At 66.3% G+C, this 57671-nt stretch carries 51 protein-coding genes and 2 tRNA genes (1 of these 53 running past the window's edge); 39 read left to right on the top strand and 14 right to left on the bottom strand.

Going from position 1 to position 57671, the window contains the following annotated elements:
- From gspD to J4O76_RS22005, 19 genes are all read left to right on the top strand, one after another.
- Window positions 1–2030: the 3' portion of a type II secretion system secretin GspD gene (gene gspD, locus J4O76_RS22095; protein ID WP_426284256.1), read on the top strand. It extends 187 nt beyond the left edge of the window; the window shows 2030 of its 2217 coding nt (coding positions 188–2217); the start codon falls outside the window, past its left edge; its stop codon occupies window positions 2028–2030.
- Window positions 2027–3679, top strand: coding sequence for a GspE/PulE family protein (locus tag J4O76_RS22090; protein WP_426284255.1), 1653 nt, complete (start codon window positions 2027–2029; stop codon window positions 3677–3679). Before gspD ends, J4O76_RS22090 begins: the two co-directional genes overlap by 4 nt.
- Window positions 3680–3801: 122 nt before the next feature.
- Complete coding sequence (gspF, locus tag J4O76_RS22085; protein ID WP_132740198.1) at window positions 3802–5028, top strand: type II secretion system inner membrane protein GspF; 1227 nt, start codon at window positions 3802–3804, stop codon at window positions 5026–5028.
- An 8-nt stretch (window positions 5029–5036) separates the two neighbouring features.
- The gene (gene gspG / locus J4O76_RS22080; protein WP_136190649.1) at window positions 5037–5477 is read left to right on the top strand and encodes a type II secretion system major pseudopilin GspG; all 441 of its coding nucleotides are present in this window, start codon (window positions 5037–5039) and stop codon (window positions 5475–5477) included.
- On the top strand, window positions 5452–5967 hold the full coding sequence (locus tag J4O76_RS22075) for a GspH/FimT family pseudopilin (protein WP_192977054.1): 516 nt from the start codon (window positions 5452–5454) through the stop codon (window positions 5965–5967). Before gspG ends, J4O76_RS22075 begins: the two co-directional genes overlap by 26 nt.
- Window positions 5957–6361 (top strand): type II secretion system minor pseudopilin GspI, encoded by a 405-nt coding sequence (gene gspI / locus J4O76_RS22070; protein ID WP_426284252.1) that lies wholly within the window; start codon window positions 5957–5959, stop codon window positions 6359–6361. Before J4O76_RS22075 ends, gspI begins: the two co-directional genes overlap by 11 nt.
- Window positions 6358–7044: a type II secretion system minor pseudopilin GspJ gene (gene gspJ, locus J4O76_RS22065; RefSeq protein ID WP_426284250.1), complete on the top strand. Its 687-nt coding sequence runs from the start codon at window positions 6358–6360 to the stop codon at window positions 7042–7044. Before gspI ends, gspJ begins: the two co-directional genes overlap by 4 nt.
- On the top strand, window positions 7031–8029 hold the full coding sequence (gene gspK, locus J4O76_RS22060) for a type II secretion system minor pseudopilin GspK (protein WP_426284249.1): 999 nt from the start codon (window positions 7031–7033) through the stop codon (window positions 8027–8029). The genes gspJ and gspK overlap by 14 nt, the downstream gene beginning before the upstream one ends.
- Window positions 8026–9111: a type II secretion system protein GspL gene (gene gspL / locus J4O76_RS22055; RefSeq protein WP_426284248.1), complete on the top strand. Its 1086-nt coding sequence runs from the start codon at window positions 8026–8028 to the stop codon at window positions 9109–9111. The genes gspK and gspL overlap by 4 nt, the downstream gene beginning before the upstream one ends.
- Window positions 9108–9584, top strand: coding sequence for a type II secretion system protein GspM (gspM, locus tag J4O76_RS22050; protein ID WP_426284246.1), 477 nt, complete (start codon window positions 9108–9110; stop codon window positions 9582–9584). The genes gspL and gspM overlap by 4 nt, the downstream gene beginning before the upstream one ends.
- Entirely contained in the window at window positions 9581–10306 is a 726-nt protein-coding gene (gspN, locus tag J4O76_RS22045; protein ID WP_426284244.1) for a type II secretion system protein N, read from the top strand. The genes gspM and gspN overlap by 4 nt, the downstream gene beginning before the upstream one ends.
- A gap of 66 nt (window positions 10307–10372) precedes the next feature.
- Window positions 10373–10449 (top strand) — tRNA-His (locus tag J4O76_RS22040).
- 111 nt (window positions 10450–10560) lie between these two features.
- Entirely contained in the window at window positions 10561–11610 is a 1050-nt protein-coding gene (locus J4O76_RS22035) for a Leu/Phe/Val dehydrogenase (RefSeq protein WP_121903357.1), read from the top strand.
- 178 nt (window positions 11611–11788) lie between these two features.
- On the top strand, window positions 11789–12514 hold the full coding sequence (gene ccmC / locus J4O76_RS22030) for a heme ABC transporter permease CcmC (protein WP_426284243.1): 726 nt from the start codon (window positions 11789–11791) through the stop codon (window positions 12512–12514).
- Between the two features lie 97 nt (window positions 12515–12611).
- Entirely contained in the window at window positions 12612–13058 is a 447-nt protein-coding gene (gene ccmE, locus J4O76_RS22025) for a cytochrome c maturation protein CcmE (protein ID WP_426284241.1), read from the top strand.
- Window positions 13055–14968, top strand: coding sequence for a heme lyase CcmF/NrfE family subunit (locus J4O76_RS22020; RefSeq protein WP_426284239.1), 1914 nt, complete (start codon window positions 13055–13057; stop codon window positions 14966–14968). The genes ccmE and J4O76_RS22020 overlap by 4 nt, the downstream gene beginning before the upstream one ends.
- Window positions 14965–15492 (top strand): DsbE family thiol:disulfide interchange protein, encoded by a 528-nt coding sequence (locus J4O76_RS22015; RefSeq protein ID WP_426284238.1) that lies wholly within the window; start codon window positions 14965–14967, stop codon window positions 15490–15492. The genes J4O76_RS22020 and J4O76_RS22015 overlap by 4 nt, the downstream gene beginning before the upstream one ends.
- A gap of 137 nt (window positions 15493–15629) precedes the next feature.
- Complete coding sequence (locus J4O76_RS22010) at window positions 15630–16010, top strand: cytochrome c-type biogenesis protein (protein ID WP_426284237.1); 381 nt, start codon at window positions 15630–15632, stop codon at window positions 16008–16010.
- Window positions 15926–16654, top strand: coding sequence for a tetratricopeptide repeat protein (locus J4O76_RS22005; RefSeq protein WP_426284236.1), 729 nt, complete (start codon window positions 15926–15928; stop codon window positions 16652–16654). The genes J4O76_RS22010 and J4O76_RS22005 overlap by 85 nt, the downstream gene beginning before the upstream one ends.
- A gap of 42 nt (window positions 16655–16696) precedes the next feature.
- Here the strand turns inward: J4O76_RS22005 and J4O76_RS22000 are convergent, their stop codons facing one another.
- Together J4O76_RS22000 and ald are read right to left on the bottom strand one after the other, a co-directional pair.
- On the bottom strand, window positions 16697–16915 hold the full coding sequence (locus J4O76_RS22000) for a DUF3072 domain-containing protein (protein WP_056058060.1): 219 nt from the start codon (window positions 16913–16915) through the stop codon (window positions 16697–16699).
- Between the two features lie 51 nt (window positions 16916–16966).
- A complete protein-coding gene (gene ald / locus J4O76_RS21995; RefSeq protein ID WP_426284234.1) occupies window positions 16967–18073 on the bottom strand; it encodes an alanine dehydrogenase in 1107 nt (368 codons plus the stop codon).
- A 127-nt stretch (window positions 18074–18200) separates the two neighbouring features.
- Here ald and J4O76_RS21990 point away from each other — a divergent pair, with 127 nt between their 5' ends.
- The 6 genes from J4O76_RS21990 to J4O76_RS21965 all read left to right on the top strand — a co-directional run bounded on the left by J4O76_RS21990 (window position 18201) and on the right by J4O76_RS21965 (window position 25005).
- Complete coding sequence (locus tag J4O76_RS21990; RefSeq protein WP_056482500.1) at window positions 18201–18641, top strand: Lrp/AsnC family transcriptional regulator; 441 nt, start codon at window positions 18201–18203, stop codon at window positions 18639–18641.
- A gap of 287 nt (window positions 18642–18928) precedes the next feature.
- Window positions 18929–20827, top strand: coding sequence for a potassium transporter Kup (locus J4O76_RS21985; RefSeq protein WP_426284348.1), 1899 nt, complete (start codon window positions 18929–18931; stop codon window positions 20825–20827).
- Window positions 20828–21002: 175 nt separating this feature from the next.
- Complete coding sequence (locus J4O76_RS21980) at window positions 21003–21524, top strand: 2'-5' RNA ligase family protein (RefSeq protein WP_426284232.1); 522 nt, start codon at window positions 21003–21005, stop codon at window positions 21522–21524.
- 66 nt (window positions 21525–21590) lie between these two features.
- A tRNA-Met gene (locus J4O76_RS21975) sits at window positions 21591–21667 on the top strand.
- A 180-nt stretch (window positions 21668–21847) separates the two neighbouring features.
- Window positions 21848–24220: an FdhF/YdeP family oxidoreductase gene (locus J4O76_RS21970; RefSeq protein WP_426284231.1), complete on the top strand. Its 2373-nt coding sequence runs from the start codon at window positions 21848–21850 to the stop codon at window positions 24218–24220.
- On the top strand, window positions 24217–25005 hold the full coding sequence (locus J4O76_RS21965; protein ID WP_426284228.1) for a formate/nitrite transporter family protein: 789 nt from the start codon (window positions 24217–24219) through the stop codon (window positions 25003–25005). Before J4O76_RS21970 ends, J4O76_RS21965 begins: the two co-directional genes overlap by 4 nt.
- 33 nt (window positions 25006–25038) lie before the next feature.
- Here J4O76_RS21965 and fdhD read toward each other — a convergent pair whose 3' ends face one another.
- Genes fdhD through J4O76_RS21950 form a run of 3 tightly spaced genes read right to left on the bottom strand, consistent with a single transcriptional unit; the run spans window position 25039 to window position 28627 of the window.
- Window positions 25039–25830: a formate dehydrogenase accessory sulfurtransferase FdhD gene (gene fdhD / locus J4O76_RS21960; protein ID WP_426284226.1), complete on the bottom strand. Its 792-nt coding sequence runs from the start codon at window positions 25828–25830 to the stop codon at window positions 25039–25041.
- Complete coding sequence (mobA, locus tag J4O76_RS21955; RefSeq protein ID WP_426284347.1) at window positions 25827–26312, bottom strand: molybdenum cofactor guanylyltransferase; 486 nt, start codon at window positions 26310–26312, stop codon at window positions 25827–25829. Before mobA ends, fdhD begins: the two co-directional genes overlap by 4 nt.
- A gap of 26 nt (window positions 26313–26338) precedes the next feature.
- The gene (locus J4O76_RS21950; RefSeq protein WP_426284224.1) at window positions 26339–28627 is read right to left on the bottom strand and encodes an FdhF/YdeP family oxidoreductase; all 2289 of its coding nucleotides are present in this window, start codon (window positions 28625–28627) and stop codon (window positions 26339–26341) included.
- Window positions 28628–28753: 126 nt separating this feature from the next.
- On the opposite strand from J4O76_RS21950, the gene trxB reads away from it, so the two are divergent.
- Entirely contained in the window at window positions 28754–29722 is a 969-nt protein-coding gene (gene trxB, locus J4O76_RS21945) for a thioredoxin-disulfide reductase (protein ID WP_426284223.1), read from the top strand.
- A 105-nt stretch (window positions 29723–29827) separates the two neighbouring features.
- Here trxB and J4O76_RS21940 read toward each other — a convergent pair whose 3' ends face one another.
- Genes J4O76_RS21940 through J4O76_RS21930 form a run of 3 tightly spaced genes read right to left on the bottom strand, consistent with a single transcriptional unit; the run spans window position 29828 to window position 31577 of the window.
- Entirely contained in the window at window positions 29828–30604 is a 777-nt protein-coding gene (locus J4O76_RS21940; protein WP_426284222.1) for a hydrolase 1, exosortase A system-associated, read from the bottom strand.
- Window positions 30592–31269, bottom strand: a complete 678-nt coding sequence (locus tag J4O76_RS21935; RefSeq protein ID WP_426284220.1) for a hypothetical protein — start codon at window positions 31267–31269, stop codon at window positions 30592–30594. The genes J4O76_RS21940 and J4O76_RS21935 overlap by 13 nt, the downstream gene beginning before the upstream one ends.
- 29 nt (window positions 31270–31298) lie before the next feature.
- Entirely contained in the window at window positions 31299–31577 is a 279-nt protein-coding gene (locus J4O76_RS21930; RefSeq protein WP_093397165.1) for an acyl carrier protein, read from the bottom strand.
- A 93-nt stretch (window positions 31578–31670) separates the two neighbouring features.
- Here J4O76_RS21930 and J4O76_RS21925 point away from each other — a divergent pair, with 93 nt between their 5' ends.
- From J4O76_RS21925 to J4O76_RS21870, 12 genes are all read left to right on the top strand, one after another.
- Window positions 31671–33311, top strand: coding sequence for an acyl-CoA ligase (AMP-forming), exosortase A system-associated (locus tag J4O76_RS21925; RefSeq protein ID WP_426284219.1), 1641 nt, complete (start codon window positions 31671–31673; stop codon window positions 33309–33311).
- Window positions 33308–34534, top strand: a complete 1227-nt coding sequence (locus tag J4O76_RS21920; RefSeq protein ID WP_426284218.1) for a pyridoxal-dependent decarboxylase, exosortase A system-associated — start codon at window positions 33308–33310, stop codon at window positions 34532–34534. Before J4O76_RS21925 ends, J4O76_RS21920 begins: the two co-directional genes overlap by 4 nt.
- A gap of 140 nt (window positions 34535–34674) precedes the next feature.
- On the top strand, window positions 34675–35319 hold the full coding sequence (locus tag J4O76_RS21915; RefSeq protein WP_056058093.1) for an XrtA/PEP-CTERM system exopolysaccharide export protein: 645 nt from the start codon (window positions 34675–34677) through the stop codon (window positions 35317–35319).
- A gap of 10 nt (window positions 35320–35329) precedes the next feature.
- A complete protein-coding gene (locus J4O76_RS21910; RefSeq protein WP_056058096.1) occupies window positions 35330–36853 on the top strand; it encodes an XrtA system polysaccharide chain length determinant in 1524 nt (507 codons plus the stop codon).
- 4 nt (window positions 36854–36857) lie between these two features.
- On the top strand, window positions 36858–37952 hold the full coding sequence (locus tag J4O76_RS21905) for an AAA family ATPase (RefSeq protein WP_426284216.1): 1095 nt from the start codon (window positions 36858–36860) through the stop codon (window positions 37950–37952).
- A 23-nt stretch (window positions 37953–37975) separates the two neighbouring features.
- Window positions 37976–39628 carry a hypothetical protein gene (locus J4O76_RS21900; RefSeq protein ID WP_426284215.1) on the top strand — a complete coding sequence of 551 codons (1653 nt, stop codon included), beginning with the start codon at window positions 37976–37978 and terminating at the stop codon, window positions 39626–39628.
- A 13-nt stretch (window positions 39629–39641) separates the two neighbouring features.
- Window positions 39642–40715, top strand: a complete 1074-nt coding sequence (locus J4O76_RS21895; RefSeq protein WP_426284214.1) for an ExeA family protein — start codon at window positions 39642–39644, stop codon at window positions 40713–40715.
- Window positions 40716–40734: 19 nt separating this feature from the next.
- The gene (locus J4O76_RS21890) at window positions 40735–41562 is read left to right on the top strand and encodes an XrtA system polysaccharide deacetylase (protein ID WP_426284213.1); all 828 of its coding nucleotides are present in this window, start codon (window positions 40735–40737) and stop codon (window positions 41560–41562) included.
- An 8-nt stretch (window positions 41563–41570) separates the two neighbouring features.
- A complete protein-coding gene (locus J4O76_RS21885; RefSeq protein ID WP_426284346.1) occupies window positions 41571–42596 on the top strand; it encodes a FemAB family XrtA/PEP-CTERM system-associated protein in 1026 nt (341 codons plus the stop codon).
- Window positions 42593–43879, top strand: a complete 1287-nt coding sequence (locus J4O76_RS21880; RefSeq protein WP_426284212.1) for a glycosyltransferase — start codon at window positions 42593–42595, stop codon at window positions 43877–43879. The genes J4O76_RS21885 and J4O76_RS21880 overlap by 4 nt, the downstream gene beginning before the upstream one ends.
- Window positions 43876–45351 (top strand): exosortase A, encoded by a 1476-nt coding sequence (xrtA, locus tag J4O76_RS21875; protein WP_426284211.1) that lies wholly within the window; start codon window positions 43876–43878, stop codon window positions 45349–45351. The genes J4O76_RS21880 and xrtA overlap by 4 nt, the downstream gene beginning before the upstream one ends.
- On the top strand, window positions 45352–47238 hold the full coding sequence (locus J4O76_RS21870; RefSeq protein WP_426284210.1) for an XrtA/PEP-CTERM system amidotransferase: 1887 nt from the start codon (window positions 45352–45354) through the stop codon (window positions 47236–47238).
- A gap of 143 nt (window positions 47239–47381) precedes the next feature.
- Here the strand turns inward: J4O76_RS21870 and J4O76_RS21865 are convergent, their stop codons facing one another.
- The 5 genes from J4O76_RS21865 to J4O76_RS21845 all read right to left on the bottom strand — a co-directional run bounded on the left by J4O76_RS21865 (window position 47382) and on the right by J4O76_RS21845 (window position 52247).
- The gene (locus J4O76_RS21865; protein WP_426284209.1) at window positions 47382–49052 is read right to left on the bottom strand and encodes a formate--tetrahydrofolate ligase; all 1671 of its coding nucleotides are present in this window, start codon (window positions 49050–49052) and stop codon (window positions 47382–47384) included.
- 122 nt (window positions 49053–49174) lie between these two features.
- Window positions 49175–49660, bottom strand: a complete 486-nt coding sequence (locus J4O76_RS21860; protein WP_253070626.1) for a DUF4142 domain-containing protein — start codon at window positions 49658–49660, stop codon at window positions 49175–49177.
- Window positions 49661–49689: 29 nt separating this feature from the next.
- Complete coding sequence (locus J4O76_RS21855; RefSeq protein WP_426284208.1) at window positions 49690–50475, bottom strand: SDR family NAD(P)-dependent oxidoreductase; 786 nt, start codon at window positions 50473–50475, stop codon at window positions 49690–49692.
- A 12-nt stretch (window positions 50476–50487) separates the two neighbouring features.
- On the bottom strand, window positions 50488–51666 hold the full coding sequence (locus J4O76_RS21850; RefSeq protein ID WP_426284206.1) for a zinc-dependent alcohol dehydrogenase: 1179 nt from the start codon (window positions 51664–51666) through the stop codon (window positions 50488–50490).
- Window positions 51666–52247 carry an SRPBCC family protein gene (locus tag J4O76_RS21845; protein WP_426284205.1) on the bottom strand — a complete coding sequence of 194 codons (582 nt, stop codon included), beginning with the start codon at window positions 52245–52247 and terminating at the stop codon, window positions 51666–51668. Before J4O76_RS21845 ends, J4O76_RS21850 begins: the two co-directional genes overlap by 1 nt.
- Before the next feature lie 257 nt (window positions 52248–52504).
- Between J4O76_RS21845 and J4O76_RS21840 the strand changes: the two genes are divergently transcribed.
- Window positions 52505–54100, top strand: a complete 1596-nt coding sequence (locus J4O76_RS21840; protein ID WP_426284203.1) for an isocitrate lyase — start codon at window positions 52505–52507, stop codon at window positions 54098–54100.
- A gap of 287 nt (window positions 54101–54387) precedes the next feature.
- Here the strand turns inward: J4O76_RS21840 and J4O76_RS21835 are convergent, their stop codons facing one another.
- Window positions 54388–57510, bottom strand: a complete 3123-nt coding sequence (locus tag J4O76_RS21835; protein WP_426284202.1) for a PAS domain-containing protein — start codon at window positions 57508–57510, stop codon at window positions 54388–54390.
- Window positions 57511–57671: the final 161 nt, after the last annotated feature.

Below are 57671 nucleotides of genomic sequence, written 5' to 3'. Positions count from 1 at the left end.
CGCTGTCGCGCTCCGAATATTTCGAGATATTCCTTTCGACCCTGCGCGCCAACGGCCTCGTCGCGGTGCCGACCTCGGGCGGTGCGTTCCGCGTCCAGCCGCTCGACAACGCCGCGTCGCAGCCGAGCCGGATCGGCGTCGCAGGCGCCGCGCGCAACAGCTACGTCACCGAGATCATCCGCCTCCGCGCGATCGACGCGCAGTCCGCAGTCGAGACCGTCCGCCCGCTGGTCAGCGCGCAGGGCTCGGTCAGCGCGAACCGCGGCGGCAACAGCCTCGTCGTGGTCGATTTCGCCGACAACATCCGCCGCATCCGCGAAGTCCTTCGCCGGATCGACACCGACACGTCCTCCACCCGCGTCGTCGCGCTGAAGAACGCCAGCGCGAAGGAAATTGCGACTGCGCTCCAGGGGCTCATCGGCGCCGGCACGGGCGGCGGACAGGGCGGGCAGGGCGGTGGTGCCGCCGCCGGCCCGAGCGCATCTGTGGTCGCAGTCGAAGGCTCGAACGCGGTCGCCCTGCGCGGCGATCCGACGACCGTCGCCCGCCTCGCACAGGTCGCCGCCGACCTTGATCAAAAGGCGCGCAACGGGACCGAGATCAAGGTCGTCTTCCTCGAGAACGCCGATGCTGAACAGTTGCTGCCGGTGTTGCAGGAACTCGTCGGCCAGACTCCGACGCAGCCGGTGCAGACCGCATTGTCGCGCTCGAACTTCGGATCGAGCAGCACAAGCGGCGCGTCCGGCGGCCAGTCGAACTTCTCGCAACCACAGATCCCGCAGTCGGGACCGTCGCCGAGCGGCGGCAGCGGTGGATCGGGCCAGGCCGCGATCACGTCTGCTGGCAGGTCGGCGGTGGTCGTCACGCGCTTCGCTGGCGCCAACGCGATCGTCATCGCCGCACCCGCCGAGATCCAGCGTCAGCTGAACGAAGTCGTCCGCCAGCTCGATACGCGCCGCGAACAGGTACTGGTCGAGGCAATCGTCGCCGAGGTCTCCGATTCGACCGCGCGCACGCTCGGCGCACAGTTCATCGTCGGCGACCCGAGCGGCGGCGCGTTCGGCGCATCGACCTTCTCGAACTCCGCGCCCAACATCCTCCAGATCGCGGGCGCGATCGGCGCGCGCTCGATCGGCGGCAACGGCACGACGGTCGTCGCGCCCGATGGCACGCGCACCGAAACGAACACCCCCAATGCCGCGGCGGACGCGCTGCAGCAGTCGGCGATCGCGTCGATCCTTGCGGCCACCGGCGGCTTTGGCGGGTTCGGCGGCAAGATCGGCAGCACCTTCTTCGGCGCGATCATCAACGCGGTGAAGAGCGACACGACCTCGAACCTGCTCCAGGTCCCGCACCTCGTCACGCTCGATAATCAGGAGGCGCACAGCCTTGTCGGGCAGGAGATCCCGATCACAACGGGGCAGGCGCTCAGCACCAATTTCGACAACGCCTTCCGCACCACGCAGCGCCAGAATGTCGGCATCGAACTGACCGTGCGGCCGCAGGTGAATTCGTCGGGTACCGTAAAGCTCAACCTTCGCCTCGAGGTCAGCTCGATCGCTGGCCCGGTATCGAGCGACAACAGCGACCTAATCCTCAACAAGCGCGAGGTCGAGACCGTCCGCACCGTCGACGACGGTCAGATCGCGGTGATCAGCGGTCTGCTCGACGATAACGAGCGGCGCACGATCGAGAAGATTCCGCTGCTCGGCGACATCCCCGTGCTCGGCCATCTGTTCACCTCGAAGGCGAAGCAGCGGTCGAAGACCAACCTGATGATCTTCATCCGCCCGACGATCCTGCGCACTGCCGAGGACAGCCGCAAGCTGACCGAGCAGCGCTACGGCTACGTCCGCCTGCAACAGGGCTTGCAGGAGCCGGGCGCCGAGCCGTCGATCGACCAGCTCGTCCGCGACTACATGGGCGCTGCCCCGCCGATCCCGAGCGCGCCGATCCCCGGCAACATCGAGGACCCGCGCATCGCGGTGCCGGTCCGCACCTCGACGATGGTCGTGCGGCCCAAGAAATGATCATCCGCGAAGGCCACGAGATCGACGCTGCTACTCCCCTTCCGCTTGCGGGAGGGGTCGGGGGAGGGCCTGCCTCGATCACGGACGATGTGATCGAGGGGTATGTCATTCCCTCCCCCAACCCCTCCCGCGAGCGGGAGGGGAGCAGTGACCTCCCCCAGATCACCATCCCGTACGCCTTCGCCCGAAAATTCGGCGTCGTAGTCGACCACACCGACATCGACTCCCACCTAACCATCGCGATGCGTGCCGGCGCCGATCCCAAAGTCCTGCTCGAACTCCGCCGCTACCTCGCCCGCCCGTTCGACGTGACATTCGTCGAGCAGGTCGCCTTCGACCGCCTCCTCTCGAACGTCTACGCGATGGACGGCCAGGCCAACGCGCTCGCCGCAGTCGGCATGGGCGACGAACTAGACCTGCTCGCCGGCGACATGCCGACCGCGGAGGATCTGCTCGACACCGCCGACGACGCTCCCGCGATCCGCCTCATCAACGGCATCATCGCCGATGCCGCGCGCAACGGCGTGTCCGACATCCACATCGAGCCATATGAGTCCGGCCTAGTCGTCCGCATGCGCATCGACGGCGTGCTGCGCGAAACGCTGCGGATGCCGCCCAACGTCGCCCCGGTGGTGGTCAGCCGCATCAAGGTCATGGCGCGCCTCGACATCGCCGAGCGCCGCGTCCCACAGGACGGCCGCATGGGCCTGACGCTCGGTGGCAAGCTGCTCGACGTCCGCGTCTCGACGCTGCCGAGCCGCGCAGGGGAACGCGTGGTGCTGCGTATCCTCGACAAGGAAAACGCCGGCATCGATCTGGAGGCGCTCGGCCTGCCGCCCGCATTGTTCGCACTGCTCAACGAGGCGCTGAGCGAACCCAACGGCATCATCCTCGTCACCGGCCCGACCGGCTCGGGCAAGACCACGTCGCTCTACGCCGCGCTGCGCCTGCTCAACGACGGCAGCCGCAACATCCTGACGGTCGAGGACCCGGTCGAATATGCCGTCGACGGCGTCGGCCAAACGCAGGTGAACCCGAAGGTCGGCCTGACCTTCGCGGCAGGCCTGCGCGCGATCCTCCGCCAGGATCCGGACGTCGTGATGGTCGGCGAAATCCGCGACCGCGAGACCGCCGAGATTGCGGTGCAGGCGTCGCTCACCGGCCATCTCGTGCTGTCGACGGTCCACACCAACGACGCGATCGGCGCGATCACGCGCATGCGCGACATGAAGGTCGAGAGCTTCCTGCTCGCCTCGACGTTGCGTGCGGTGATCGCCCAGCGCCTCGTCCGTCGCCTGTGCCCGACCTGCCGCAAGGCGGTACCCGCGTCGGATACGGTAGCGCCGCTGCTCGGCATCGCCTCCGACGCGGTCGTCTACGTCGCGCAAGGGTGCGAAGACTGCAACCAGACCGGCTACAAGGGCCGCATCGGCGTCTTCGAGGCGGTCCGCATCGACGACACCATCCGCCGCCTGATCAACACCGACGGCCACGAATCCGAGATTACCGCGCACGCGTTTGCGAAGTCCCCGAACCTGGCGCAATCAGCCCGCGACCTCGTCCTGTCCGGGCAAACCACCGCCGAAGAAGCCGTCCGAGTATCCCGCCGCGACACGACCGAAGTCGCGCCCGAGGTGGCCGATGCGTAACGCCTCTTCCCCCCTCCCTGGAAGGGAGGGGCCGGGGGTGGGTCGGCCCGCTTCGGCCACCGCCTCCCGCCTAACAAGCCGACCCACCCCCAACCCCTCCCTTCCAGGGAGGGGGGCGCGTCGTGGCTGATTTCGACTATATCGCGATCGATACCAAGGGCGCCGAACGCCGCGGTCATGTCGCCGCGGCCGATATCGACGTCGCGCGCGCCACCCTCGACGCGCGCAAATTCTACGTCGTCAAGATCACCCCAGGCGCGCCGCCACAGGCCACCAAGGGCCGCCCGCTGTTCGGCCTCCAGCTCGGCACGCCCAAGATGTCGGGCAAGAACCTCACGCTCTTTACCCGCCAGCTCGCGACCCTCAACCGCGTCTCCCCGCTGGAAGAATCGCTCCGTACGATCACGCGCCAGACCGAACAGGACAGCGTCCGCACGATCGTCCAGCACGTCCATGCCGGCGTCGTCGAAGGCCGTCGCCTCGCCGACGCGATGGCGCGCGAGCCGAAAAGCTTCCCGCCGCTCTACCGCGCGATGGTGTCCGCCGGCGAAAGCTCGGGCTCGCTCCCGACCATCCTCGACCGTCTCGCAGCCCTGCTCGAACGCCAGGCCGAGATCCGCGGCAAGCTCATCACCGCGCTGGCCTATCCCTCGATCCTCGCGCTCGTCGCGTTCGGCGTCGTTACCGCGCTGATGATGTTCGTCGTGCCGCAGGTCGTCGAGCAATTCGACACGGTCGGCCAGCAACTCCCGCTGCTGACGCGCATGGTCATGGCGTTCTCGGCGTTCCTCGTCGGATACTGGTGGGTGATGCTGCTGATCGTCGTTGGCGGCGGCCTGGCCGGGTGGCGGGCGCTCAAGGATCCGACGTTGCGGCTCGCCTTCGACGGTTGGCTGCTGCGTATCCCGCTGCTCGGCCGCCTGATCCGAGACCTTCACGCGGCACGCATGGCGCGCACGCTCGGCACGATGGTCGCTAGCCGCCTGCCGTTGCTCGACGGTCTCAACCTCACCGCCAGCACGATCCACAACCGCCGTCTCCGCCAGGCCTCGGACCAGATTGTCGACGCGATCCGCGGCGGTGGCTCGCTTTCCGCCGCGATGCGCCGCGCGGGCGTCTTCCCGCCACTGCTGACCTATCTCGCGGCATCGGGCGAGGCCGCCGGCCGCCTCGACGAGATGCTCGAGCGCGCGGCGGACTATCTCGAACGCGAGTTCGACCGTTTCACCGCCACCGCACTCTCGCTGCTCGAACCGCTAATCATCGTCGTGATGGGCGGCATCGTGGCGACGATCGTGCTATCCATCCTGCTCCCGATCCTCCAGCTCAACACGCTGGCCGGACAATGAGGTTTCGTATGCGTCCCGAAGATAAAAAGAAGCGCCGCGAGGCTGGCTTTACCCTCGTCGAGCTGATGGTCGTGATCGTGATCATCGGCCTGCTCGCCACCATCGTCGCGCTCAACGTCCTGCCCTCGGGCGACACCGCGCGGATCCAGAAGGCGAAGGCCGACATCGCCCAGATCGAGGGCGGGCTGGAACTCTACAAGCTCCAGAACATGACCTTCCCCAACACCACGCAGGGGCTGAACGCGCTCGTTTCGGCACCCGCGGGCCTATCCGATCCATCGCGGTACCAGCGTGGCGGTTATCTGAAGAAGCTGCCGAACGATCCCTGGGGTCGCCCGTATCTCTATGCCTCGCCCGGCGCGCATGGCGAGGCCGACGTCTGGACCTTCGGGGCGGACGGCAAGGAAGGCGGCGAGGGGATCGATGCCGATATCGGCAGCTGGCAATAAGTCCTTGGACTGGGTCCCCGCCTGCGCGGGGACACTTTCGCGGAGACGCGAAAGTGGCTTCACGCTGGTCGAACTGATGGTCGTCGTTACGATCATCGGCTTGGCCTCCGCTGTGGCCGTGCTCGTCATGCCGGACCCGCGCGGCCGGGTGCTCGACGAGGCGACGCGCTTCGCCCTGCGCACCCGCGCCGCGCACGATTCGGCGATCGTCGAGGCACGCCCGGTGAGCGTCTGGATCAGTGGCGGCGGCTACGGCTTCGACCGGCGGCTCGCTGGCGGCTGGACGCCGATCGCCGAGAAACCCATGCGCGTCGAACGCTGGAACGAAGGTACCAGGGCCAGCATCGGTGACACCACCGGCCGGATGCGCGTGACGTTCGACCCGACCGGCCTCGTCGACCGCCCCGCGGAGATCCGCCTCGATCGCGGCGGCGTCGCGGCGACCGTCCACATCGACGCCGACGGCAGCGTAAGAGCCGATGCGGGCTGATCACGGATTCACCCTTCGTCGACGTTACGCCGAACACGGCTTCACGTTGATAGAAATCATGGTCGCGCTGGCAGTGTTCAGCCTCGCGGCGATGGCGCTCGTGCGTCTGGAGAGCGCGACGATCCGCGGCGCCTCGATCCTCGACGAAACGCTGGTCGCGCAGATGGTCGCGCGCAACGTCGCGATCGACGCGGTCACCAGCGCGCAGCCACCGACGGCAGGTCGCGTCACCGGTACAGAGACCAACGGCGGCCAGCCCTGGACGTGGACCCGACAGGTCCGCGCACTCGGCGGATCGAGCGTGCTGCGGATCGACGTAGCCGTCGCCGACCGGACCGGCACGCAACTCGGCCGCCTGACGATGGTGCGACCCGCGCCGCGGATGGTGATGTGACTCATCCGAAAACCGAATCCGGCTTCACGCTCATCGAAGTCATGGTGTCGCTCATGATCTTCGGCATGATCGCCGCAGCGGGCGTCGCGATCCTGTCGTTCAGCGTCAAGGCGCAAAGCAGCACGGGCGCCAAGCTCGACGACATCAGCGCGCTCACGCGGACGATGTCGATCTTGTCCGCCGATCTCGCCCAGGCATCGAACCGCACCAGCCGTGACGAGGCCGGCACCAGCGTTCCCGCGTTCATCGGTGAGAGCGGGTCGGGCGTCACGCCGATGCTCCGCCTCGTCCGCGCCGGCTGGAGCAACATCGACGGCACGGCCCGGTCCAGCATGCAGAAGGTCGCCTACCGCGTCGATGGCGGCGCGCTTCAACGGATCGCGTATCCGATGGTCGACGGCGCGCAGCCGCTGCCGCCTGCCGCGTTGCTCACCAAAGTTCGTCAGGTCGGACTGCGCTATCGCATCGCGGGCGCCTGGAGCGATCGATGGGACGGCGCGAGCGGCAGGCCTTTGCCCGACGCGATGGAACTCACCGTCCAGCGCGATGACGGTACGCAGTTCCGCCAGATGTTTCTCGTCGGCACCAGCTACGTCCCGGCGCCATCTGATGGAACGGGTCCCGCCGCCACGCCACCCGCGGGCACCCCTCCGGGACGGGAGACGCCCGGTGCACGCACCTGATCGCGGCCTCGAGCGTGGGCGGGAACGGGGTGCAGCGTTGCTCACCGTCCTGATGCTCGTCGCGATCATCGCGGTGATGGCAGGCGCGGCGCTGGAGAAACTGCGGCTGTCGACCCGGCTCGCGAGCAACGCCGCGACCGGCGAGCAGGCGCGCGCCTATGCGCTCGCGGCGGAGACGATGGCACTGACTCGCGTCTCCAACCTGCTCGCGCCAAAGCCTACGCGGGTCACGTTGGCCGGCGGCTGGAGCAACACCCCGTTCGGCCTCCCGGTCCCCGGAGGCTTTGCAACCGCGCGGGTGCGTGACGGTGCGAACTGTTTCAACCTGAACTCTCTCGTCGGCATGACGACCCCCGGCGTGTACGTCGCGCGCGGCGAAGTCAGGCCGCAGTTCGTTCGCCTGATGCGGTTGCTCGACGTGCCGGTGCAGGTTGCCGAACAGATCGCGGCGGGCACGACCGATTGGATCGACAGCGATCAGGACCAGTCACCGATGGGGGCCGAGGACGGCGCGTATCTCGGTCGCGTGCCGTCGTACCGCACCGCCGGCACGCTGATGAGCGACCCCAGCGAACTGCGCGCGATCGCCGGGATGACGCCCGAGATCTACACGAAGATCCGGCCGTGGATCTGCACGCTGCCCTTCGCCAAGCCCTCGCCGATCAACGTCAACACGCTGCTGCCCGAACAGTCCGTGCTGCTGGCGATGATGTATCCCGATACGCTGTCGGTCGGCGCCGCCCAGCAACTGCTGCTGCGGCGACCGGTGCAGGGCTACGCCACGTTTGACGAAATGCAGAAGGGCGCGTCGTTGCTCGGCGCCGCCAATATCGCGCCCGGCGCGGACGCGCAGGTGCTGTCGAAATGGTTCACGCTCGATATCGACGTGACGCTCGGCACCACTCAAATGCAGGAACGTGCGCTGATCGACGCGAACCGGCTTCCCGCGCAGCTCGTATCACGGCAATGGGGCGAGCCATCATGACCACTTTGCTGTTCCTTCCCGCCGGCGAGACCGGATATCGCTGGATGCGTGTCGCGGACGCGCGGGTGGTCGGGGAGGGGGAGGGGATCCCCGATGCGATCGACGACGAGACGATCGCGGTCGCGCCCGCCGACGCGGTGACGCTGCACTGGGCGGAACTGCCGTCGCGGTCTGCGGCGCAGGCAACGGCGGCCGCGCGAATCCTTGCGAGCGAGGCGAGTGCGTCGCCGCTCGCCGAACTCCACGTCGCAGTTGGAGACGAAGGCGCGACCGACCGACCGATCGGCGTCGTCGGTGCCGCGACGATGCGCGACTGGCTGCTGATGCTGGCGGAGGCAGGCGTCGACCCGGTCGCCGTCATTCCTGCGCCGATGCTCCTCCCGCGACCAGAAGAGGGCTACGCGCGGGCGGAACTCGCTGGCAGCGGTGTCGTGCGTGGCACCTCCAGCGGGTTCGCCGATGAAGCCCGGCTGACCGAGCTTGTGACCGGCGGCACCGCGCCCTCGACCATCGACCGTGATACGCTGGAAGCGGCGATCGTCGCCGCCGTCGCGTCGCCACCGCTCGACCTACGCCAGGGGCCGTTCGCGCGGCGGCGACGGTTCGCGATCGACTGGGGGCTGATCCGGCGGCTTGCGCTTTTGTCGCTGACGATTCTGGCCGTGACGCTGGCGATCTCGCTTGTCCGCATTGCCAAGTACAGCTTCGGCGCGGATGCGTTGGAGGCGGAAGCCGACACGGTGGCGGTCACCGGTTTGCCGCGCGGCGAGACGGTGGTCGACGCCAGCCGCCAGCTCGACGAGCGTCTGTCGCGCGTGCGGGGACCGGGGCTGGGGTTCACCAGCACGACCGCGGCAGTCTTCGCGGCGGTGCGCGCCACGCCGGGCACCGAAGTCACCGCACTCGATTTCCAGGCGAACGGCGACCTGCGCCTGTCGGTGGCGGTCGAGCGCGAAGCCTTGGCGACCGACCTGAAGCGCGCGCTCGAATCCGCAGGCTTCTCGGTCCGCGCGGGTGTGTTCCAGGCCGCCGCCGGCCGCGTGACGGGGGAACTTACGATCAGCCCGGAGAGCGGACGATGACCGGACTGAAGACGTGGTTCGAGGGACGCTCGCTCAGGGAGCGGCGGCTGTTGCTCGTGATGGCGGGGCTCGCGGTCCTCACGTTGCTGTGGGCGCTGATCATCCGCCCGGTCGGCGACGGCCTGTCGAGCGCGCGCGAGCGTCATGCCGATGCGGTCACGCGGCTCGGCGAGACGCGCGCGCAAGTCGCGACGTTGCGCGAAATCCAGCGGACGCGCGCCACGCCGCTGACCGGCACGCTCGCCGACGTCGTGCGCGCCGAGGCGGACCAGGCCGGCTTTGCGCTCGCCTCGCTCGACCAGGACGGCGCGAGCCGGGTACGGATCGGCATCCAGTCGGCACGCCCCGCGGCGCTGGTCGCGTGGCTCGCGCGCCTCGAACGGCTCGGCATCCTCGTCGATTCGGTGGCGATGACCGACAAGGGCGACAAGACCGTCGGCGTCGCGCTTACGTTGAAGGTGCGCGCGGCATGAGGCGGATCCGTTTGCGTACCGGCCCCGCCGCGCTGTTCGGCGGGATGCTGCTGATCGCGCTGATCGTCTTCCTGCCGATGCGCGCGGTGCTCGGCTGGGTCGGCGTCGGCGACGAAGGGCTGGTCGCGCGGCGCGTGTCGGGAACGATCTGGGGCGCGACGCTGACCGAAGCGCGGTTCGGCGATCTCGCGCTTGGGGACCTCCACGCGCGGCTGTCGCCGCTGCCGCTGTTGGTCGGCCGCGCGACGATCGTCTTCGCCGGTCCCGAATCGGTGTCGGCCAAGCCATTGCGCGGGTCGGCGAGCGTCAGTCGCCATGGCTTCGGCGTCGACCACATGACCGCCACGGTCGCGACTGGTCGGCTGTTCGCGCCGGTGCCCGTCTCCGCGCTCGACCTCGACGACGTCTCGGTCCGCTTTCGCGATGGCCAGTGCGAAGCCGCCGAGGGCCGCGTCCGCGCAACGCTCGCGGGTGACGTCGGCGGGATCACCTTGCCGCAGTCGGTGAGCGGCACCGCGCGCTGCGATGGCACGGCACTGCTGCTGCCGCTGGCGAGCCAGTCCGGGACCGAGAGCATCGCGCTCCGGATCGAGGGGGCAGGGACCTATCGCGCCGAGCTTTCGCTGCGTCCCTCCGATCCACTGGCGATCCAGAAGCTCGAGCAGGCGGGCTTCGTGAGCGGCCCGAGCGGATACAAGCTCGCCATCGAGGGACGTTTTTGACGTCTTTTTGGCAAGTCGACGGTTGACGCCGCCCGGCGACCCCCGCTAGGGGGCGATGCCTACGCGGCGGTCGTAGTTCAATTGGTTAGAGCGTCGGCTTGTGATGCCGGATGTTGCGGGTTCAAGTCCCGTCGGTCGCCCCATTTTCCCATTATTTTTCCGAGCCTCCCCAATGTGAGCGCTTTGAGCTGGTAAAACCCGCCGGAAAATAATATTTCGCTTCCCGGTAATTTTATTCTCCTCAGGAGCCGGCGATGACAGCGGTTTGGGACCTTCCCGATTTCGACGACCACGAGGGCGTTCATGCCTTCACCGATCCCGAATCGGGCCTGCACGCGGTGATCGCGGTGCACTCGACCAAGCTTGGGCCGGCAGCCGGCGGCGCACGCTTCTGGCATTATGCCGACAACGGCCGCGCGGTGACCGACGCCTTGCGCCTGTCGCGCGGCATGAGCTTCAAGAACGCGATGGCGGGCCTGGAGCTCGGCGGCGGCAAGGGCGTGGTTCTCGCGGCCAAGCCCGGCGACGTCATCACGACCGCCCAGCTCGAGGCGTTCGGCCGCGCGGTCGATTCGCTCGGCGGGCGCTACGTGACGGCCGAGGACGTCGGCATGTCCGAAGACCGCATGAAGGTGATCGCCAGCCAGACGCGCTACGTTTCGGGCCTGCCGGTCGCGAGCGGCGCTGCGGGTGGTGATCCGGGGCCGTACACCGCGCTCGGCATCTATCTCGGCGTGAAGGCGGCGGCCCAGCGCGGCCTCGGCGCGACCGACATGAAGGGCGTGCGCGTCGCGATCCAGGGCGTCGGTTCGGTCGGCGGTGGGCTCGCGCGGTTGCTGGCCAAGGACGGCGCGGTGCTGACGCTGGCCGACGTCGACGAGGGCCGGGCGCAGAAGCTGGCGGCTGAGCTCGGCGCGACCGCGGTGGCGGCCGAGGCGATCCTGACGACCGAAGCGGATATCTTCAGCCCGAACGCGCTGGGCGCGATCCTGACCGAGATGTCGATCGCGGCGCTGAAGGCAAAGGTCGTCGCGGGCGGCGCGAACAACCAGCTGAGCGTTCGTGAAGACGGTGCTCGGCTGCATGCTCGCGGCATCCTGTATGCGCCGGATTATGTGATCAACGCAGGCGGGATCATCAACGTCGGCCTTGAGTATCTGGGTCACGGCGACGAGGCCGAGGTGAAGGCCCGGATCGCGCGCATCCCCGAGCGCTTGATCGAAGTCTGGAACGAGAGCGACCGCACCGGCCAGCCGGCGTCGGACGTGTCGGACTCGATCGCCAAGCGCCTGATCGGCCGGTAACGGTCCTTCTCCCCTCCGGGGAGAAGGTGGCACGCAGTGCCGGATGAGGGGCGGTTTGGTAAACGACCCTAGCCTCACTCCCCCTCACCCTCCCACCGCAAGTGGGGCGGGCCCCTCCCTCTCCTCGACGGGAGAGGGGCTTTAAGTCCGCGATGACTTGCCATAATGGCTGTCCCCAGTGGCCACCCTACACGCCTTCGCAAACCCGGCGCGCTTCCTGAAGATCGCCAAGCCGTTGACGCCAGCGCTGTTCTGGGCTGGCGTCGCGCTGATCGTGCTGGGCTGCTGGGCAGGCCTGACGCAAACCCCGCCCGACTATCTCCAGGGCGAGACCGTCCGCATCCTCTACATCCACGTCCCCGCCGCCTGGCTCGGCATGGGCGGGTGGAGTGGGATCGCGATCTCCAGCATCATGTTCCTGGTCTGGCGCCACCCGCTCGCCAATGTGGCCGCGCGCGCGATCGCTCTGCCGGGCGCGGTGTTCGCCGCACTGTGCCTGATGACCGGCTCGATCTGGGGCCGTCCGACCTGGGGAACGTGGTGGCAGTGGGACGGCCGGCTGACCTCGATGCTGCTGCTGTTCTTCGTCTATCTCGGCTACATGGCGCTCGCGAAGGCCGATGCCGATCGTGGCGGCGACGGGCGCGTGCCGGCGCTCTACGGGATCGCCGGGTCGGTTCTGCTGCCGATCATCCGCTATTCGGTGGTGTGGTGGAACACGCTGCACCAGGGGCCGAGCATCGGCCTCACGCAATCGACCATCGACGGTTCGATCCTCTGGCCGCTGCCGATCATGCTAGCCGGCTTTACCTTCGTGTTCGCCGGCATCGTGCTGATGCGGATGCGGACGATGCTGGCCGTGGCGAAGTCCGAAGCCCGCATGCGTCGGATGGCGCGAGCATGAACCCTTGGCCATTCGTGACTGCCGCGTATGTCGTGACTCTGGGAGGCGGCGCGATCATCGCGTTGTTGAGCTACCTCGCGATGCGTAGGGCCGAGAAATGAAGGCCAAGCATCAACGCCTGACGCTGGCGCTGCTGGCGCTCGGCGCGGTCGTCGTCGCGGGACTGCTCGCGCTGTCTGCGCTCAAGGACCAGGCCGCGTTCTTCTACGCGCCCTCCGACGTTCGCCGCGACGGCCTCCCGCTCGGGCGTGCGGTCCGGCTCGGCGGGATGGTCGAGGGTGGTTCGGTGAAGCGCGCCGCGGACGGCATCACCGTGCATTTCACCGTCACCGACGGTCAGGCGACCACACCGGTCGTGTTCGCCGGCATCGTCCCGGACCTGTTCCGCGAAAAATCGGGCGTCGTCGCCGAAGGCCAGTTCCAGCCCAACGGCAGCTTCGTCGCGTCGAACCTGCTCGCCAAGCACGACGAAAAATACATGCCGCCGCAAATGGCCGGCAAGATGCACGAGACCAAGACGCTCGAACCGGACGCCAAGCAATGATCGCCGAAGCAGGCCTAGCCGCGCTCTGGTTCGCAGGCGCGCTCGCGGCGTTGCAGCTCGTGATGGCAGCGATCGGCATCGCACGCGGTCGTGACGATGTCGCGGCGGCGGTCCGGCCGGTGGCGATCGTCCAGGGCCTGCTCGCACTGCTCGCAATGGCGCTGCTGATCGAGCTATTCCTGGATTCGGACATGTCGGTAAAGCTGGTCGTCGAGAACAGTCATTCGGCCAAGCCCTGGCTCTACAAGTTCGCCGGGGCATGGGGAAATCACGAGGGCTCGATGCTGCTCTGGGTGACGATTCTAGGGTTGGCCGGTGGCGCGGTCGCGATCTTCGAACGCTCGCTGCCCGAACGTACGCTCACCGCCACGCTCGGCGCGCAGGCGACGATCGCGCTCGGCTTCTACGCGTTCCTGCTGTTCTCCTCGAACCCGTTCGCGCGATTAAACCCGGCGGCCGCCGACGGCCTCGGGCTCAACCCGCTGTTGCAGGACCCCGGCTTGGCGTTCCATCCGCCGACGCTTTACACCGGCTATGTCGGTCTCTCCGTCGCGTTCTCGTTCGCGGTCGGTGCCCTCGTCACGCGCGACGTCGGCCCGGCGTTCGCGAAGGCGATGCGCCCCTGGGTGCTGGTCGCGTGGATATTCCTGACGCTCGGCATCACCGCCGGATCGTACTGGGCGTATTACGAGCTCGGCTGGGGCGGTTGGTGGTTCTGGGATCCGGTCGAGAACGCGTCGTTGATGCCGTGGCTCGCCGCGACCGCATTGCTCCATTCGGTAACCGTGCTCGCGACCCGCGACGGTCTGCGTGCGTGGACGATCATGCTGGCGGTCGTGGCATTCTCGATGTCGATGATCGGCACGTTTTTGGTGCGCTCGGGCATCCTGACGAGCGTGCACGCCTTCGCGGTCGACCCCGAGCGCGGCGCGTTCATCCTGGCGTTGCTCGCGATCTACATCGGCGGGGCGCTCGCGTTGTTCGCCGCGCGGATCGGCACGGTCCGTGCGGGCACGACCTTCGATCCGGTCAGCCGCGAGGGCGGGCTGGTCGCGAACAACCTGCTGTTGTCGGTGATCCTCGGGATCGTCCTGATCGGCACGCTCTACCCGATCGTCGCGGCGAGCTTCGGCGTGCAGCTGTCGGTCGGGCCGCCGTTCTTCAACAAGGCGGCGGGGCCGATCGCGCTGCTGCTGGTCGCGGTGATGGCTGTCGGTCCGCTGCTGCGCTGGCGGCGTGACGATGCGAAGGCGGTGCTGCGCCGCGTGATGCTGCCGATCGGCGCAACGCTGGCTGCGGCAATCGCGCTCCTGTTCGTTTGGCCCGGCGTGCTGCCGTGGGCGGGGCTGTCGCTGGCCGCCGGTCTTGCCGTCGCCAGCATTGCGCCTCTTTGGAAGCGCAATCTCAGGCGCACGCCGCTTTTCACCTACGGCATGGTCATCGCGCATCTCGGCATTGCAGTCAGCCTCGCCGGTATGGCGTCGGACAGCGCCTTCACCAAGGAAACGCTGGTCGCGGTGCGCGCGGGCGAACCAGCGCGGGTCGGTCCGTACACCGTGACGCTCGACGGCATTTCGCCGGTGATCGGCGAGAACTGGTCGGCACTGGAAGCGCGGCTCACCGCGACACGCGGCGGCAGCGAGAGCATCCTGCGCCCGCAACTCCGCTTCTTCGCCAACCCGCCGACGAGCACGAACGAGTCCGCGATCCTGACGGTGCTCGACGGACAGCTCTATACCGTACTCGGCCAGCCGGACGGGCAGGGGCGCTGGCAGCTTCGCCTCTGGTGGAAGCCGTTCGTTACACTGATCTGGTTCGGTGGCGTGCTGATAGCGCTCGGCGGTATGCTGTCGCTGCTCGGCCGGGTGCGGCGCGAGCGACGTGCCGCGATACGGGCTGAATGGGCATGAAGCGGTTCGCACTCTGGGCACCGCTGGCGATCTTCGCGCTGCTGTTCGCGGTGGTCGCGAGCGGGCTGTTCAGGCCCGCGGAAAAGGTGGTGCGATCGGCGATGGTCGGCAAACCGCTTCCCGATTTCGCCCTGCCCGCGATGGTCCCCGGCAAGCCCGGCCTGACCAGCGCGTCGTTCCGGCAGGGCAAGCCGCGGTTGCTCAACGTGTTCGCGAGCTGGTGCATCCCGTGCATCGCCGAGGCGCCGCAGCTGATGCGGCTGAAGGCGATGGGCGTGCCGATCGACGCGATTGCGATCCGCGACACCGCCCCGGCGATTAGCGGTTTCCTCCGCCGCAACGGCGATCCGTACGAGCGGATCGGCAGCGATCGGGCCAGCCAGGTGCAACTGGCGCTGGGCTCGTCGGGCGTGCCGGAGACGTTCGTGATCGACGGCCGCGGGATCGTCGTGAAGCAGATCATCGGCGATATCCGGCCGGAGAATGTGCCGGAGATCGTGCAAGCCGTGAAGGACGCGAAGTGAGGGGCTCGCACTTCATTCCCCTCCCGCTTGCGGGAGGGGCTAGGGGAGGGGCTTCTCGTATCTCACCAAGCACCCGCGCGCGTCATGCCCTCCCCCGGCCCCTCCCGCGAGCGGGAGGGGAGGTTCTTGCCGCGCTATTGCTCTGTATCTCGCCGGCCTTCGCCCAGCCGGTCATCCCACTAGCGCATTACGCCAACGTGCAACTCGCCGACCCGGCCAAGGAAGCCTCCGCCCGAGCGCTCATGGAAACGCTGCGCTGCCTCGTCTGCCAGGGCCAGTCGATCGCCGACAGCGATGCCGATATGGCGGCCGACATGCGCGCGCTCGTCCGCGAGCGAATCGAGCGTGGCGAAAAGCCTGCCACGATCCGCGACTGGCTGATCGCACGCTACGGCGACTACGTGACGTACGATCCGCCGTTATCGGGGCTCACATGGCCGTTGTGGCTAGCGCCGATCCTGCTGCTCGGCATCGGCGGCTGGATCGCACGGTCGAGCTTCCGGCGGAGGACACGCTGATGGGTTACGTCTGGCTGGCCGCGATCGGCGCCGGTGCGTTTGCGCTGCTCGCGGCATTGAAGGTGAACCGCGTTCTTTGGACGATGGTCGCGGCGGCGCTGATGCTCGGTGCGGCGGGGTATGCGTGGCAGGGGCAGCCAGGACTTGCCGGCCATGAAGCGTCGCCCGGGCTTGCAGCAACGCCGGACGACAGCGCGATGCTCGAACTGCGCGACCAAATGCTAGAGCGGTATACGGGCGCGGCAGCGTACCTGGTTGCGGCGGACGCGATGACGCGGATCGGCGACCGGCGCGCGGCTGTGCAGGTGTTGCTCGGAGGGCTCAGGATCGCCCCGAAGAGCGTGGTGATGTGGACGGGCCTCGCCAACGCGCTGGCGGCGCACGATGCCAACCAGGTTTCGCCGCCCGCGTTGTTCGCCTTTCAGCAGGCAATGCGGTTGGCGCCGAAGCATCCTGCTCCGCCGTTCTTTCTAGGGCTGGCGTATGTGCGGGCGGGTGAGTTCGCGACGGCTCGGCCATATTGGGCGAGGGCGCTGGCGTTGACACCGGCCAACATCTCATATCGGGGCGAGATCGCCACTCGGCTCGCGTTGCTGGATCGGTTTCTGGCTATTCAGGATACGCCGAACGCAGGTCAAAAATAATCCCGTCATCCTGGCGCAACCCAGAATGACGGGATGAAGCGCTTACTGCCCGCGGCCGGTCTTCGACTGCAACTCGTCGATCTTCTTCGACGCATCCGCCTTGGTGAGCGTCTCGTCGAATTCCTCATGCGCTTCCTCGGACAGCGTCTTGAGGTAGCTCGCCTGCGCACCGGTCATCTTCTCGTCGCCGGTGGTCCAGTCGTCCGGGTCCTTCTCGGCGTTCGAGAATGGTTCGGACTTGGGGTTCGGGGTGTCGGACATTGGAAATTCCTTTCCCCTGTCCAACACCCGTGTTCCGTATCCGTTCCCGAGTCAGCCCGCCCAAGCTTCGCAAGGTAAACCTAGATCATCGGCGACCGCCTTGTACGCGATCTTGCCCTTGTAGACGTTCAGCCCGTTGGCGAGGTGCGGGTCGGCCTTCATCGCTGCCTCGGCGCCCAAATTGGCGAGCTTCAGCGCGAACGGCAGCGTCGCATTGTTGAGCGCGAATGCCGACGTGCGCGCCACGGCGCCCGGCATGTTGGCGACGCAGTAATGGATCACGCCGTCGACCTCGAACACCGGATCCTCGTGCGTCGTCGCGTGCGACGTCTCGAAGCACCCACCCTGGTCGATCGCGATGTCGACCAGCACCGAGCCGCGCTTCATCGTCTTCAGCATCTCGCGCGTGACGAGCTTCGGCGCAGCCGCTCCCGGCACCAGCACCGCGCCGATCACCAGATGCGCGTTCTTCACAGCCGCCGCGATCGCGGCCTTCGACGCATACGCCGTCTTGATCTGGCTGGAGAAGAACATGTCGAGTTCGGCGAGGCGATCGTTCGAGATGTCGTAGATCGTCACGTCGGCGCGCATGCCGACCGCCATCTGCGCCGCGTTGACGCCCGAGACGCCGCCACCGAGAATCGCGACCTTGGCCGGCGCAACACCGGGAACGCCGCCGAGCAGCACGCCACGTCCGCCCTGCTCCTTCTCGAGATAATGTGCGCCGACCTGCACCGACATGCGGCCTGCGACCTCCGACATCGGCTTCAGCAACGGCAGGCCGCGACGATTGTCGGTGACGGTCTCGTACGCGATGCAGGTCGCGCCGGACTTCATCAGCCCCTCTGCCTGCGGCTTGTCGGCGGCGAGATGGAGATAGGTGAACAGCAGGTGGCGCGGTTCGAGCATCGCGATCTCGCCCGGCTGCGGCTCCTTCACCTTCACGATCATGTCGGCGCCGGCGAATACGGCAGCAGCGGTCGGCAGGATCGTCGCGCCCGCGTCGATATAATCCTGGTCTTCGAAATCGATGCCGGATCCGGCCAGCGTCTCGACGACGACCTCGTGACCGGCGGCGACCAGTTCGGCCACCGATGGCGGGGTAAGGCCGACGCGATATTCGTGGTTCTTGATTTCCTTGGGGACACCGACGCGCATTGATTCCACTCCATTATCGTTTGCGCCATACTAGCGCGCCTTGGACGGGAAGGGTTCGCAAACTGGTCGCGGTGCGATACCGCATCTGCAAGATGATTGCATCCGTCGTCGCCAAAACGGGATAATCTTGAGCATCACGATCGAACGCAGGATACTGGACCTGCTCGCCGCCAATTCCGACCTGACCAGCGCGGAGCTTGGCGACGCGGTCGGCCTGTCGGCAAGCGCCGCGCATCGCCGGGTCGCGCAGTTGCGGGAGAGCGGCGCGATTACCGGCTATCGTGCGGTATTGTCGCAGGCCGCGCGCGGCGATCCGAGCATCGTGCTCGTCAACGTCACGCTGCGCGATCAGCGCAAGGAGACGATGGCGGCGTTCGAGGCGGTAATCGTCGAGTGTCCGCAGGTCGTGCAATGCTTCCTGATGAGTGGGGAGGCGGATTACATGCTCCACGTCGAGATCCGCCACGGCGAGACGTTCGAGCGCATCCACCGCGAGACCTTGTCGCAACTGCCGGGGGTGACGCGGCTGGCGTCGCATTTCGTGATCCGAGAGGTGATCAGGCGCTAGTGTTTTCCTGCGAACGCAGGAATCCAGGGTTAAGAACGACGGCGCCCGTGACCCTGGGCTCCTGCGTTCGCAGGAGAACGGAAGGGGGTGCGTTATGCCCTCAAGCGCCGGTCCGATCAGCCCCAGTTAATCCACGTTGCCCGCCTCGCCGTTGCCGCCTTCCAGCCCTCATGCTAAATGCGCGCGCTTGGGGCACAGGGTGAAATCGGAAATTCGATGAAGATTGCTGCACTTCCGGGTCGATTCACCGTCCAGTGAGCGTCGACCAGACCGCCGCGGCTTCGACCGTGCCACCCGCCAATCTCGATCTCGAGACGGGGCATCATAACTCGGACGGCATGCTGAAGCTCGCCTTCGGTGCGATCGGCATCGTCTTCGGCGATATCGGCACGAGCCCGCTCTACGCCTTCCGCGAGACCTTCGCTGGCCACCACAAGCTCGCGCTCGACGCCGCGCACATCATGGGCGTCATCAGCCTGATGTTCTGGTCGATGATGATTGTCGTGACGGTCAAGTACGTCATCATCATCATGCGCGCCGACAACAAGGGCGAGGGCGGCAGCCTCGCGCTGCTCGCACTCGTCTCGGGCAAGACCAAGACCAAGCGCTGGAGCAAGGGCATCATCCTGCTCGGCGTGTTCGCGACGGCGCTGTTCTACGGCGACAGCATGATCACGCCCGCCGTCTCGGTGCTGTCCGCAGTCGAAGGCCTCGCCGTCGCCGCGCCCGCTTTCGGCGGCCTCGTGCTGCCGATCGTGATCGTCATCCTGATCGGACTGTTCTGGGTGCAGAAGAGCGGCACCGCGCGCATCGGCCTCGTGTTCGGGCCGATCATGCTGGTGTATTTCAGCGTCATCGCGGTGCTCGGTATCCTCAGCATCGTCCAGACCCCCGAGGTGCTCTGGGCGCTGTCGCCGCACTACGCGGTCGAGTTCTTCATCATCGACCCGGAGCGGGCGTTCCTCGCACTGGGCTCGGTCGTCCTCGCGGTCACCGGCGCGGAAGCGCTGTACGCGGACATGGGCCATTTCGGTCGCAAGCCGATCGGCCTGTCGTGGCTGTTCTTCGTGCTCCCCGCGCTGATCCTCAACTACATGGGGCAGGGCGCACTGCTGTTTCGCGACGGCCGCGAGGCGCTGGTCAGCCCGTTCTACAACCTCGCCCCCGAGAGCCTCCAGCTCCCGCTCGTCATCCTCGCGACGATGGCCGCGGTGATCGCCTCGCAGGCGGTAATATCGGGCGCGTTCTCGGTAACGCAGCAGGCGATCCAGCTCGGCTTCATCCCGCGCCTCCGGATCGAGCACACCAGCGCCTCGACCGCAGGCCAGATCTACATCCCGCTCGTCAACGGCGCGCTGATGGTGATGGTGATCCTGCTCGTGCTGTTCTTCCGCACCTCGTCGAACCTGACGAGCGCGTATGGCATCGCGGTGACCGGCGCGATGTTCATCGACACGTGCCTGCTCGGCGTCGTGCTGTTCCGCCTCTGGAACTGGCCGAAGATCGCCGCGATCCCGCTGCTGGCGATCTTCTTCACCGTCGATGGCGCCTATTTCGCGGCGAACCTCACCAAGGTCCCCGCAGGTGGGTGGTTCCCGCTGCTGGTCGGGTTCATCATCTTCACGTTCCTGACGACCTGGTCGAAAGGGCGCCAGCTGATGATCGACCGGATGCACGAGGCAGCGATGCCGATTAAGGTGTTCATCGGCTCGGCAGCGAGTTCGGCGTCGCGCGTGCCGGGGACCGCAGTGTTCATGACCTCAACCGCCGACGGCGTGCCGCATGCGCTGCTCCACAATCTCAAGCACAACAAGGTGCTGCACGAGCGCGTCATCCTGCTCACCGTCAAGATCGTCGGCCAGCCCTATTGGCCAGCGCATGACCGTGCGGTGCGCGAGGAGCTTGGCGATGGCTTCCACCGCCTCGTGCTGCGCTACGGCTTCATGGAGGACGCCGACGTGCCCGCGGCGCTGCGCCAGGTCCATAATTGCGGCGCGGACTTCAAGATGATGGACACCAGCTTCTTCCTGTCGCGCCAGACGCTGCTCGCGTCGGACAAGCCCGGCATGATGATCTGGCGCGAAAAGCTGTTCGCGTGGATGCTGCGCAACGCGGAAAGCGCGATGGAGTTCTTCCGCCTGCCAACCAACCGCGTCGTCGAGCTGGGTAGCCAGGTCGAGATTTGATGGCTCCTTCGGTCCACCTCGTAAGCCTCAGCTTGATAGGCACGTATCATCTGCAAACAGTAATACCCCCCCGGCGAAGGCCGGGGCCCAATGGGAGAGGTTGCAGTAACGAAGCGCAGCGATCGTCATTGACGTTCCCCAATTGGGCCCCGGCCTCCGCCGGGGGGGAGCCTCTATGACGGCTGTGCCAACCGAAGTAGCCCCGATCATCGTCACCGCCTTGTTCGGCCGCAAGGACACCGCGTTCTTCGACTCGATGCGCCGCGAGCATTTCCCGCCCGAGCGCAACCAGCTCGACGCGCACCTGACGCTGTTCCACCACCTGCCGCCCTCGGGCCTCGACGAGCTCAAGCACCGGCTCAACCAGGAAACGCGCGGCATCCGTGCTCCACAGGCGCGCGTGGGCGGCCTGATGTCGCTGGGTCGCGGTGTCGCCTACCGGATCGAGTCCCCCGATCTCGTCGGTATCCGCGCGCGCCTCGCGGACGCGTTCACCGGCATGCTCACCCCGCAGGACGCCGGCGGCTGGCGTCCGCACGTCACGATCCAGAACAAGGTCAGCCCGCAAGTCGCCAAGCTCCTGCTCGGCAATCTGCAGCGCGATTTCACGACGAAGGACGTCGAAATCGTCGGTCTGGGCGCGTGGTGGTATCGCGGCGGACCGTGGGAAGCGATTTCCCGGCACATGTTCGCTTGACCGCCTCGAAACCGCTTCCTATAGGCCGCGCCTCGCAGGGAAGAACGCTTCCCTGACGGACGGTACGGCGAAGTAGCTCAGTTGGTTAGAGCACGGGAATCATAATCCTGGGGTCGGGGGTTCAAGTCCCTCCTTCGCTACCATTTCAGACCTGGCGCATGGCGCCGCCGGCACATCCCCGCAGACCGACGCAAGCGATCACCAACTGCGGGAAACTCGTCTTCGCAATCGCAAAATGCGCTTCTATTGCCTTGGGTTAATGGTCAGCCAGTGTGCCGCATCTTGGGCGCACGCGTCGGCCCGGCCGTTCGGGAGATACGAGTATGCGCGACAAACGCCCTGATGGGATCGCCGATTATACGGGTCCGGCTGGTGGCTGGGGCGCGCTGAAGGCGGTTGCCGTCTCGCTCAAGGCGCAGCAGATCGTCGTCCGCGGCGGCCAGACGCTCCTGAAGTCGAACCAGCCAGACGGCTTCGATTGCCCGAGCTGCGCATGGCCCGACCCGAAACATACCTCCTCCTTCGAATTCTGCGAGAACGGCGCGAAGGCCGTCGCATGGGAATCCACCGCCAAGACGATCGGCGCGGACTTCTTCGCCACGCACAGCGTGTCGGACATCTGGAAGCAGAGCGATCACTGGATCGAGGACCAGGGCCGCGTCACCGAGCCGCTCCGCTACAACGCCGCCACCGATCACTATGAGGTCGTGAGCTGGGCGGATGCGATGCGCGAGATCGGCGCAGGCCTCGCCGCCGTCCCCGATCCCAATCAGGCGGAGTTCTACACCTCGGGCCGCTGCTCGAACGAGGCGGCGTTCCTGTTCCAGCTGTTCGTGCGGCTCTACGGCACCAACAACTTCCCCGACTGCTCGAACATGTGCCACGAGGCGACGTCGGTCGGGCTGCCGAAGTCGATCGGCATCGGCAAGGGCACCGTCAGCCTTGAGGATTTCGACCACGCCGACCTGATCCTGTCGATCGGCCATAACCCCGGCACCAACCATCCGCGGATGATGGCGACGCTGCGCGAAGTGTCGAAGCGCGGCGGTAAGATCATCGTCTTCAACCCGCTCAAGGAACGTTCGCTCGAACGCTTCGAATCGCCGCAGTCGGTGGTCGAGATGGCGACGATGTCGGCAACCCCGATCGCGAGCAGCTATTACCAGGTGAAGGTCGGCGGCGATGCAGCCGCGCTGAAGGGTATCGCCAAGGCGCTGGTCGCGCTCGACGAGGCGGCCAAGGTCTCTGGCGGCGAGCGCGCGCTCGATCACGCGTTCATCGCCGAGCATACCGCGGGGCTCGACGACTATATCGCCGATCTCGCCACCACCGAATGGGCGGATATCGAGCGCTCCAGCGGGCTCTCGCAGAAGGACCTCGAAGAAGTCGCGCTCGCCTATTCGAAGTCGAAGTCGACGATCTGCTGCTACGGCATGGGCGTCACGCAGCATCGCACCGGCACGACCAACGTCCAGCAGATCGCCAATCTGCTCCTGCTCCGCGGCAATATGGGCCGGCCAGGCGCGGGCATCTGTCCGCTGCGGGGCCACAGCAACGTCCAGGGCGACCGCACCGTCGGCATCACCGAGCGGCCGATGCCCCTGCTGCTCGACAACATGCGCGACGTGTTCGGATTCGAACCACCCCGGGAGCATGGCCATTCGGTGGTCGAGAGCATCGCGGCGATGCGCGACGGCCACGCCAAGGCGATCGTCTGCCTCGGCGGCAACCTCGCTATCGCCTCGTCCGATCCGCAGGCATGCGCGGAGGGCTTCCGCAACCTCGACCTCGCGGTCCACATCACCACCAAGCTCAATCGCACGCAGTTGCTGATGGCGAAGGCGACCTACGTCCTGCCGTGCCTCGGTCGGACCGAACTCGACATGCAGGCGACCGGCCAGCAATCGGTCACGGTCGAGGATTCGATGTCGATGGTCCACGCCTCTCGCGGCTTCCTGATGCCACCGGGCGACAACGTGAAGTCGGAGATCTGGATCGTCGGCGAGATCGCCAAGGCGACCTTCGCCGCCAAGGGCCGCGCGCCGGTCGAGATCGACTGGGATGCCTATGTCGGCGACTACAGCCTGATCCGCGACAAGATCGAGGCGGTGTTCCCCGCGTTCGCCGACTACAACGCACGTATCCGCAAGCCGGGCGGCTTCCACCTGCCGAACTCGGCGGCGATGCGCGAGTGGAAGACGGATAGCGGCAAGGCGAACTTCATCGTCGCCAAGGGCGTCGAGGAGGACGAAAGCGCGGGCGATCCGACCGTTTTGCGTCTGACGACGCTGCGCGCGCACGATCAGTACAACACCACCGTCTACAGCCTCGACGACCGCTATCGCGGCGTATTCGGGCGCCGCGACATCCTGTTCATGAACGAGCGCGACATGGCACGGCTCGGGCACAAGGAAGGCGACGTCGTCGACATCGCCACCGCGCTTCAGTTCGCCCGGCCCGACCGCGTCGTGCAGAAGCTGATGCTGGTCCGCTACGCTTTGCCCGATGGTTGCGTCGCTTCCTACTACCCCGAGACGCAGCCGTTGATCGCGCTCGAGGATCACGATCCGCAGAGCTTCACCCCTTCCTACAAATCCATCCCGGTGACCGTCCGTCCCGCCGCCGCCGACATGGGTTCGGATCGCGGCGTGGTGCGCGCGGGGATCGTCGGGCACGAGAGTAAAGTACACGCATGAGCACCGGCTATTCGTCGACGATCGACACCTACGCGACCCTAGCTGCGACCAAGGCGGAGGCGTTGCGGCGCTCTCCCGCGGGGTTCTTCGCTGGCGCGATCCTAGCGGGCACGTATATCGGCATTGCGATGATCCTCGCGCTCAGCACGGGCTCGGGCCTCGAACCCGGCGTGCGACCGTTGGTGATGGGCGCGACCTTCGGGCTCGGGCTCATCCTGACCGTGTTCGCCGGGGCTGAACTGTTCACCGGCTATGTGATGTATCTCGGCTTCGGCCTCGCACGCCGGACGATCACGATCGGCGACGCGCTCAAGCTCGCCGCCGTCGTGTGGATCGGCAACCTTGTGGGCGGCGTCGTGCTGTCGGTGGTGTTCGCGGCAGGCGGTGGCGGTGCCATCTTCGCCAACGCAGATACGATGTTCCACGGCTATGTCCTGCATAAGGTGTCGGTCGACGCGACCGCGCTGATGGCGCGTGCGATCCTGTGCAACTGGCTCGTCTGCCTCGCGATCTGGACCGCGGCACGGATGACCGGCGACACCGCCAAGTGCATTGCGATGGCCTGGATTCTGCTCGCGTTCGTCGCCGCCGGGTTCGAGCATTCGGTCGCCAACATGACCGCGCTGACGCTCGGCCTGCTGGTGCCCAACTCGTCGATCGACCTCGCCGGCATGGTCCGCAATCTTGCCATCGTCACCGTCGGCAACACGATCGGTGCCTTGGTCTTCGTCGTCGGCGGCTATCTGGTCGCGTCGAAGACGGACGCGGTGCAGGCCGCTAAGTAACCGCGTTTTCGCGTAGCAGCGGCGGCCCTGCTGCTACGCGAACATCTCCCACGGATCGTTGACGACAAGGATCGCGTCGCTGCGGGCGAGCGCGAGCAATGTCAGGCCGTGCTCGCGCGCATGATCGATCGCCAGGCTGGTCGGTGCGGAGATGCCCACCAGCATCGGCGCACCGGCGATCAGTGCCTTATCGACCATCTCGAAACTGATTCGCGACGTGACGAGGATGAAGCCGGCGATAGGCTGCCCCGTGATCGCGATGCCGCCGACGAGCTTGTCGAGCGCATTGTGACGGCCGACGTCTTCATACGCTGCAACGATCCGACCCTCGCGATCGCAGGCGGCGGCGGCGTGGATCGCGCCCGTAGCCGCGTTCAGAGGCTGGTGGGCGCGTAACCCACCCAGCGCGGCGAACAGCGCGTCCACAGGCGTGCCGGGCTTGGGCGGCGTCTGTGGGACCGGTTTGCGGATCTGTTCGAGCCCGGAGATCCCACAGAGCCCGCAACTTGTGTCGCTGGTCCGGTGGCGAACGCGGTCGTGAATGCGGCCCTTGCATCGCTCGGACAGTCCGACGCGGACGATCCAGCCAGCCTCCGCCTCGAAGACATCGATGTCGCGCACGTCGTCGGCGCTGTCCGCGAGCCGCTCGGTCAGCAGAAAGCCGGTCGTGAATTCGGCCAAGTCGGCGGGCGTCATCATCATCACCGCATAGCCGAGCCCGTCGATCTCGATCGCGACCGGAACTTCGACGGCAATGGCGCGCTCGCCCGCGGTAATCGAATCAGGCCGCAGGATCTTGATCGCTTCGTTGCGCGACGTACTCATAAGATATCGAGGTCCTGCGGCGTGTTGACGTTCGGAATAGGCGCACCCGCCGGGATCGGGATAGCGCCAATCGCCTCCGCCCATCCGCGCACCGATCGCCGCGGCACGGCCTCGATGTGGGTCAGCAAATTGCCGAGCAAACCCGTCTCCCAATGCCCGAGCACCGGAGCGTCGGGGCAATAGGCAGAGGCACGTCGGGACAGCACCGTCAGCAACCCGTCCGGCAGCCACGGCATGTCGCACGCAATCGTCAGCACCGAGGTGAACCCGCGCGAGCCCGCATAACCGAGCGCGCCAGCGATGCCCCCCAATGGCCCAATATTCGGACTTGGCAGGTCAGGTATCGCGCCGTCGCGTCCCGCGATCACCGCGGTCTCGACATGAGGCGACAGCAGCGCCCGTGCATGCTCAGCCAGCACGCGTCCGTCCAACACCGCCATCGCCTTGTCGGACCCGAAGCGCGACGACCTCCCGCCAGCCAGTACGACACCCAGAATGCGCTGCTCGGTCAGCGCGTCTTCTCGATCCGCACCGGCACGGATTTCGCTGCCGGAACATGGCTTTCGCGGGCATGGTGAGCAACCGGTATGAGCAAATTGCACTCGGGGTAATACGCACCGAGGCAGCCCTCGGGGATCGCATATTCGACCACGCGGAGCTTGTTCAGGCGGCGGTCCGAATTGCCGCCGGCGTCACCGACCAGATCGACGTCGTCGCCATCGGTGATCCCCATCCGGATCATGTCGCTGCGGTTCATGAACACGATGTCGCGCGTACCCTTCACGCCGCGGAAGCGGTCGTGATAGCCATACACGGTCGTGTTGAACTGGTCGTTCGACCGCAGTGTCATCAGCCGGAAGCGGCCCTCCGCTTCCTCGAACCCGGTGACGTTCAGCGCCTGTGGGACGTTGATCTCCGCCTTGCCGCTCTTCGTCTTCCACTCGCGATGTGCCGCCGGAACGCCCTTCCAGAAGCCACCGGGCGTGAACATCTGGTCGTTGAAGTTCTTGAACAGGCCTGGATACGTCACCTCGATCGCATCGCGAACCCGCGCATAATCGCGCACCCACGCATCCCAATCGAGCTTGGGATTGGGCGCGAGCGTCGCCTTGGCAATCCCCGCGACGATCGCAGGCTCCGATAGCAGCGTCTCGGAAGCCGGCGTCGCCTTGCCCTTCGACCCGTAGATCTGGCTGAACGAATCCTCGATCGACACGCTCTGCGGCCCGGTGCCCTGCATGTCCGTCTCGATCCTGCCGAGGCAGGGGAGCAGATACGATGTCTCGCCCGGCAGAAGGTGCGAGCGGTTGAGCTTGGTCGCGATATGCACCGTCAGGTCGAGCGCGCGCCACTTCGGCTCCATCCGCGCATGATCCGGGATCGCGCGCACGAAATTGCCACCAAGACCGACGAACGCCTGCGCGCTGCCGTCGAGCACCGCTTCGCACGCCTCGACCGTATCCCAACCCTTCTCACGCGGCGGCTCGAAGCCATATTGCTCGGCAAGCTTGTCGAGCGGCGCGAGTTCGGGCTTCTCGGTGATGCCGACGGTGCGCTGGCCCTGCACGTTCGAGTGACCGCGGACCGGCCCCATGCCGGCACCCGGCTTGCCGATATTGCCGCGGAGCAGCATCAGATTGACGAGCATGTGCACGTTGTCGATCCCGCCGACATGCTGCGTCAGCCCCATGCCGTACACCGCGATGACCGCCTTGGACTTGGCATAGACCTTCGCCGCCGCCTCGATCTCGGTACGGGGCAGGCCGCTCTCATGCTCGATCGTCGCCCACTCGGTTGCGCGCGCGACATCGGCGAACGCCTCGAACCCGGTGGTGTGCTCGGCAAGAAACGCATGATCGAGCACCGGCAAGCCGTTGATCCGCTTGGCGTTGTCGTCGGCTTCGATCAGGTATTTGCACATCCCCATGATCGCGCCGACGTCGCCGCCGGTCTTCAGCTGGTGATATTGCGAGGCGATCGGCGTCGACTTGCCCGTCACCATCTCGATCGGGTTCTGCGGATCCTGGAATTTCTCCAGCCCGCGCTCCTTTAGCGGATTGAACACGACGATCTCGACGCCACGCTTCGCACAATCGCGCAGCGGATGCAGGAACCGGGGGCTGTTAACCCCGGGGTTCTGCCCGAAATAGAAAATCGCGTCGCACTTCTCATAGTCCGACAGGTGGATCGTGCCGACCGCCGACCCGATCGCCGACTTCAGACCGACCGAGGTCGTCTCGTGGCACATGTTCGAACTGTCGGGCAGGTTCTGACTGCCGTACATCCGCGCGAGCAGGCTATACATGTACGACGTCTCGAGGCTGGCGCGGCCCGACGCGTAGAAGATGACCTTGGTCGGATCATAGGTCTTCAGCTTGGCGCCAATGCCCGCGAACGCCTCGTCCCAACTGCACGCCGCATACTTGTCCGTCGCGGCATCATACTTCAGAGGGTGCGTCAGCCGCCCCGCCTGTTCGAGATCGTAATCCTTCCAGCCGATCAGCTCGCTGACGGTGTGCTGCTCGAAGAACGCCGGCGTCACGCGGAACGAGGTCAGCTCCCAAGCCGTCGCCTTCGCACCATTTTCGCAGAACTCCGCGACATGTGGATGCGCGGGCTTGCCCCACGCGCAACTCACGCACGCAAAGCCATCCGGCTTGTTCTGCCGGGCGAGTTCGCGGATCACCTCAGGCCCGACCTTCTCGCGCGCGGAAATCTCGACGAGCGACTTCATCGACCCCCAGCCGCCTGCTGGTGCCGTGTAATCCTCGATCTCTACGGTCCGGTCGTCGCTCATGCTTATCTCCGCTTTTATAGTCCAACGCAGTGGCAAAGCTTTCGATGCAGGCACCACAGATTTACCGGCGGTTCAAATCCGGACGCGCATCCCCTAGATGCAGTCTCGAATCTCCAAGGAACTCCGATGACGACGCACACGACCCGCATGCTTATCCTCGGCTCGGGCCCCGCCGGGCTCTCCGCCGCGATCTATGGCGCGCGTGCCGGGATGGCGCCGATCGTCGTGCAGGGCATCCAGCCCGGCGGCCAGCTTACGACGACCACCGACGTCGAGAACTATCCCGGCTTCAAGGACGTGATCCAGGGGCCGTGGCTGATGGAGCAGATGCAGGCACAGGCCGAGCATGTCGGCACGCGGATGATGTGGGACACGATCGTGCAGGTCGATCTGACCAGCCGCCCGTTCCGTCTGATCGGCGACAGCGGCGACGTGTATGAGGGCGACACGCTGGTGATCGCGACCGGTGCGCAGGCGAAGTGGCTCGGGATCGACAGCGAAGAGCCGATGAAGGGTAAGGGCGTCAGCGCCTGCGCGACCTGCGACGGGTTCTTCTACCGCGGCAAGAAGGTCGCCGTCATCGGTGGCGGCAACACCGCGGTCGAGGAGGCGCTGTACCTCACCAATCATTCGCCCGACGTGACGCTGATCCACCGTCGCGATTCGCTGCGCTCGGAAAAGATCCTCCAGGAGCGGCTGTTCGCGCACAAGGGCGTGACCGTGCTCTGGAACAAGGAGGTTCGCGAGTTCGTCGATGGTGGCGGCAATGCAGGCCTGGTCGCGCTGGAACTCGAGGACACGGTGACCGGCGAGCGTTCACGGCTCGCAGTCGATGGCGGGTTCGTGGCGATCGGCCACCATCCTGCAACCGAGCTGTTCCGCGGGCATCTGGAACTCGATTCGGACGGGTACATCTCGGTCGAGACCGGCTCGACCCGGACCAACGTCGAGGGCGTGTTCGCGTGCGGCGACGTCGCGGACAAGGTGTATCGGCAGGCCGTGACGGCGGCCGGGACGGGCTGCATGGCGGCGCTGGATGCCGAGCGCTTCCTCGCGGCAGCCGAGTTTGCTGAGTTGGCCGAAGCCGCGGAATAACGCCCGCGTCCTTCGTCATCGTCATCCTGACGAAAGTCAGGACCCAGAGTTCAGAACGATAGCGTTCAAGGCTCTGGTCCTGCCGTTCGTCCGGATGACGCGCTGCTACTCCTGCTCGATCCCGTCGACGATCGCGGCGTGGAGCGCTGCGGCGTTCTCCGCCCCGGCAAAGCTATGGGACGCCGTGTCGAACCGCTTCACTTTCGCGCCACCGCGATACCGTGCGGCAAAGGCGATCGCGGTCGCGTCGCCCGTCGCAAGGACGATGGCGGCGTCGTTGTGCCAGCCGTCAAGTGCGGTCAAGACGTTGGTCGCTAGTGAAGCACGCTCTTCAGTCTTGGCGGTCACAACTCTTTTCAAGCCTCTGAGAAGCTTGGCAATGCTGACCCGTCCCGTCAGCGCGCGTCGCCAGGTTGCGGGGTCGCGTAGCGCGCTGTGATAGCGAGCCCGGATCGCGGCGGCAGGGGGGAGGTCGTCGACCGGTTGAACGACCCAGGGATTCGCGACGATGATCCGGTCGATCCCCGCCGATCGTCCGAACAGCGCGAGCGTGCTGGCGGCGTCGCAATTGCCGAAACCGACCAACCGGCTGACCCCCGGTGCCGCGCGGCGGAACGCGGCGACGGCTGCGATCAGGTCAGGTTCGGCGCTGAGGAAGCCCTTATTGTCGCCCGTCGAGTCGCCCACGCCGCGGCGGTCGTAACGGAACACGGGTATGCCAGCGGCGGCCAGTCGATGCGCCAGCATCGCCATGCCGCGATGTGCGCCGCTGCGGATTTCATTGCCGCCGGACACGATGAGCAGTCCTGTAGACCCGTCTGCCTCATCCAGCGTCGCGGCAAGGCTTTCGCCTTCGCAAGCGAACGCGATCAGCGTTCGCACGATGCAATCCAGTGTGAGATGTCGCCAGCAAGTATTTGAGCCAATGAGATATCATTGTCCGGCTCCGACCGGCGCCACAGGGGCGCTGCCGCATATTTCACGTCTGCGTCGCGCGGGTCGGATTCGAGCCGGACACCTCGCAGGGGGCCGGTTCCAGCATAGGGTGTGGCGTCGCGGAGGTCGGCTAGCATTTCGCGGGACAGCGTGTTGCCCGCATAGTCGGGTTCGCTGGCGCGAGCGGAGCGGGAGGCCACCCGCGCGCGGTCCAGTTCACGCAACAGGTCTTCGCCCGTTTGCGGGGACAGCTGCCATCGTCCGGCGAGGGCCGCGTCGGTATCGAAAAGCGCGCCGCTTCTTATCGAAAGGCCGTAAATGTTCCGGCCAAGTTGTTGAGCAAGATCGGTATAGGCTGTCCGCTGGTCGCGGAGTCGCGCTTCGCCTGTGACAACGATGCTCTCGCCGATGCCGGGGAGATCGGGAACCACGCTGCTGATCCCAATGACCGCGAGTGCGCGTAGAATCGTGACGAGGAACTGGCGGGTCCGGTTCGCTTCTTCGAACAGCGGGAGGGCGCCGATGACGATCGGGCCGGCATCGGCGCCGAACCGCAGCATCGCTTCGCGGCCGCCGCTCCAGTCATAGGTATCGAAGCGCAGGGCGGTCATCCTGGGTGAGGCTAGACCCCCCTTTGAAGCTAGACCAGTGCCTTGCTCGCTGCAAACTGGACGAGCGCGCCGAACGTCTCGAGCATCTCGCCGTCAATCTCGTCGTCCTCGATCAGGATGCCGAGCCGGTCCTCGAGTTCGGTCAGCACGCTTGCGACCGCCATCGAATCGAGCTCGGGCAGCGCGCCGAACAGCGGTGTGTCGGCGGTGAACGCAGCGACGCGGTCCGCGCTCAGACCGAGGATATCGGCGAGGACGGCGCGTACCGTCGTTTCGACTTGGGAAGTGCCTTCGAAGATCACGAGCATCGCCTGAACGGTTAGGAACCCGGCCCCGCTAGCGTGTGGGGGTGAATTCGGCAACGGGTTCGCGCTAACGGGGCTTGGCGCTATTAGGGGCGCATGATCGCGCTCGACCCCAAGCCGTACCCTATCGACCACATCGCGCTGCGTGGTGCGCCTGACGCGATTGCGCTGGTCGACAAGGCGGGCGCGATGACCTTTGCCGAGCTCGAGGCAGGGGTCGGTGAACTGGCGGGGTGGCTCGCTGCCCGGGGGCTGTCGGCGGGCGACCGCGTCGCGACGTGGCTGCCGAAGACGCGCGTCGCCTGCCTGATGCCGCTCGCGGTGGCGCGAGCGGGGCTGGTGCATGTGCCGGTCAACCCACTGCTCCGGCGAGCGCAGGTCGCGCATATCCTGGGGGACAGCGGCGCTCGCTTACTGGTGACCCAAAGCGCGAGGGCCGGGACGCTAGACGATGGCGACGTACCGGACGGCTGCGCGATCGTAGACGAGATGGATCCTCTTTCTCTGTTCCCTCGCGAACGCGGGGGCCCAGGATTGCAGAACGCGACGCCCGTGATTCCTGGCCCCCCGCCTCCGCGGGGGAACGGAATGATGGGTCCCTCCGACGCTGACCCCGATACCCTGGCCGCAATCCTCTACACGTCCGGTTCCACCGGCCGGCCGAAAGGCGTGATGCTAAGCCACGCAAACCTGTGGCTCGGCGCGATCTCCGTCGCGCACTATCTGAAGCTGAAGCCCGAAGACCGCGTGCTCGGCGTACTCCCCTTGTCGTTCGACTACGGCCAGAACCAGCTACTCTCCACATGGGCGGCCGGCGCGTCGGTAGCGCCGCTCGACTACCTCGTCGCACGCGACGTGGTGAAGGCGGTCGAGCGGGTCGAGGCGACGACGCTCGCGGGCGTGCCGCCCTTGTGGGTTCAGCTACTGGAAGCGGAGTGGCCGGCGGAAACCGCCGCTCGGTTGAAACGCCTGACCAACTCGGGCGGCGCATTGACGCCGCGACTCGTACGGGGCCTGCGCGAGCGGTTGCCGGCGGCGAAGATGTACGCGATGTACGGGCTGACCGAGGCGTTCCGATCGACCTATCTCGACCCGGCGCTAATCGATACGCATCCCGACGCGATGGGGCGCGCGATCCCGTTCGCCGAGGTCTCAGTGGTGAAACCCGACGGCACGCGCGCCGCGCCGGGGGAGGCGGGGGAACTCGTGCATGCGGGCCCACTCGTCGCGCAAGGCTATTGGCAGGATGCGGAGCGGACGGCGCAGCGGTTCCGCCCGGCTCCCGGTGGCAACGGCATGGCGGTCTGGTCAGGGGATACCGTCGTCGAGGGCGAGGACGGCTTGCTCCGATTCGTTGGCCGCGATGACGAGATGATCAAGAGCGCAGGCAACCGGATCAGCCCGCTCGAGGTCGAGGAGGCGGTGCTGGCAGGCGGCGAAGCGCGCGAGGCGGTCGCGGTCGGCGTGCCGGACGAGCGGCTGGGGCAGGCGATCGTCGTGATGCTGGCGGGGGATGCGAGCGAGGAGGCGACGTTGCGGGCGCGGTTGCGGACTGCTCTGCCGAGCTTCATGCAGCCGGGGATATACCTCTGGCGGGACGAATTACCGCGTAATGCCAATGGGAAGTTGGATCGGTCTGCCATTGCGTCGGAGGTAAAAGCTTGTTCTCCCGCGAAGGCGGGAGTCCAGTCTGGGCCCCCGCCTTCGTGGGGGAACACGGAAGGGAGCGCGTCATGAAACCGATGGGTGCTCTTCCTCCTGAGTTTGCTGCGCAGTCGGGGGCGCTAACGATCGGCGATCGGCCTGCCGATGGTTGGGCTGTAGAGGCCAGTGACACTCCGCTGTTCGTCTACGACATGGCGATCGTCGCTGCGCGCATCGCGCGGTTTCGTGCGGCGATGCCGGCGATCGACCTCCATTACGCGATAAAGGCCAATCCGCACGCCGACCTGCTGACCGCCATCGCACCGCTGGTCGACGGGCTCGACGTCGCTTCCTCGGGCGAACTCGCGAAGGCTATGATCGTCAAACCCGCCGCGTCGATCAGTTTCGCGGGCCCCGGCAAGCGCGACGACGAACTCGCCCCCGCGATCACCGCCGGCGCCACGCTCAACGTGGAATCTGAAGGCGAGGCGGCGCGGGCGTTCGCGATCGGCGAGCGGCTCGGCCACACACCGCGCATGGCGGTCCGCGTAAACCCCGACATCGAACTCCGCGGTTCGGGCATGCGAATGGGCGGTCGCGCATCGCCGTTCGGAGTCGATGCGGTACGGGCGGCAGCGCTTGTGAAAGCGATCGTCGCAGCGGGCGCGGACTGGCGCGGGTTCCATATCTACGCCGGCAGCCAGGCGCTCGATGCCGGTGCGATCATCGAGACGCACGCGGCGACGATCGCACTCGCGGCACGCCTGGCGGACGAAGCGGGCGCTGCGCCGCCGCTCGTCAACCTCGGCGGCGGTTTCGGCGTGCCCTATTTCAACGGCGACATGCCGCTCGACGTCGAGCGCGTCGGCGAGGCGCTAGCCGAAGCGCTCGCATTCCGCCCCGCGATCCTCACCGAAACACGATTCGCGATCGAACTCGGCCGCTGGCTCGTGGCCGAAGCGGGCGTCTACCTGACCCGCGTCATCGACATGAAGCAAAGCCAAGGCGAGACCTTTGTCGTCGTCGACGGCGGCCTCAACCACCAGCTCGCCGCCAGCGGCAATTTCGGCACCGTGGTCCGCCGCAACTACCCGATCGCGGTCGCGGCGCGGATGGGCCACGCGCCGACCGAAACCGTCTCCGTCGTCGGTCCGCTCTGCACCCCGCTCGACCGGCTCGGCGACAAGGTCGCGCTCCCCCCCGTCCATGTCGGCGACCTGATCGCGATCTTCATGGCGGGTGCCTACGGGGCGAGCGCCAGCCCGAGCGCGTTTCTCGGGCATCCACCAGCGTCCGAGATCGTTACTGGTATATAAGGTGCAGTTGCAGTGCCTTGGCGGGGCATGGTTACGGGGCGCTCCTAACGCTATCTTCACCTGTTACTTGCATAGCGAAGGCTGAGTTAGCCGCCCGTCGGGCAACCGATGGACGGTGCGGCGCCAGGAGAAAGTTACCCATGCGTTCCGGATCTGTATCGAAATCCCTGCTGACCCTAGGCCTCGCCGCGACCACGCTCGGCGCGTGCACCACCGGCAGCACGCCGCCCGCACTGCCGCCCGCCTCGTTCGTCGCGAAGCAGGAATTGCCGGGCGAGGAATATGTGATCGGCCCGCTCGATCAGCTCAACATCTTCGTCTGGCGCAATCCAGAACTGTCGTCGAAGGTCCAGGTGCGTCCCGACGGCCGGATCACGACGCCGCTGATCAACGACCTGCCCGCGGTCGGCAAGACCCCCGCGATGCTCAGCGACGACATCAAGAAGGCGCTGGGGGCCTATATCAAGGACCCGATCGTCTCGGTGATCGTCGAGAATTTCAGCGGCACCTACAGCCAGCAGGTCCGCATCGTCGGCGCGACCGAGAAGCCCGCGTCGATCCCGTACCGCGCCAACATGACTCTGCTCGACGCGATGATCGCGGTCGGCGGGCTCAGCCAGTATGCGGCGGGCAACAAGGCACGGCTGGTGCGCTACGATCGCGCGACCGGTAAGCAGACCGAGTTCGGGTTGCAGATCAACAACCTGCTGAAGAAGGGCGACTCGTCGGCCAACGTCCGGCTCGCGCCGGGCGACGTGATCATCATCCCCGAATCGATGTTCTGAGGCGATCGGGATGAACGGGATCTACGACGAGGTGCGGATTGCGCTCCATGCGATCTGGACGCGGCGCTGGCTGGCGCTGGCGGTGGCATGGGGCGTGTGCGTGCTCGGCTGGCTGGTCGTGTCGCAGATCCCGAGCCGCTACGATTCGACCGCGCGCGTGTTCGTGCAGATGCAGACGATCCTGCCCTCGGGCATGGACGGCGTGCCACAGGTCGCGCCGATGACGGTCGACACGATCCGCACGACGCTGATCTCCGCGGTGAACCTCGAAAAGGTCGTGCGCGGCACCGATCTCGCGAACACCGTGTCGAGCGACCGGGACGTCGCCGACCGCGTCGCGGCGCTGGCCCCGAACATCAAGATCGTGTCGCAACAGGACAATCTGTTCCAGATCACGACCAGCGCCGCGACGCCGAAGCTCGCACGCCAGATCACGCAGAAGCTGATCGACCTGTTCGTCGAGCAGAACCTCGCCGGCGATCGCTCGAAGACGACGCAGAGCCTGACCTTCCTCGACCAGCAGCTCGCCTCGCGCCAGAAGCAGCTCGCCGACGCCGAGGCCAAGCGCGCCGACTTCCAGAATCGCTATCTCGGCGCTCTCCCCGGCACGGGTTCGGTCAGCGACCGGATCAGCGCCGCGCGGTCGCAGATGTCGCAGGTCGACGGCGATCTCGCCGCCGCGCAGTCGAGCCTTGCCGCGGTCCAGGGCCAGATGGCCGGGACGCCGGCGACGGTCGCAGGGACGGGGGGCGTCGCTGGCGCGGCCGGGCCGGCGCGCGCACGGCTCCAGGCGATCCAGGGTCAGCTCGCCGATGCCCGCGCGCGCGGCTATACCGAGAACCACCCCGACGTGATCGCGCTGAAAAGCCAGCTTGCATCGGCCACTGCGGCGGCGCGCAGCGAGCCGCTGGCGGGCGGCAGTGCAGGGGGCAGCGCGCAGAATCCGCTCTACGCGTCGCTCCAGTCGATGGTCGCGGATCGCACCGCCACGGTCGCCTCGCTGCGGATGCGGCGCAGCCAGTTGCAGGGCGACCTCGACCTGCTCAATTCGAAGCTGTCGGGCGATCCCGAAGTCGCCGCCGAACAGGGCTCGATCGATCGCGATTATCAGGTGTTGAAGGACCAGTACGACGCGCTGCTCAAACAGCGCGAGCAGACCGCGATCGTCGGCCAGGCGCAGTCGCAGAGCGATCACGTGAAGTTCAGCGTGATCGATCCGCCGACCATGCCGAGCAAGCCGAGCGCGCCGAACAGATTGCTGCTACTCACGGGGGTTCTGATCGCGGGACTCGCGGCGGGGATCGGCGCGGCCTTCGCGATGGGGCAGCTGCGATCCACGTTCGCGACGACCGCGCGGCTCGAAAAGGCGGCGGGGATGCCGGTGATCGGGTCGATCGGCGAAGTGGTGACGCGCGTGCAATCCGGCCAGCGTCGGCACAAGTTGAAGATGTTCCTGGGCGGTACGGCCGCACTGGGCGTCGCCTATGTCCTGTTGCTGGGGGTAGAGATCCTCCAGCGCGGACTGGCGGCATAGGGGGATGACCGTGACGAAGCCTGATCGCGAACCCTCGCTGCTCGAACGAGCGGCCAAGGTGTATGATTTCAACGCGCACGCCCGGCTGCGTGGTACCGTCGTGCCGACTCCGCCGCAGGTCGCCGCGCCCCCGGTTGCGCCCGCGGTCGCGCCCGTGGCCCCCCCAGTCGTCGAGGTGTCGGAACCCGAGTCGCCGAAGCTTGAAACGCAGGTCGAAGAGACGCCTGTTGCGGCGTCTGCGCCGGTATCCGAGGCCGAGCCGCCGCACGAATTCGTCGACCCCACCTTCCTGGCGATCCCGGAAGAACTGCGCGCACCGGTCGGTGACGAGCTTCCCGACGAATTCTACCTGCCCGACGAAGCATCCGACACCGTGAGGATCGATCGCGGGATGCTGGCCGCGAACGGCATGATCGTCCCCGGTGCGCCCGTCGGCCCGCTTGCCGAGGAGTTCCGGCTGATCAAGCGGCAGCTGCTGATCACCGGCGCGCGGATCGCGGAGAGCGGGAGCGCCGACAAGGCGCGCATGATCCTGGTCTGCTCGGCGCGCCCCGGCGACGGCAAGACGTTCTGCGCGATCAACCTCGCGCTCTCGATCGCCGCCGAGCGTGATACCGAAGTGCTGCTGGTCGATGCCGACGTCGCCAAGCCCGATGTCGTCGCGCAGCTCGGCCTCACCGATGGCCCCGGACTGCTCGATGCGCTGGGCGATACCCGGATCGACGTCGAGGATCTCGTCATCCAGACCGACGTGCCGCATCTCTCGATCCTGCCTGCCGGGTCCAAGACCAGCATGGATACCGAACTCCTCGCCAGCGCGCGGACCAAGTCGGTGATCGCGCGCCTGCTCGAGGCCAATCCGCGCCGCGTCGTGATCTTCGATTCGCCCCCTGCGCTGGCGGCGTCGCCGGCATCGGTGCTGGCGATGCGGGTAGGGCAGGTGATGCTCGTCGTCCGCGCGGACCACACCCCCGAGAACGAACTGCGGGCGGCAGTGAACCTGCTCGACGGATGCGAGCATATCCAGCTCGTGCTGAATGCCGTGTCGTTCGTCCAGGGCGGCGCACGCTTCGGTAGCTATTACGGGCACGCGTCGTGATGCGGACACTGCACACCAGGCGTATGGCCCGGAAGCTGGCGTTGATCGCCGGCGGTTGCGTGCTCGCCGCACTGCCCGCGACGCCGGTCGTCGCGCAGGCCGATCTGCCGACGCAACCCGCGCAATCGTCGCGCCGCATCACGATCAATCCGTATGTCGAGGCAAACCAGACGTTGTCCGCCGATCTCAACGGTGGCGACGTGCTGACCTATACCAGCCTCGCCGCCGGCGTCGACGCGGCGGTCCAGACCCAGCGTATCTCGGGCCAAGTCAGCTATCGGTACGAGCATCGATTCGGCTGGGGCGATCGTCTCGGCGACGATGATATCCATTCGGGCCTCGCGCGCGTCGATGCCCGCGTCACGCCGAACCTCACGCTGGAGGCTGCCGGTATCGCCACGCGGTCGCGCTCCGATATCCGCGGCGCGGCGCCGGGCGTCCTCGTCGGCAATGTCAGCAACGTCAGCCAGATCTATTCGGTCTATGCCGGCCCCAGCTTCACCAGCAACGCCGGTCCGGTGGCGCTGAACGCGAACTACCGGCTCGGCTATACCAAGGTTGATACGCCGACGTTCGGCGATGCGGGCCTGGGCGGGCAACGGCTCGACTATTACGACGATTCGATCGGCAACACCGTGACCGCGAGCGCGTCGGTGCGCCCTGGTGCGATCGCGCCGTTCGGGCTCACGGTCAGCGGCGCTTACGACCGCGAGACCGCCAGCCAGTTGAAGCAGCGTTACGAGGGCTATTACGGCCGCGGCGACATACTCCAGCCGATCTCGCCCTATGTCGCGCTCACCGCCGGCGTCGGTTACGAGAAGATTGAGACGAGCCAGAAGGATCCGGTCGTCGACGCGACCGGCACGCCCGTGCTCGATCGCGACGGTCGCTTCGTCACCAACGAGGCATCGCCGCGCCGCGTCGCCTACCGCACCGACGGCATCTATTACGACGCCGGTGTCGTCTGGCGGCCCAATCGCCGAACCTCGGTGGAGGGGCATGTCGGGCGCCGCTACGGATCGCTCAGCTACACCGGCACCGCGACCTATCAGGCATCGGACTCCGTCGGCCTCGCGGTCAACGTGTATGACGGCGTGCAGACCTTCGGCCGTCAGCTCCGGACCGGTATCGGCAATCTGCCGACCAGCTTCCTGAGCGGCAACCAGCAGGGTTTCGGCCAGCAGTTCAATGGCTGCGTGTTCGGCTCCACCGGTGCGCAACCGGGCGGCTGCCTCAACGACGTGTTCCAGTCGATCTCGACCGCCAGCTACCGCGCGCGCGGAATCGACGGCGTGATCTCGGCGACGCGCGGGCGCTCTACCTGGGGCGCGGGCATCGGCTACGCCAACCGCAAGCTCTATGCACCGCGGCTCGCGCCCGGCCTGGTCGTCGCGGGTCTCGATGACGAAAGCTATTACGGCCAGCTCTTCTACACGCGCAGGCTGACCCCGGTTTCCGGCGTCAACGCCGACCTGTTCGTCAATTATTACGACAGCGGCGTCGACGACATCACCGGAGATACCGGCGTGTGGTCTTACGGTGGGACGGGGACATATTTTCACAATTTCGGGCGTCTCGGCACCACCGCGTCGCTCGGGCTTTACAGCTTCAAGGTCGGCGACCTCGACAGCGACTGGTCGGCGCAGGCGCTGATCGGTGCGCGGTACCAGTTCTGAAGGCGAGCAGCTTATGTACGATGAACATTATGGACTGACGGGTCGGCCTTTCCAGCTCACCCCCGATCCCAAATTCTGGTTCGAGACCGCCACCCACCGCAAAGCGATGGCGTATCTCGGCTATGGTCTGGCGCAGGGCGAGGGCTTCATCGTCATCACCGGCGATATCGGCGCGGGCAAGACGACGCTCGTCGGTCACCTGATGGACACGATCGACCTTCAGCGACTGAACGCGATCAAGCTTGTCTCGACCGCGATCGAGGCGGACGACCTGCTCCGGATCGTCGCTACCGACCTGCAGGTCGATCCCGCTGGGCTGAGCAAGGCCGAGCTTCTCACCGCGATCGAGCGCGGGCTGCACGCGGTCGCGCGCACCGGCAAGCGGACGCTGTTGATCGTCGACGAGGCGCAGGCCTTGCCCGTCGATGCGCTCGAAGAACTGCGGATGCTGTCGAACTTCCAGGCCGGCGGCCACGCGCTGTTGCAGATCGTCCTGCTCGGCCAGCCCGAGTTCCGTGACCGGCTCCACGGCTCGGAGCGTCTCGAACAGCTTCGCCAGCGCGTGATCGCGATCCACCATCTCGATCCGATGGAGGAGCATGAGGTTTCCGACTATCTCGCGCACCGCCTGACGGTGGTCGGCTGGACGGGGAACCCCGATTTTACCGAGGACGCGTTCGCGGCGTTCTTCACCGGGTCGGCTGGTGTGCCGCGTCGTTTGAACCAGCTTGCCGGGCGGGTGATGCTGCACGCGGCGATCGACGACCTCACGGTGATCGACGGCGATACGGTGCGGGCGGTGCAACGTGACCTTGAGGGCGACCTGCCGATGATTGCGCAGGACCGGGGAAAAGGTGCGCGTAACGCGCACGAACCGCGCGAACCCGTTTCCGAGCCGCGTGTCGACACGCCGAGCATCGATCCTGCGGTCGAGGAGCGGCTCGCTGAACTCGAGGCGCGGGTGGACATGCAGGACAAGGCGCTACGTCGCGTGCTGACGCTGCTGGTCGACTGGGTCGAGGGCGACGATACTAAGCCCGAATACGCACCGATCCGCGGTGTGGCCGCTTGGCACGATGCTGCCTGAAATGCCTGTTCTCAATGGTATGTCCGTCGATGTTGAGGACTGGTTCCAGGTCGGCGCGTTCGAAAAGGTGATCGACAAGGCCGACTGGGACTCGCTCCAGCCGCGCGTCGAGGCCAACACCGACGCGGTCCTGGCCCTGTTCGCCGAGCGCGACACGAAGGCAACGTTCTTCACTTTAGGCTGGGTAGCCCACCGCTACCCCGCCCTGATCCGCCGCATCGTCAACGCCGGACATGAGGTTGCCAGTCACGGCTGGGACCACCAACGCGTCTTCACGATGACGCCCGAGCTCTTCCGCGCCGATCTGGTGCGAGCTCGGGTGGCGATCGAGGACGCGGCGGGGACGAAGGTCACGGGGTATCGCGCGCCGAGCTTCTCGATCGACCAGCGGACGCCTTGGGCGCACGTCGAACTGGCCGAGGCGGGCTATGCCTATTCCTCCAGCGTCGCGCCGGTGAAGCATGATCATTACGGCTGGCTCGACGCGCCGCGCTACGGGTTCAAGCCGCTCGGCGACAGCGCGTTGATCGAGGTCCCGGTGACGGTGGCCAAGTTCGGCGAGCGCAAGTTGGCGACCGGCGGCGGGTTCTTCCGCCTGCTCCCTGCGGCGATCACCGATCTCGCGGTACGGCAGGTCAATCGCGAGGACCGTCCGGCGATGTTCTACTTCCACCCGTGGGAGATCGACCCGTCGCAGCCGCGAGTCGATGCGGCACCGATGCGTTCGAAGATCCGTCATTACTCGCGGCTGGGTGCGATGGCGGGCAAGCTGCGCGGGTTGCTCGATCGCCACGAATGGGGCCGGGTCGATACGGTCGTCGCGCGCGAAGCGGCGCGGCTGGCGTGACCGCGCCGATGCCCGTCGGTGTGCGCGAAGCGGACCTTCGCGATCCGGCCGAGTGCGCTCGGATCACGGCGTTCGTCGAGGCAAGCGGCGGCGCTACGCCGTTCCATTTGCCAACCTGGAGCCTCGCGGTGCAGGACGGTTGCGGCCAGCGCGCGCACTATCTGGTTTTGGAGAGCGAAGGCGCGATCGATGGCGTGCTGCCGTTAACCGAGATGCGTTCGCCGTTGTTCGGGCGCGCGCTGGCGTCGACCGGGTTCGGTGTCGATGGCGGCGTTCTGGGTGACGCGGTCGAAGCGCTGTCGGCGGGGGCTTGGAACCTCGCGCTGCGGATCAGCTGTCCGTCGGTCGAGTTACGCGGCGGTCCTGCGCCAAGCGGCTGGGATAGCGACGACACCAGCTATCTCGGCTTCGTTCGAGATCTAGCCGCGGACGACGATGCGGAACTGCTCGCGATCCCTCGAAAGCAGCGTGCCGAAGTCCGTCGGGCGCTTGGCTTCGACCTTGAAATCGTCATCGGCAACGATCGGAAACTGCTCGCCGAGCATTACCGCGTTTATGCGGAGTCGGTTCGCAATCTCGGTACACCTGTTTTTCCCGCCAAGCTTTTCCGCTGCGTCGCGAGCATGATGGACGTCGATGTTCTTACCGTTCGACACAAAGGCCGCGCGGTAGCCAGCGTCCTAAGCCTGTATTTCAACGGTACCGTCTATCCCTATTGGGGCGGCGGGACTGATGCCGCGCGAGGACTGCGCGCCAATGACCGGATGTATTTCGCACTGATGGCGCATGCGCGCGCGCGGGGCTGCACGCGGTTCGACTTTGGCCGTTCGAAGACCGGCACGGGGGCGGCGGCGTTCAAGAAGAACTGGGGATTCATGCCTGAACCGCGGCTCTACGCCAAGCGCAGCAACGGGCCGGCGCGCGAGGTGAACCCGCTGAACCCGAAATACGCGCTGATGGTGCGGACGTGGAAGAAGCTACCGCTCTGGGCGGCCAACGCAGCAGGACCGTGGATTTCTCGAGGCCTGGGGTGAGCCTGCTCTTCCTGGCGCACCGCGTTCCCTTTCCGCCCGACCGGGGCGACAAGATCCGCAGTTTCCATATTCTCCAGTATCTGGCGAAACGAACGCCGGTGCATCTGGTGGCGTTCGCTGACGACGAGGCCGACGTCGATCCGCCGGCGGTGTTCACCAATATGCTGGCGAGTTACACGATTCTGCCGCGTCGGAAGTCGCAGAAACGTGCCGCGATCGAGGCGCTCGCGACCGGTAAGCCCGTTTCGTTGACTGCATTTGCGAGCGCCGCGATGCAGGATGCTGTCGATCGTGTCTTGCCCGACGTAAGCGCAGTTTACTGCTTCTCCGGCCAGATGGCACAGTATCTGCCGGTCGGAGGTTCGCCGGTCCTGATGGATTTCGTCGATGTCGATTCCGCGAAGTTCAGCGGGTTTGCAGACGATGTATCGGGGCCGATGCGGTGGATGATGCGCCGCGAGGCTCGGCTGCTCGGCGCGTTCGAGTGCGAGGTGGCGGGCAGGGTGTTGGCCAGCCTGTTCGTCAGCGAGGCTGAAGCTGCACTGTTCCGGGAGGGTGGGGCAACCGGGCGGATCATTGCGGTCGAGAACGGCATCGATTCGGCGAAGTACGATCCGGCGGCTGAGTTTACGAAACTTACCGAGAGCCACCACCCCGGCGAAGGCCGGGGCCCAGTTGGAGAGGTCGCTGTGACGGAGCGCAATCCGTCGTTACCGACGTCCCCCAACTGGACCCCGGCCTCTGCCGGGGGAGAGCCTTTAAGTGGTTTGCCCCTCATCGTCTTCACCGGCCAGATGGACTACCGTCCGAACATCGACGCGGTGACGTGGTTCGCGCGCCACATCCTTCCGCTCGTCCGGGACCGCTACCCCGCCCACTTCGCGATCGTCGGCCGCGCGCCTGCCGCCCCCGTCCAAGCGCTCGCGAGCGATCACGTCACCGTCACCGGCGCGGTCGTCGACGTTCGAGGCTGGCTCACCGCCGCAGACGTTTGCGTCGCGCCGCTCAAACTTGCACGCGGCATCCAGAATAAGGTGCTTGAGGCGATGGCGATGGCCCGCCCCGTCGTCGCCTCCACGGCCGCGGCCGAGGGCATCGATCATGCCGGCACGATCCGGGTCGCCACGACGGCGCAGGAGTTTGCCGACCGCATCTGCGACCTGCTCGAAGCGCCCGACATCGCTGCGACGCTCGGTCAGTCCGCCCGAGCGCAAGTCATCCGCCGCTACGGTTGGGACGCCCGCCTCGCGCCGCTGGACACGTTGCTCGGCCTCGCGCCATGACCGCATGGCGTCGCCACGGCGTCGCGCTTGCGGTCGTCACGGTGCTGATACTCCTGACGTTCCGAACCGACGTCGCCGATCTCGTGCATATCTGGTGGACCAGCACCACCTTCGGCCACTGCCTCTTCATTGGCCCGGTGATCGCATGGCTCGTGTGGCAGCGCCGCACTGAACTGGCCGGACTGACCCCGACCGGCTGGTGGCCCGGCCTGGCACTCGTCGCAATCGGGGGCGGCGGCTGGCTGATGGGCGACGCTGCTTCCGTTGGGTTCGCTCGCCAACTCGGGCTCGTGATGATGCTGCAAGGCGCGGTCGTGACGATCCTCGGCCCCAACGTCGCGCGCGGGCTGCTTTTTCCGCTCGCGTATGCGTTCTTCCTCGTGCCGTTCGGCGAAGGTCTCGAACCGCCGCTGCAAAGCGTCACGGTCGCGATCGTCATGCCGCTGCTTCACCTCGTCGGCGTACCCGCAGTGGTCGACGGCGTGCTGATCCACGCCGGGCGCTATTATTTCGAGGTCGCGGAGGCGTGTTCGGGCGCCAAGTTCGTCATCGCTATGGTCGCGTTCGGCGTGCTCGTCGCCAACCTCTGCTTCGTGTCGTGGAAGCGCCGTGCGGTGTTCCTCGTCGTGTCGGTCGTCGTGCCGGTCATCGCCAACGGCTTCCGCGCGTTCGGCACGATCTGGGCGGCGGACCTGACTTCGGTCGAGGCCGCCACCGGGATCGATCATATCGTCTATGGCTGGGTGTTCTTCGCGCTGGTCATGGCGGGCGTGATGGCGATCGGCTGGCACTGGTTCGACCGAGCGCCCGATGATCTCGCCTTCGATCCGGCGAAACTCCAGGTCACACCCCGTCAACGGACCGATCTCGCCATCGCGACGGCGTTGGTCTTAGCCACGGTTGCCGCGTTCCCGGCCTGGAGCGCAGCAGTCGCCAGCCGCGCACAGCCACTTCCCGCGCATATCGACCTACCCGATATCGCCGGCTGGCACCGCGTTCCCATCAGCACGCGCGCGCCGTGGACGCCCTATTACCCCGGCGCAGACCATTATCTGTTCGGCCGCTATGCTGACGCGACCGGTGCGCAGGTCGACATGAGCATCGCGGTGTTCGGCAGTCAGCACGAGGGCAAGGAACTGATCGCTTACGGTACCGGCGTGCTGCGCGAGGAAGATCGCTGGGTCCGCGTCGCTGATTTGCCCAATATCGAAGGCGGAAGCGTCATGCGCATCACTGCGCCCGGACCCGTAGAGCGGATCGTCGCGACGTGGTACCGGGTCGGCGACGCGACCACGCAGGACGAAACGCTGGTGAAGATCGAGACGATGAAGGCGCGGTTGCTCGGGGGGCCGCAACGCGCGGTGGCGATCCACCTGTCGGTCGAGGGCGCCGATCCGCGCCCTATCGCGCGCTTCCTCGCCGCGCTCGGACCGATCGCGCCGGTCGCCGATCACGCCGCGGGGATGCGCTAGATGTGCGGCATCGCCGGGATCTTCCACCCCGGCACACCGAAGCCGGTCGACCCGAACCGCGTCCACGCGATGATCGCGGCGCTGTCGCATCGCGGCCCCGACGGCGACGGCATCTGGACTGCGCCGGGCGTAGGCCTAGGCCATCGCCGCCTGTCGATCATTGACCTCGAAGGCTCGCCGCAACCGATGTCCGATGGCTCGCTGACGATCACCTACAATGGCGAGGTCTATAACTTCGCCGAACTGCGAGACGAACTGACCGCCAAGGGTGCGATCTTCCGGACGTCTGGCGACACCGAAGTCCTGCTGCATGCGTGGCGCGCCTGGGGGCCGTCGATGCTCGATCGGCTGAACGGCATGTTCGCCTTCGCGATCCATGACACCGCCGCGCACGCGCTGTTCCTCGCGCGCGACCGGATGGGCGTGAAGCCGCTATATTATGTCGAACTGGCTGACGGATCGCTGGCGTTCGCGTCCGAATTGAAGGGCTTGCTCGCGCATCCACAACTCCGCCGCGTACCCGATCTGGGCGCGGTCGAGGATTACCTGGCGTTCGGGTACGTCCCCGATGACTCCTGCATGGTCGCGGGCGTGAAGAAGCTCGCGGCTGGGCATTTCCTGCTGGTCGAACGCGGCAAGTCGGTCCCGCAGCCGCGCAAATGGTGGGACGTCGACTTCTCCAACCGCGCAACCGGTTCGGCCAAGGCGCTGGGGGAGGAACTGGTCGACCGGATGCGGGCGGGGGTGCGGTCGCGGATGGTCGCTGACGTGCCGCTTGGTGCGTTCCTGTCGGGCGGGGTGGACAGTTCCGCGGTCGTCGCGCTGATGGCGGAGGCGAGCCCCAAGGCGGTGCGCACCTGCACGATCGGGTTCGACGAAGCTGGGCACGACGAACGCAGCTATGCCGACACCGTCGCGCGGCGCTTTGCCACCGATCACCGCGAGCGAGTCGTCCAGTCGGGCGATTTCGGGCTGATCGATACGCTGGTCACGAGCTTCGACGAGCCCTTCGCGGACGCATCCGCGCTCGCTACCTACCAGGTCTGCGCGCTGGCCCGCGAGAGCGTCACCGTCGCGCTGTCCGGAGACGGGGCGGACGAAGCACTCGCTGGGTACCGCCGCTACAAGTTCCAGTCGGTCGAGGAGCGCGTCCGCGGTCTGCTGCCGTCGCATCTCCGCGCCGACGTCTTCGGGACACTCGGCCGCTGGTATCCGAAGGCCGACTGGGCGCCGCGACCGCTGCGCGCGAAGTCGACGCTGCTCGCGCTCGCGCAAGGTGGCGGCGAGGCGTATGCGCGCTCGGTTGGCGTCACCACGCCCGAACTCCGCGCGCAGCTATTCAACGCCGGCGCTCGCGCGAAGCTCGGTGGGTACCGGGCCGAGGACCGCTATGTCGCGACGATGGCGAACGCGCCCGCCCGCGACGCGATCGACCGCGCACAATATGCCGACGTCAAGCATTGGCTGCCCGGCGACATCCTGACCAAGGTCGACCGGACCAGCATGGCGGTCGGCCTCGAAGCGCGCGAACCGCTGCTCGACCACCGCCTGATCGAGTTCTGCGCGACGCTGCCGGCGACCATGCGGTTGCGGCACGGCGAGGGCAAATGGCTGATGAAGAAAGCGATGGAGCCGTATCTGCCGCGCGACATTCTCTATCGCCAAAAGATGGGCTTCGTGACGCCGATCAGCGCTTGGTTCCGTGGTGCGCTGGCGGGGGAAGCGTCGGCGCTCGCCAAATCGCGTACGCTGGGCGAGACGGGGTGGTTCGACATGGCGACGATCGCGCGGATCGCCGACGAGCACCGGATGGGGCGTGCTGAGCATGGTCGGACGTTGTGGCAATTCGTGATGCTCGAACGTTCGATGAAGCGGATGTTCGGGTAGGGGCTGCTGATCCTCCCCCGCCAGGGGGAGGTGGCACCGAAGGTGACGGAGGGGGAGGACACGGAACCTGTGTTTCGTTTTCCTCCCCCTCCGTCTGGCAAGGGCCAGCCACCTCCCCCTGGCGGGGGAGGATTGTAGGGTTTTTAGAACAGCCCTTCGATCAGCCCGTCTTCGTTCAACCGGATCGCTTCCGCCGCGGGTACGCGCGGCAGGCCTGGCATCGTCATGATCTCCCCGCAGATCGCGACTACGAACCCGGCACCTGCCGCGAGCCGGACTTCACGCACCGGCACGATGTGCCCGGTCGGCGCGCCGAGCAGGGCAGGGTCGGTCGAGAAACTGTACTGCGTCTTGGCGAGGCAGACGGGCAGGTGACCGTATCCCGCATCCTCCCAGCGCTTCAACTGCGCGAGTACGCTCGGCTCGGCGACGGCGTGCTCGGCGCGATAGATGCGGCGGGCGACGGTGTCGATCTTGTCGAACAGCGACAGTTCGTCGCCATAGATCGCCGCGAACCCGCCCCCGTGCCCGTCGCAAAGTTCGGCGACCGCGTCGGCCAGTTCGACCGCACCGGCACCACCCTCGGCCCAATGTCGGCAGAGGATCGCGCGCGAGCCGTGGTGCGCGGCGGCCTCGACGATCGCGGCAATCTCCGCATCGCTGTCGGTGTAGAAATGGTTGATCGCGACGACTGCGGGCACGCCGAACTGGCGGATGTTTTCGATATGCCGGACGAGATTGACCGCACCGCGACGTACCGCGTCGACGTCTTCACGCCCCAGATCAGCCTTGGCGACGCCACCGTTCATCTTCAGCGCGCGCGCCGTCGCGACGATCACCACCGCGTCGGGGGCAAGCCCCGCCTGGCGGCACTTGATGTCGAAGAACTTCTCCGCGCCAAGATCCGCGCCGAAGCCCGCCTCGGTCACCACGTAGTCGCCGAGCGACAGCGCCGCCCGCGTCGCGATCACCGAGTTGCAACCATGCGCGATGTTGGCGAATGGCCCGCCGTGCAGGAACGCGGGCGTCCCCTCCAGCGACTGGACGAGGTTCGGCTTGATCGCCTCCGCCAGCAGCACCGCCATCGCGCCATCCGCCTTCAGGTCGCGGGCGGTGATCGGCGTGCGGTCGCGCGTGTAGGCGACGACGATATCGCCCAGCCGTCGCTCCATGTCCGCGAGCCCGTCGGCGAGGCACAGAATCGCCATTACCTCCGACGCGACCGTGATGTCGAAGCCTGACTCGCGCGGATAACCGTTCGAGACGCCACCGATCGACTGGACGATATCGCGCAGCGCCCGGTCGTTCATGTCGAGCACGCGCCGCCAGACCACGCGGCGGACGTCGATCTGGAGCGCGTTGCCCCAGTGGATATGGTTGTCGATCATCGCCGCGAGCAAATTATGCGCCGCGGTGATCGCGTGGAAATCGCCGGTGAAGTGGAGGTTGATATCCTCCATCGGTGCCACCTGAGCACGACCGCCACCGGTCGCACCGCCCTTGGTCCCGAAGCAGGGCCCGAGCGAGGGTTCGCGAAGGGCGAGCACGGCCTTGCGCCCGGTATGGCGGAGCGCATCGGCGAGGCCGATCGAGGTCGTGGTCTTGCCTTCGCCTGCCGGGGTCGGGTTGATCGCGGTGACGAGAATGAGCTTGCCGTTGGGCGAAGACTTGCGCGCGTTCAGCCATTCGAGCGAGATCTTCGCCTTGTACCGGCCATAAGGCTCGATCGCGTCGTCGGGAATCTGCAGGCTCGCGGCGATGGCGGCGATAGGGCGCAGGGCGACGCTGCGAGCGATGGCGATATCGGTTTCCATGGCGCTGACCTAGCGGGGCCGGGGATGGCTTTCCAGACGATTAGGAGTTCCGAATGCAGAACGGCGCCCGCTTTGTGAAGCGAGCGCCGTCTGTAAATGGCTGTCGATAGGACGCCGTATGATTACATCGTCTGCAGTTCGGTGATGTGCGACTGGACGACCGGTACGATCCCGGCTGCAACAGTCTTCAGGCCCGCCACGGTCCCCTTGTCGGCATAGCCCTGCTGCAACGTCAGTGCCTTGGCATGCGCCGCCTTCTGCTGCGTCACGTACAGCCGGTCGCGCGCTGTGCCCTTCGCCGCGCGAAGTGCCGCGACGTTCTTGGCACCCATCGGATCGAGCTTGGGCGGTGCGACCTTCACATGCGCCGCCATCGCCGCGGCCTTTACGTCCTCGGTGCTCTTGGTGTGGTCCGTGATCATCATCTGCGCGAAGCTCTTGAGCTTCGGATTGGTGGTCGTCTCGAGCAGGATCTGGCTCGACGTCTTCTCGTACAGGTCGCCGGCACCGGCCTTCATCACGTAGGTCGATGCGGGCATCGGTGCCTGTGCAGAGACGGCGGCGATTGGCAGCGCGATCAGCGCGGCGGCAGTCAGAAATCGTGTCATGGTCTTCTCTCTCCTGTTGAAACTGTCGTTCAATCGTTCGCAGTGCCGGGCTCGGCCATCTTGCGGTGCATCTCGGCGAGCACGGCGTTGGGCGTGACGTTGGCGATCGCCGACTGGACCTTGTTCTTCCAGCCCGACACGACCGCGGCCTTGCCGGACATCAGCGCGTCCCAACCGTCCTTGGCGACGTCGGCCGGATCGCTCTTCTTGGGATCGGTGCCGACGTCGGTGTCGAGCATGTGCGCGCGGTCGAAGAACTCGGTATCGACCGGGCCGGGCATCAAGTTGGTCAGCGTGACGCCGTCCGTATCCTTGATCTCGTTCTGGATCGCCGCGACGAAGCTGTCGACGAAGCTCTTTGTACCGTTATACACGGCCTGGAACGCACCGGGGATGTAGCCTGCGATCGATCCGGTCACGAGCACCTTGCCTGCGTTTCGCGCAACCATCGGCGGCAGGGTTTTCTGCAACAGATACGCCGTGCCGATCACGTTGGTGTCGACGACCTTGCGCCACTCGGCCAGATCCTGGTCGAGGAACGCCTTGCCGAGCCCGCGCCCGGCATTCGCGCAGACCAGATCGATCGTCCGGCCGCTCGTGGCCGCAAGCAACTGGTCGACGCCTTCGATCGTCGAGAGGTCGGCCTGGAGCGACTGAACATCGGTGCCGAACTGCTTGAAGTCCTGCGCGGCGGCGTCGATCAACGCCTCGTCGGCTACGACCAGTATGTCGTAGCCGTCCTTCGCCGCCAGGGTCGCCAGCTCGAAACCGATACCGGTCGACGCGCCGGTGATGATTGCGAATTTATCAGCCATTGTCAGATATCCTCAATTAAAGCCGGGCTTGAGCACGACCTTGGTCACTTCGTTCTGGTTGTTCTTGAACATGTCATAGCCCTTGGGGGCGTCCTCCAGGTCCATGCGGTGCGAGATCAGGAAGGTGGTGTCGATCTTGCCCTCCATGATCGCGTTGAGCAGCGCGGGCATGTAATGCTGGACGTGCGTCTGGCCGGTCTTGAGCGTCAGCCCCTTCTCCATGAAGGCACCGAGCGGGAACTTGTCGACGAACCCGCCGTACACCGCAGGCATCGACACCCGCCCGCCCTTGCGACACGCGATGATCGCCTGGCGGATCGAATGCGTCCGATCGGTGCCGAGGAATGTCGACGCCTTGATCTGATCGACGACGTTGTCGACGAAGAAGCCGTGTGCCTCGAGCCCAACACTGTCGATGACGGCGTCGGGACCGATCCCGCCGGTCATCACCATCAGCGCCTCGTAGACCGCGCTTTCCTCATAGTTGATCGTCTCGGCGCCGAACTTCTTGGCAAGCTCCAGCCGGTGGGGGAAGTGGTCGATCGCGATGACGCGTTCGGCGCCCATCAGGAAGGCCGACTGGACAGCAAACAGCCCGACCGGGCCGCAGCCCCAGACCGCGACCGTGTCACCGGGTTCGATCTGCGCATTCTCTGCCGCCATCCAGCCGGTCGGCAGGATGTCGGAAAGGAACAACACCTTCTCGTCCTCGACGCCGTCGGGAATGACAATCGGCCCTACGTCGCTGAACGGCACGCGGACATATTCCGCCTGTCCGCCGGCATAACCGCCGGTCATGTGACTGTAGCCGAACAGCCCGGACATGGGCTGGCCGTAGATTTCCTGCGCGATGTCCTGGTTGTCGGCGGGGAGGCCGTTGTCACACGCCGAATACTGATGCTTGCCGCAGTGGTAGCAGCTGCCGCAGGCGATCGTGAACGGGACGACGACCTTCTGGCCCTTCTTCAGCGTCGACTTGGCGCCGACCTCGACGACTTCGCCCATGAACTCGTGGCCGAGGATGTCGCCGGCCTGCATCGTCGGGATATAGCCGTCGTACAGATGAAGGTCGGAACCGCAGATCGCGGTCGCGGTGACCTTGATGATGCAGTCGCGCTGGTTGACGATTTCGGGATCGTCGACGGTATCGACGCGGACGTCGTGCTTACCGTGCCATGCCAGAGCGCGCATCAGGCGAGTTCCTCTTCATGCTGCTTGCGGTTCATCGCGGCAGTCGCGATCTCGCCGGTTTCCATCAACTGCTTGAAACGGCGCAGGTCCCGGCGGGCCTGAATCGCAGGCTCGCGCTGGAACATTTTGGCGATCAACTTGCCGATCACGCCACCCGGCGGATCGTACAGGATGGTCGCAACGACCACCGTGCCGCGCGCGCCCGCATCCCGAAACTCGACGCGGCCGCTGTTAGGCACATCGGCGCCATCCTCCGACGACCATGCGATGAAGCTGTCCTGCGCTTCGTCGGTAATCGCCGACGTCCATTCATAGGATTTGCCCGCTGGACCCCTGACCACCCAATGCGAGCGGCGCTGGTCGAGGACGTCGATACGCTCGACATTCTCCATGAAGGTCGGAAGGTTCGCGAAATCGCGGAAATAGGCGAACAGTTCGCCGACCGGGCGATTGATCGTAACCGCACGGGCAACGATGCTGCTGCCCTTGCCGTCCGCAAGGTGCTGCGTAGCGTCCGCTACGGCGTCGCTTCGCTTGGACGTGCTTAGTGGAGCATCATCTCTTGGATCGCTTTCAGTCATCACCGTCTCCTGGCTGCGAAGTCCTTCCAACAGTGTCCGAAGACCTATGTTCCGCCGCCTTGGTCTTGAATTTGCAAGACTTGATATCGATCAGGACATTCGACGCCGCGCCGAATCCGCCTTGTGTCACGAAGTTTACATCGTCACATTCGGGAAGCGGCGTTCGTTACACGCGCACGCCAATCTCGGGGCGATTTGGCCACTTAACCATGTAAATATACCTACACGTCGATCATCGCAGCAGACGAGGATCGCCCGTGACCTACCAGACCCACATCGCCCAGTTGACCAACCTCATCGCCGACCAGAACGGAACGTGGGACGCGATCTCGCCCGAGTCCGTCGCGCGGATGCGGTTGCAGAACCGGTTCACTACCGGCCTCGACATCGCGCGCTATACCGCGGCGATCATGCGCAAGGACATGGCGGCCTATGATGCCGATCCGGCGCACTACACCCAGTCGCTCGGCTGCTGGCACGGGTTCATCGCGCAGCAGAAAATTATCAGCATCAAAAAGCATTTCGGCACCACCGACCGCCGCTATCTCTACCTCTCCGGTTGGATGGTCGCGGCGATGCGGAGCGAGTTCGGCCCGCTGCCCGACCAGTCGATGCACGAGAAGACCAGCGTCCCCGCATTGATCGAGGAGCTCTACACCTTCCTCCGCCAAGCCGATGCACGCGAACTCGGCATGATGTTCCGCGACGTCGACGCCGCCCGCGCATCGGGCAACGCGATCGAGGAACAGTGCCTGCTCAACGCGATCGAGAACCACCAGACGCACGTCGTGCCGATCATCGCCGACATCGATGCGGGTTTCGGCAATGCGGAAGCGACGTATCTGCTCGCGCGGAAGATGATCGAGGCGGGGGCCTGCGCGCTCCAGATCGAGAACCAGGTCAGCGACGAGAAGCAGTGCGGCCACCAGGACGGCAAGGTCACCGTGCCGCACGAGGACTTCCTCGCGAAGGTCCGCGCCTGCCGCTACGCGTTCCTCGAACTCGGCGTCGAGGACGGCATCATCGTCACGCGCACCGACTCGCTCGGCGCTGGCCTCACCAAGCAGATCGCGGTCAGCGAGGAAGCGGGAGACCTGGGCGACCAGTATAACTCGTACCTCGATTGCGAGGAGATCGACCCGGCGACCGCGCAGAACGGCGACGTCATCCTCAACCGCGACGGCAAGCTGCTCCGTCCCAAGCGCCTGCCGTCGAACCTGTTCCAGTTCCGTGCGGGGACCGGCGAGGATCGCTGCGTGATGGACTGCATCGCGTCGCTACAGAACGGCGCGGACCTGCTGTGGATCGAGACCGAGAAGCCGCACATCGAACAGATCGCCGGCATGGTGGATCGCATCCGCGAGGTCGTGCCGAACGCAAAGCTCGTCTACAACAACTCGCCGAGCTTCAACTGGACGCTGAACTTTCGCCAGCAGGTGTTCGATGCCTGGTCGGTGGCGGGTGAGGACGTCTCCGCCTATGATCGCGCGCGGCTGATGAGCGTCGATTACGACGGCACGACGCTCGCGGACGAAGCCGACGAACGCATCCGCACTTTCCAGGCGGATTCGGCGAAGCGGGCGGGGATCTTCCACCATCTGATCACGCTGCCGACGTATCACACGGCGGCGCTTTCGACCGACAATCTCGCGAAAGAGTATTTCGGCGATGCGGGGATGCTCGGTTATGTGAAGGGGGTCCAGCGCAAGGAAATCCGTGAGGGCATTGCCTGCGTGAAGCACCAGAACATGTCGGGCTCCGATCTTGGCGATGACCATAAGGAGTATTTTGCAGGTGACGCGGCTCTGAAGGCTGGGGGAGCGCATAATACGATGAATCAATTTGCGGCGTGATGCCCAAGCCGGAGCGAAAGCTCCGGCGTGGATCCGGCATCACGCCCGGCCGGCGGGGCCAAAAGCCCCGTCCGACGACGCGGCATTGCCGCGGCGCGTAGCCTAGTTTCGAAGAGGCTCGCGAAAGCCGAGATCCGTATCGAGTGATCCTCCCCCGCCAGGGGGAGGTGTCGCCGAAGGTGACGGAGGGGGAGGACACGGAACATCGGTTGCACCGCCGCCCCCTCGGTCAGGCAAGTGCCTGCCACCTCCCCCTGGCGGGGGAGGATCGTTCAATTGCGACCGGCTTACTCCGCCGAGTCCACCCGTTCCGCCGCAAGCGGTTCCGCCAGCGCCGTCTCACCCAACGATGCCAGCACCGCCGCCGTCAGCGCATCGAGCCCGTACGGCTTCTCCAGCATGATCGCATCCGTATCGCCCTCAACCGACGCGGTGTCCCCGCTCGCGAAGACGATCCCCACACCCGGCCGCAGCGCGCGCGCGGTGCGGGCGAAGTCCGGTCCAGAGACGCCGGGGAGGTTGATGTCGGTCACCAGCGCGTCGATCGGCACGGTCTGAAGCGCGGTCATCGCATCCTCCGCACTGGCGGCATCCACCACCACGAAGCCGCTGCCCTGCAGCATTTCGGCAGTATTCGCGCGGATCATCTCGTCGTCCTCGACCAGCAGGACGGTGCGCCGTGCCGACGCGTCGAGCCGTCGCTCCGCCTCGATCCGCGCATCGCGCGCGACCTTGGCGGCAGGCGAGTCGCCGCGCTGCCGATTGGCCAGCACGTCGCGGAATTTCCGTGCCAGCGCCTCGCGCGAATACGGCTTCGACAACAGGTCGACGCCGGCATCGAGCTTGCCGCCGTGCACGATCGAGTTCTCGGTATAGCCCGACGTGAACAGCACCACGAGATTGGGCAGCCGCTCCTTCGCCTTGCGCGCGAGTTCCGGACTTTTGAGGGTTCCGGGCATCACCACGTCGGTGAACAGGATATCGATCGGCACGCCGCTCTCAACCACGTTGAGCGCACTGGCCGCGTCGACCGACTTCAGGACGCTGTAGCCGAGGTCGGTCAGCAGCTCGACCACGGTGGTGCGAACCTCGTCGTCGTCCTCGACCACCAGCACCGTTTCCGTGCCGCCGCAGATCGGCCCCGCATCGGCGATGACCTCGAAATCCTCGCTCTCCATCGCACGCGGCAGATAAAGCTTGATCGTGGTGCCTTCGCCGACCTCAGAATAAATCTTCACATGGCCGCCGGACTGTTTGACGAAGCCGTAGACCATCGACAGGCCGAGGCCCGAGCCCTTGCCTTCGCTCTTGGTCGAGAAGAACGGTTCGAAGACCTTCTCGATGATTTCCGGGCTCATGCCGCTGCCGGTGTCGGACACTGCGAGCAGGACGTACTGCCCGGCTTCGACCTCCTCGTGGCTGCGGGCATAGGCGTCGTCGAGATGCGCGTTGCCGAGTTCGATGGTGAGCTTGCCCTGGCCGTCCATCGCGTCGCGCGCGTTGATCGCGAGGTTGAGCAGCGCGTTCTCGATCTGCGCGGGGTCGATGAAGGTGTTCCAGAGGCCGCCGCCGACCACCGTCTCGATCTCGACGCCTTCGCCGATCGCGCGGCGCAGCATGTCGTCCATCCCACGCACGAACCGCGTGACGTTGACGACCTTGGGCTCCAGCGCCTGGCGACGCCCGAATGCGAGCAATTGCGAGGCGAGTTTCGAGCCGCGTGTGACGCCAGCCATCGCGTTGGCGACCCAGCGTTCCGCACGCTCGTTGCCGGCGAGGTTCTTGCCGAGCAACTGGAGATTGCCCGATACGACCTGGAGGAGATTGTTGAAGTCGTGCGCGACGCCGCCGGTGAGCTTGCCGACGGTCTCCATCTTCTGCGATTGCGCGAGCTTGGCTTCGGCCTCGCGGCGTTCGCCGATCTCGGCGATCACGCGCGCTTCCAGCGTCTCGTTGAGCTGCCGGAGCTGATCTTCGGCGCGCTCGCGGTGGCGGACCTGGCGGGCGAGCGCTTCGGCCTGTTCGCGCAAGGCGGCCTCGGCTGCGCGCTGATGCGTGATGTCGGTGTGGACGCCGACCCATTCGATGACTTCGCCGCCTGAATCGAGGATCGGCAGGCTGCGTACGGCGAACGTGCGCCATGCGCCGCAATGCCGACGGACGCGATGTTCGAACACGAACATCGACTTGTTCAGGACCGCGGCGGTCCACGCCTTGATCGTCGATGCGACGTCGTCGGGGTGGATCGCGTCGGCCCAGCCAAAATTCTGGTATTCGTCGATCGACTGGCCGGTGAGCGTGGCCCAGCCGGGTTGCTCGCCAATCATCCGGCCGTCCGGGCTGTTGGTCCAGAGCACGCCGTGGACCGCGTCCATCGCGGTGCGGAAGCGGCCGTTGCTGATGCCGAGTGCGGCCTCGCGTTCGGCACGGTCCTCGACGTCGATGCCGAGCACGTAGATACCGGCGACCGCGCCGTCCGCTTGGACATGCGGAACATAGCGGAATTCGGAGCGGCGCGGACGGCCGTCGCGGTGCGGGAAGACGGTCTGCGCGATGAAGCTCTCGCCGGCGAGCGCACGCTCGAACGACGGGCGGCGATCTTGGTAGACCGCGTCGCCGAGCACGTCGCGAACGGACTTGCCGATCATCGACTCGGGCGCGACGCCGAGCCATTCGTCATATTGCGCGTTGGCGAGACGGTAGACGTGGTCGCGATCGATGTACGAGATCAGCATCGGAACGGCGTCGGTGACGCGGCGCAGTTCGGCTTCGCTGGCGGCTAGGCGGTGCTCGGCTTCGACGCGGCCGCTATTGTCGACCATCGTGCACAGGACGCCGCCGACTGTGCCACCGGCGCAATAGACGGGCGTGTAGAACAGGTCGAGCGTCAGCGTCTCGAGGCCTTCGGGGCGCTGGAACGGGATCGGCTGGTCACGGTAGGCGACGGTCTCGCCGCGCAGGCCTGTTTCGAGGACCGCGCGGTTCCAGTCCCACACTTCGGGGAACGCGGTCGCGACCGGGCTGCCGAGTGCGGCGGGGTGGCGGTCTCCTGCGACGGCGCGGTAGCTGTCGTTGTAGAGCATGATGTGCTCAGGGCCCCACATTACGACCTTGGCGACGGGCGAGTTGAGGATGTTGGCGAGCGTGACGCGGAGTTCGGCGGGCCACGAGTCGATCGGTCCGAGCGAGGTCGCGCTCCAGTCGCGCTGGCGGACGAGCATCCCGCATTCGCCGCCGCCGATCAGGATTTCCGCTGGTGCGGCCGAGGCGGCGTCGCGGTCGCGCATCTGCTGGAGCGCGGTGCGGACGATGGCGGCGGCGTCGCCATGCCCTCCGCCGGTCAATTCGTCGATGTAGCTGCCGAGGTCTGCGGGCAGGGAAATGGTGCGCGACGAGTCAGGCGTTGTCATGCCGGACTAGTGAGTATCGCGCGCGCGCGTGTCAATGATTAGGGGGGGGGCGTGGGGAGGGGGGGCGGATCGTACAGACATCTCGCCATACCCTTCTAACACCACCCCGGCGAAGGCCGGGGCCCAGCTGGGGGACGTTGCTAACGGACCCTTAACCTTAA

Origin of the sequence: Sphingomonas sp. NFX23, from assembly GCF_049887795.1 — a bacterium.
GTDB lineage: Bacteria > Pseudomonadota > Alphaproteobacteria > Sphingomonadales > Sphingomonadaceae > Sphingomonas.
This window is presented reverse-complemented; position numbering and strand designations above follow the sequence as displayed.

Excerpts from the sequence above, each read along its gene's own strand:
- J4O76_RS21910 (WP_056058096.1), top strand. The coding sequence starts at position 35,330 with ATGAACGGGATCTACGACGAGGTGCGGATTGCGCTCCATGCGATCTGG.
- J4O76_RS21905 (WP_426284216.1), top strand. The coding sequence starts at position 36,858 with ATGACCGTGACGAAGCCTGATCGCGAACCCTCGCTGCTCGAACGAGCG.
- J4O76_RS22020 (WP_426284239.1), top strand. The coding sequence starts at position 13,055 with ATGATCGCCGAAGCAGGCCTAGCCGCGCTCTGGTTCGCAGGCGCGCTC.
- J4O76_RS22015 (WP_426284238.1), top strand. The coding sequence starts at position 14,965 with ATGAAGCGGTTCGCACTCTGGGCACCGCTGGCGATCTTCGCGCTGCTG.
- J4O76_RS21855 (WP_426284208.1), bottom strand. The coding sequence starts at position 50,475 with ATGGCTGATAAATTCGCAATCATCACCGGCGCGTCGACCGGTATCGGT.
- J4O76_RS21970 (WP_426284231.1), top strand. The coding sequence starts at position 21,848 with ATGCGCGACAAACGCCCTGATGGGATCGCCGATTATACGGGTCCGGCT.
- J4O76_RS21870 (WP_426284210.1), top strand. The coding sequence starts at position 45,352 with ATGTGCGGCATCGCCGGGATCTTCCACCCCGGCACACCGAAGCCGGTC.
- gspN (WP_426284244.1), top strand. The coding sequence starts at position 9,581 with ATGAGGCGGATCCGTTTGCGTACCGGCCCCGCCGCGCTGTTCGGCGGG.
- gspM (WP_426284246.1), top strand. The coding sequence starts at position 9,108 with ATGACCGGACTGAAGACGTGGTTCGAGGGACGCTCGCTCAGGGAGCGG.
- trxB (WP_426284223.1), top strand. The coding sequence starts at position 28,754 with ATGACGACGCACACGACCCGCATGCTTATCCTCGGCTCGGGCCCCGCC.
- J4O76_RS22005 (WP_426284236.1), top strand. The coding sequence starts at position 15,926 with ATGGCCGTTGTGGCTAGCGCCGATCCTGCTGCTCGGCATCGGCGGCTG.
- J4O76_RS21920 (WP_426284218.1), top strand. The coding sequence starts at position 33,308 with ATGAAACCGATGGGTGCTCTTCCTCCTGAGTTTGCTGCGCAGTCGGGG.
- J4O76_RS21950 (WP_426284224.1), bottom strand. The coding sequence starts at position 28,627 with ATGAGCGACGACCGGACCGTAGAGATCGAGGATTACACGGCACCAGCA.
- J4O76_RS21865 (WP_426284209.1), bottom strand. The coding sequence starts at position 49,052 with ATGGAAACCGATATCGCCATCGCTCGCAGCGTCGCCCTGCGCCCTATC.
- J4O76_RS21835 (WP_426284202.1), bottom strand. The coding sequence starts at position 57,510 with ATGACAACGCCTGACTCGTCGCGCACCATTTCCCTGCCCGCAGACCTC.
- J4O76_RS22090 (WP_426284255.1), top strand. The coding sequence starts at position 2,027 with ATGATCATCCGCGAAGGCCACGAGATCGACGCTGCTACTCCCCTTCCG.
- J4O76_RS21965 (WP_426284228.1), top strand. The coding sequence starts at position 24,217 with ATGAGCACCGGCTATTCGTCGACGATCGACACCTACGCGACCCTAGCT.
- xrtA (WP_426284211.1), top strand. The coding sequence starts at position 43,876 with ATGACCGCATGGCGTCGCCACGGCGTCGCGCTTGCGGTCGTCACGGTG.
- J4O76_RS22075 (WP_192977054.1), top strand. The coding sequence starts at position 5,452 with ATGCCGATATCGGCAGCTGGCAATAAGTCCTTGGACTGGGTCCCCGCC.
- J4O76_RS21935 (WP_426284220.1), bottom strand. The coding sequence starts at position 31,269 with ATGACCGCCCTGCGCTTCGATACCTATGACTGGAGCGGCGGCCGCGAA.
- J4O76_RS21885 (WP_426284346.1), top strand. The coding sequence starts at position 41,571 with ATGCCCGTCGGTGTGCGCGAAGCGGACCTTCGCGATCCGGCCGAGTGC.
- J4O76_RS21925 (WP_426284219.1), top strand. The coding sequence starts at position 31,671 with ATGATCGCGCTCGACCCCAAGCCGTACCCTATCGACCACATCGCGCTG.
- ccmE (WP_426284241.1), top strand. The coding sequence starts at position 12,612 with ATGAAGGCCAAGCATCAACGCCTGACGCTGGCGCTGCTGGCGCTCGGC.
- J4O76_RS22035 (WP_121903357.1), top strand. The coding sequence starts at position 10,561 with ATGACAGCGGTTTGGGACCTTCCCGATTTCGACGACCACGAGGGCGTT.
- J4O76_RS21980 (WP_426284232.1), top strand. The coding sequence starts at position 21,003 with ATGACGGCTGTGCCAACCGAAGTAGCCCCGATCATCGTCACCGCCTTG.
- ald (WP_426284234.1), bottom strand. The coding sequence starts at position 18,073 with ATGCGCGTCGGTGTCCCCAAGGAAATCAAGAACCACGAATATCGCGTC.
- gspG (WP_136190649.1), top strand. The coding sequence starts at position 5,037 with ATGCGTCCCGAAGATAAAAAGAAGCGCCGCGAGGCTGGCTTTACCCTC.
- J4O76_RS21930 (WP_093397165.1), bottom strand. The coding sequence starts at position 31,577 with ATGCTCGTGATCTTCGAAGGCACTTCCCAAGTCGAAACGACGGTACGC.
- gspL (WP_426284248.1), top strand. The coding sequence starts at position 8,026 with ATGACCACTTTGCTGTTCCTTCCCGCCGGCGAGACCGGATATCGCTGG.
- fdhD (WP_426284226.1), bottom strand. The coding sequence starts at position 25,830 with ATGAGTACGTCGCGCAACGAAGCGATCAAGATCCTGCGGCCTGATTCG.
- gspI (WP_426284252.1), top strand. The coding sequence starts at position 5,957 with ATGCGGGCTGATCACGGATTCACCCTTCGTCGACGTTACGCCGAACAC.
- J4O76_RS21895 (WP_426284214.1), top strand. The coding sequence starts at position 39,642 with ATGTACGATGAACATTATGGACTGACGGGTCGGCCTTTCCAGCTCACC.
- J4O76_RS21900 (WP_426284215.1), top strand. The coding sequence starts at position 37,976 with ATGGCCCGGAAGCTGGCGTTGATCGCCGGCGGTTGCGTGCTCGCCGCA.
- J4O76_RS21890 (WP_426284213.1), top strand. The coding sequence starts at position 40,735 with ATGTCCGTCGATGTTGAGGACTGGTTCCAGGTCGGCGCGTTCGAAAAG.
- J4O76_RS21915 (WP_056058093.1), top strand. The coding sequence starts at position 34,675 with ATGCGTTCCGGATCTGTATCGAAATCCCTGCTGACCCTAGGCCTCGCC.
- J4O76_RS21850 (WP_426284206.1), bottom strand. The coding sequence starts at position 51,666 with ATGCGCGCTCTGGCATGGCACGGTAAGCACGACGTCCGCGTCGATACC.
- J4O76_RS21860 (WP_253070626.1), bottom strand. The coding sequence starts at position 49,660 with ATGACACGATTTCTGACTGCCGCCGCGCTGATCGCGCTGCCAATCGCC.
- J4O76_RS21845 (WP_426284205.1), bottom strand. The coding sequence starts at position 52,247 with ATGACTGAAAGCGATCCAAGAGATGATGCTCCACTAAGCACGTCCAAG.
- J4O76_RS22000 (WP_056058060.1), bottom strand. The coding sequence starts at position 16,915 with ATGTCCGACACCCCGAACCCCAAGTCCGAACCATTCTCGAACGCCGAG.